Below are 57,208 nucleotides of genomic sequence, written 5' to 3' on the forward strand. Positions count from 1 at the left end.
CACCACCTCTCGGGACATCATCACCCCGCGCCATGCCGTGCCACAAAGCGCACCGGGCGAACTTCGCGGACCGGCTAAACGGCTTGCCCTGCACTGCAGGAGCTTCTTGCACTGGACGAAGCCGTTTGGAAAGCTCGTATCTCGAGGGAGGGTGGCATGACTGGCGCGATAGCGGACTGCGCAATCAGATGATGAACGACGGCTCGTCGAACGAACCGGTTCAGATCGCCGTTGCTGGCGCGTTCGAGCGTCTTTGGCGAGTAACCCTCGTCGAGCGCTGATTGTCGTAGGCGACCTGGGAGGGAAACCACATCATCTGCCAAGACATTGCTTCGCTCTGAAATCCAGTCCTCCAGCCAATCGTCGATGATACGCATGTCGTCACCTTCGAAAATTCACCTCTATTCCGCAAGGCCATAATTCCCGAAGCGACACTGGGTTCCAGGACCGGCACCTTTCCAGTCCCGTTCCCCTCGTTCATACGCTGTACAGGTCGATTGCAGACAATGCCATTCCGAGAGCGGATAACTTTCTGCCCTAAGATTGGAGGTGCAAACTGCTGGATGCTCGCTGCAAGGAAATTTTCACCGCATACGTCGACCGTGAATACGGCGACACGCCATTGGCTATTGAGCACGCGCTTTGCCTGGCGTTCGAGCAAGGCACTCAGGCGGCAAAGCGCCGAGAAGATGCCAGTTCCTGTCCCTATAGCGCGGTTTCTGATCCAGAGCCCTTTCTCGCGTGGGTGGAAGGTTTCGGGTGCCGTTCCATTCGGTGAGCCTGTTGCTGGCGCGCGGTACCAGGACGGCTACAAATACGTCGGCGGTGTCGTGGCCAGCTTCCAGCACGACGTCGCCCGATCGTCGGCTCGAGGTACCAAAGAGCGCCGACAGCGCTTGTTGTACTTCTCGAAGGCCGGGCTGCCCTTGTTGTCCCCTTCACACGACGGGGCAATGCGTGCTCACCCTGGCAGATCCGTTGCCGAGTGCCGCAGCCACGTTGATGACCATCGGCCTGGCAGTCCGTCCTCGTCTTGCCGAAAAATCTCCTCGGCGCACCGCGTGTCAAGAACAGGGAGAAATCTCCAGCGACCCGGCTTGCTGCAAGATCCTCCAGCAGCGCTACCGTCTGGACGTCTAAGCAAGCGCGATGCGGGCTGCGCCACAGCCGGTGATCTTCCAACGGAACGGGTGTTGGCAGACGTCCGTCAAACCCTCTTTCCCGCCGCATCGAACAGATGGAAACGGGCGGCGTCGGCCGTCAGGGCCATGGTCTCGCCGATCCGGATGCCGGAGCGGCCTGGGACGCGGAAGACGACAGGACTTTCGTCAGCCGTCAGGGCATGGACGTAGCTTTCGGCGCCAACCAGTTCGACCGCCGCCACCTGGACTTCGGCCCTGACAGGCCCGGGAGCATTGCCGTTGACGATCACGATGTCCTCCGGGCGGATGCCGATCGTGGCGGCATTGTTCGGCAGTCGCGCCTCCGGCGACATCTTCCAGCCGGCGCCGTTACCGAGTTTCATGAGGTTCATGGACGGCGAGCCGATGAAGGTGGCGACGAAAGTGGTCTCGGGCTTCTCATAGAGTTCGATCGGCGTGCCGACCTGCTCGATGCGGCCGGCATTCAAGACGACCAGCCGGTCGGCGAGCGTCATCGCCTCCATCTGGTCGTGGGTGACGTAAATCGAGGTCGTTGCGAGCGAGCGCTGCAGGCGGCGGATCTCGACGCGCATCTGGACGCGCAGCTTGGCGTCGAGGTTGGAGAGCGGCTCGTCGAAGAGGAAGGCGGCCGGCTTGCGCACGATGGCGCGGCCCATGGCGACGCGCTGGCGCTGGCCGCCGGACAACTGGCGCGGCTTGCGTTCGAGGAATGGCTCGATCTCCAGCGCGCGCGCCGCCTCGGTAATGCGGCGGTCGATCTCATCCTTCGGGGTGTTTCGGTTCTTGAGGCCGTAGGCGAGGTTCTGCCGCACGGTCATGTGCGGATAGAGTGCGTAGTTCTGGAAAACCATGGCGATGTCCCGCTCTGCGGGTTCCAGTTCGTTGACGCGCTTGTCGGCAATCGTGACCTCGCCGGAAGAAATGCCTTCGAGACCCGCCACCATGCGCAGAAGGGTGGATTTTCCACAGCCGGACGGGCCGACCAGCACGATCATCTCGCCGTCTTCGATATCGAGCGATACGCCCTTGATCGCCTCGATATTGCCGCCATAGACCTTGCGGACGTCCTTGAGTTCAATCCTTGCCATTACTTCTCGGTCTCCACCAAACCTTTGACGAACCAGCGCTGCATCAGCACCACGACGATGACGGGAGGAATGATCGCCAGGATCGCGGTGACCATGACGTAGTTCCAGGGGGTTGAGGCATCCGCGAAATCGACCATGCGGCGCAGGCCGATGATGATCGTGTTCATCTTCGCGTCATTGGTGACCAGCAGCGGCCACAGATATTGCGTCCAGCCGTAGATGAACAGGATGACGAAGAGTGCCGCGATATTGGTCGTCGACAGCGGCAAAAGGATATCGCGCATGAAGCGAAACGGTCCCGCATTGTCGATACGGGCCGCCTCGACCATCTCGCCCGGGATCGTCAGGAAGAACTGCCGGAAGAGAAAGGTGGCGGTCGCCGACGCCATCAGCGGCAGCGTCAGTCCCGCATAGGTATCGATCAGGCCGAGATCGACGATGACCTTGTAGGTCGGCAGGATGCGCACTTCCACCGGCAGCATCAGGGTGATGAAGATCATCCAGAAGAAGCCCATGCGGAAGGGAAAGCGGAAGAAGACGATCGCAAAGGCCGAAAGAAACGAGATGACGATCTTGCCGATGGCAATCGCGATCGCCACGACGAAGCTGTTGAACAACAGCCGCTCGAGGCTCACCCCGACCACGCGCTCGACGCCGCCCGAGATGGATTCGGTGTAGTTCTCCATCATGTGGCCGCCGGGCAGCAGCGACAGCGGCGGACGGATGATGGCGGTCGACGTCGCCGTCGAGGCGATGAAGGTATAATAGATCGGAAAGGCGACAATGACGATGCCGAGGATCAGCATCAGATGCCCCATGAGGGTGGCGAGCGGGCGGTTCTCAATCATCGGGTCACCTCAACCATAATGCACGCGCCGCTCGACGAAGCGGAACTGGAAAGCCGTGAGCGCGATGACGATGACCATCAGCACCACCGACTGGGCGGCGGACGAGCCGAGGTTGAGGTTCACGAAACCGTCGTTGTAGACCTTGTAGACGAGCGTCTCGGTCGCCTTGGCAGGCCCGCCGCCGGTCACGGAATGGATGATGCCGAACGTGTCGAAGAAGGCGTAGACGGTGTTGACGACAAGCAGGAAGAAGGTCGTCGGCGCGAGAAGCGGGAAGACGATCGTCCAGAAGCGGCGGCTGCCGCGGGCACCGTCGATTGCGGCGGCCTCCAGCAGCGATTTGGGGATTGCCTGCAGGCCGGCGACGAAGAACAGGAAATTGTAGCTGATCTGCTTCCAGGCGGCAGCAACCACGACCAACACCATCGCCTGATCGCCGTTGAGCAATGGGTCCCAGGCAATGCCATTGCGTCTGAGAAGATAGGCCAGCGTCCCCATGGCCGGATTGAACATGAAAAGCCACAGCATGCCGGCAACTGCCGGCGCCACGGCATAGGGAATGATCATCATGGTGCGGTAGAAGCCCTTGCCGCGCACCACCAGATCCGCCGCCGTCGCCAGCAGCAGCGCCAGGCCCATCGAGAGCAGGGCGGTCGCGACGCTGAAGACGATCGTCACCTGCAGAGCATGAAGGTAATTCTCGTCCGACAGGATCAACCTGAAATTTGCCAATCCGACGAAATTGCTCTGCAGGCCGAACGGGTCTTCCCGCATGGCCGATTGATAGAGCGCCTGGCTTGCGGGCCAGAAGAAGAAGATGACCGTCAGGACGATCTGCGGCGCGACCAGGAAATAGGGTAGGATCTTGTTCGGAAAGACGACGCTTTGCACGGGCGGGCTCCCTTGGGATGCGAACGGGGCCGCCCGTGCCGGCAAGACACGGGCGGCCTGCGATGCTTACTTTTCGATTGCCTGCTGGATCGCGGCATTGCCGCGTTCGACAACCTTGTTCAGCGCCGTCTTGGCATCCTGTTTTCCGGCCAGCATCGCTTCGAACTCCTCGTTCATGATGTCGCGGACCTGCGGCAGGTTAACGAGGCGGACACCCTTGGAGTTCTCGGTCGGCGCCTTGCCCATCATCTGCAGGAGCGGTGCCTGGCGGCCGGGGTTCTTGTCGTAGAAGCCGGACTTCTTGGTTTCGTCATAAGCGGCCATCGTCACCGGCATATAGCCGGAGACCTGGTGCAGGCGGGCCTGGATCTTGGTCTGGGACAGGAAGTTGAAGAATTCCGCCGTGCCCTTGTATTCCGCATCGCTCTTGCCGGCGAAGACCCAGAGGCTGGCGCCGCCGGGAATGGTGTTCTGCGGCCGGCCGGCGCCCTCGTAATAGGGAAGCTGGCCGATGCCGTAGTTCATGCCGGTCTTGATGATGTCGCCGAGACCGCCGGAGGATTCCGTCATGATACCGCATTCGCCCGACGTGAAGAGCTGCTTGGCTTCCGAAGTGCGGCCGCCATAGCGGAAGGTGCCGTCCTTGCCGAGATCGGCGATCGACTGGAAGTGCTTGACGAAGAAGTCGGAGTTGACGGCGAGCTTCACGTCCACGCCGGCGAGACCGTTTTCGTTGCTGCCATAGGAGACGTTGTTCCAGGCGGCGAGATTTTCGGTCTGGATCCAGGTGAGCCAGGTCGAGGTCATGCCGCAGGGGGCAGCACCGCTGGTCTTGATCTTCTTGGCCGCCTCGAACACCTGCGGCCAGGTCTTCGGCGGGTTGGCGGCATCGAGGCCGGCCTTCTGGAAGATATCCTTGTTGTAATAGAGGATCGGCGACGAGGAGTTATAAGGGAAGGACAGCATGGTGCCGTCCGGCTTTGAATAATAGGCGACGATGCCGGGCAGATATTGCGACTTGTCGAACTTGTAGCCGCCCTTCGTCAGGACGTCGGCGACCGGCACGATGGCACCCTGGGCACCCATCATCACGCCGCTGCCTGCGTCAAACACCTGGATGATCGCCGGCGGCTGCTTGGCACGGAAGGCGGCGATGCCGGCATTCAGCGTTTCCGGATAGCTGCCCTTGAAGACAGGAACGATCTTGTAGTCCTTCTGGCCCTCGTTGAATTCCTTGGAAAGCTGCTCGACGACCTCGTTGTTGGCGCCGGTCATGGCGTGCCACCATTGGATCTCGGTGACGGCCATCGCGCTCGACGCCATGAGCAGCGATGTGGTTGCGGCAGTTGCTGAAGCAAGAACGATTTTCATGGATGTTTTCCTCCCTTGACCATGAACCGAAGACTGGGTCCGACAAGGACCCTTTTCTGCGCGCCGCCGACCTCAAGGCTCGGACGGCGCGTGAATGAAGCGGCTAGGCGGCCGCCGAATCCCCTGCGCCGACACCGGCGATGCGTTTGAGATCGCTGACGGCACCCGGGCCGGCGGCAAGTACCGGCGCGCCCTTGGTGAGCCGCCCGCCTTCCGTGGGGAAGGGCAGGTACCAGCCGCCTGCCTCCTCGACGATGCAATAGCCGCCGAGGCAATCCCAGGCGTGCATATAAGGCTCGTAATAGCCGACCAGCCGGCCGGCGGCGACATAGGCGAGCATCAGCGCGCCCGATCCCAGCCGGACGAAATTGCCGCCTCCCTCGAGGAGATCGTTGACGATCTTGCCGACCGCGGCCGGCGTGACATGGTGGTTGGCGCCGATGCCGGTCAGCCCGTTGCGGATCGTCTTGCGGCCATCGAGCGAAAGCCGCTTGCCGTTCAACGTGGCGCCCTGTCCGGCCGCTGCGGAATAGATTTCTTCGTAGCAGGGCACGAAAATGACGCCGACGACCGGCTTCCTGTCGTGGAGAACGGCGATCGAGACGCACCAGTTGGGCATGCCGCTGACAAACGGGCTGGTGCCGTCGATCGGATCGACGACCCAAGTATAACCGGAACTGCCCTCGGCAAGCCCGTATTCCTCGCCCAGGAAGCCGTCATCCGCGAACGTTTCGGACACGCGGTCGCGGATGAGGTTTTCCACCTCCCGGTCGGCGATCGAAACGACATCCTGCGGATCGCCCTTGGTTTCGATGACCAATGTTTCGCGCCGGCTGAAATAGTCGAACGCGACCTTTCCCGCTTCCCGCGCAACCTTTTCGGCAAGCGCGTGGCGATCCCTGATGTGCTGCTCGTTATTGTTCATGAAGAAACGTGTCCCTGTCTGCGGATCTTTCATTCCGCGATGATGGCGATGCCGCGGCTCTTGAGGCCGATGGCGACCTGTGTGCCGGGAGGAAGAGGGCGGTCGACCGACGGGTCGACGATGAACAACGTCCCGCCGCTCGTTTCCGCCTCGTATTCGATATGGTCGCCGAGATAGGCCGTGTGCCTGATCCGCCCGAAAAAGGCGGCGCTTTCGGCCGGTTCGACCGTGATGGCATTCGGCCTTACCGCGAGCTTGCCGCGGCCGGGCCTCGCACCGCGCGCCGGCACGACATGCCTCAGGCCTTCGATGCCGACGGTCGCCTGTGTGCCCGAGATATCGATGATCTCGCAGGGCACGACATTCGCCTCGCCGATGAAGTCGGCGATGAAGGACGAAGCCGGTGCTTCGTAGAGGTCGCGCGGGCTGCCCTCCTGGGCGATCTCGCCGTCCTTCATCACGATGATCTTGTCGGAGACCGCGAGCGCCTCGTCCTGGTCGTGGGTGACGTAGACGGCAGTGAACTGCAGGCGTTGCTGAAGCTCGCGGATTTCGGTGCGGACGCGGCGGCGCAGCCGCGCATCGAGGTTCGACAGCGGCTCGTCGAGCAGCAGGACCTGGGGTTCGAGGACCAGCGCGCGGGCGACGGCAACGCGCTGCTGCTGGCCGCCGGAAAGTTCAGCGGGAAGACGGCGTCCCATGCCCCCAAGGCCGACGAGTTCGAGCCCGTGTTCGGCCTTTTCACGCGCTTGCCTCCTGTTCAGCCCGGACGACTCCAGCCCGTAGGCGACGTTGTCGAGCGAATTCATGTGCGGGAAAAGCGCGTAGGACTGGAAGACCATCGAGACGTCCCGCTCATTGGCCGGCAGCATGGTGACGTCCTTGCCGCCGATCAGGATGCGGCCGGAGCTCGGATGTTCGAGGCCGGCGAGCATGCGCAGCGTCGTGGTCTTGCCGCAGCCGGATGGGCCGAGCAAAGTCACCAGCGTGCCGGGCTCGACCGTCAGCGACAGGTCTTGAATGGCCGTGAAGGCGCCGAAAGTCTTGCGGACGTTCTGGAAGACGACGGATCCGGCCTGGGTGAGGCTCATGCGATTTTCTCCTGCTGCAGGGAGGTCGGAACGCGGGGGGGCAAGGCCGAGATGCGGTTTTCACGCCGCAGCCGCCGTTCACCGACGATCAGTTGGAAGCCGGCGATGACGGCAATCATCACCACGATCAGCATCGAGGAATAGGCGATCGCCACGCCGTATTCGCCGTTTTCGACCAGGCCGACGATATAGGAGGTCGCCATGTTGTACTGGGCGCTGACCAGGAAGACGACGGCGCTGATCGAGGTGATGGCGCGGACGAAGGAATAGACCAGTGCTGCGGTGATCGCCGGCCTCAGGAGCGGCAGGATGACCTTGCGGATGGTGCGGAAGCTGGTCGCTCCGAGCGTCATCGAGGCTTCGTCGAGGCTCTTGTCGAGCTGGCTCATGGCGGCGATGCCGCCGCGCACCCCGACCGGCATGTTGCGGAAGACGAAGCAGGCGACGAGGATCAGGGCTGTGCCGGTCATTTCGAGCGGCGGCAGATTGAAGGCCATGATGTAGCTGATGCCGATGACCGTGCCGGGAATGGCGAAACTCATCATTAGGGCGAACTCGAAGAGTTCGCGGCCGGCAAATTTCTGCCGCACGATAACATAGGCCGTGGCCAATCCGACGGCAGCCGTCAGCGGCGCCGAGATCAGCGCGATCTCCATCGTCGTCCAGAAGGAATTCCAGGCAACCCCCGTCCAGACCAGCGAACCATCGCGGACGGTGACGGAGAAAGCCTTGGCGTAATGGGCAAGCGTCAGCGTGTTGTCGAGGCCCCAGGTCTTCACGAAGCCGCCAAAGATGATCATGCCGTAGACGACGAGCGTGAAGATCATCCAGGGGATGACGAGCATGTGTACAGCAATCGAAAGCGGGCGGGGCAGCGCGATATGGGCGCCGCTGTCGCCCTTGCCGGTGACGGTCGCGAAATTCTTGCCCGAAAGCCAGAGCCGCTGGGCGAGGAAGGCAGACAAGGTGAAACAGAGCAGGATCATCGCAAGCACCGCGGCGCGGGCCGGATCGTTCTGCGAGCCGACGACGGCGAAAAAGATTTCCGTCGAAAGCACGCCGTGACTGCCGCCGAGCACCAGCGGGTTGCCGAAATCGGCCATGCTTTCGATAAACCCGATCAGGAAGGCGTTGGCGAGGCCGGGCTTCATCAGCGGCAGGGAAACGCGCCAGAAGGTGCGCCAGCGATTTGCGCGCAATGTCTGGGAGGCCTCCTCCATCGAGGGGCTCACGCCTTCGACGACGCCGATCAGCACGAGGAAGGAAATCGGCGTGAAGGAAAGGACCTGGGCGATCCAGATGCCGGTGAGGCCATAGAGCCAGCGGCTCGGCTCGATGCCGAAGACCGACGAAAGGCCCTGGGTGACGACACCGGCGCGGCCGAACAGAAGCGTGAGCGCAAGGCCGATGACGAAGGGCGGTGTGATGATCGGCAGCACGGTCAGCAGCCGCAGACCTTTCTTGAAGGGAAAATGCGTGCGGGTTGCGACCAGTGCGAAGGCGAGACCGAGCAGCGTCGAGCCCGCAGCCGTCATGATCGCCAGGAAAAGCGTGCGCCAGGCGATCCCGCAGCGTGTGCCGCCGACAAGACAATCGAGGCTCCAGATCGAGGATTCGGCGATGTTGCGGCTGAATCCATCGAAATTCACCGAACCGTCGAAGTCTTGGAAGGCACCGATGAACATGCTGCCGATCGGATAAAAGACGAAGACCGTGACGAGGAAGATCAGCACCGAGATGGTGGAGACGACAAACGCGTCGCCGCGCATCACACCCCTTTCGGCAAGGCCGAAGGAAAAGAGCAGGACGAAGACCACGGACATCAGGACGGCGCCGGCCCCCATCGACGACTGGCCGCCGGCGAGCTCACCGAAGAGCGTCTGGGTGATCGTCCAGCTCCAGCCGGTATTGCCGATGGCGAGCCCCTGAAGCGCGAGAAAGACGATGCCGAAGCCGCCCGCCCAGGCGAGAAGCGTGCCGCGCCGCATCGGGTCTGACACGAACCGCGCCGCGGCGGCGCCGAGAAGTGCGAGCAAGGCGGCCAACAGCCAAAGCCGGCCGTGCACGAAGATCTGCAGCATCCCGGGAGCAGCCGAGGCCGCCCCCGGGAAGTCCCCCAGCCAGGAGAATGACAGAAAACCCTTCTCGATCCGGTACCACGGCAAGACGACCATGGCCGCGGCGCCGAAGGCAAGGACAAGGTCCAGTCTGCGATTGCGATTGTCCATGGCCGGCCGCGACCTCATCGAGAGCATGGAAAGTCAGGTCGCGCTACAGGCCGAGCCGCAGCGCGACGATGGCGATCGGGATCAGTTGGCGCTCGCGCCGATTTCCTTGTCCCAGCGCTCGAGCAGCTTTTTGCGGGTGTTCGGGTCGCCGTATTTGGTGAAGTCGTAGTCGATCAGCTTGATGTCGGCGAACTTCGGCGCTTCCTTCGGCACTTCCGCCTTGGCATTCGACGGAAGCTGGAAGGACTTCGCCTCTTTCATGTGCGACTGCACGTCGGCCTTCAGCGCCCAGTCATACCACTTCTTGGCGTTCTCCAGGTTGCGAGCGCCCTTGACGATCGACATCGAGCCGATTTCGTAGCCGGTGCCCTCGCAAGGCGCGATCGCCTTGACCGGGAAGCCTTCGACCGTCTGAGCCACCGCATCATGCATGAAGACGATGCCGATCGCCGTCTCGCCGCGGGCGGCCGCCTTGACGGGTGCCGAGCCGGACTTGGTATATTGCGAAACGTTGGCGTTGAGCTTCTTCAGATAGTCATAGGCCTTGTCTTCGCCCATGATCTGCACGAGCGTCGCCAGCGCCGTGTAGGCGGTGCCGGACGAATTCGGGTTGGCCATCTGGATCTCGCCCTTGAACGAGGCATCGAGAAGGTCGGCCCAGCACTTGGGCTCCTTGTAGTTCTTCTGCTTGAAGAGTTCGGTATTGTAACCCCAGCCGAGCGCGCCGGCATAGACGCCGACCGTGCGGAAGCCGGAGCTTTCGGCCTGCTTCTTCGCCCAGTCGTTAAGCTCCCCGAGAAGCGGCGACTTGTATTCCTGGGTCAGTCCTTCGGTCGCGGCCTGCAAATGCGGGTCGCCCGTGCCAGCCCACCAGATGTCCGTTTTCGGGTTTCGGGCTTCAGCGCGGATCTTGGCATAGGTTTCACCGGACGACAGGCGAACCATGTTCACCTGAATGCCGGTATCCTTCTGGAACATCTGCTGCATCATCTCGCAGATGACCACGTCGGCAGAGCAGATCAGGTTGAGTTCTTCCGCGGCACGAGACGCCGATACGTTCGTAGTCAAGCCGGCCGCCAAAGCGGCAACGGCTGTGAGAGCCAAGCGCATGATTATCCTCCCAGATTATGGCGATGCCTCCACATCACCCGCCTTTGCAAGCGTGTGCAATGGTTCCACGTCGCTGTGGATCTTGTCAATAACAATTTGCTAAAGAATCGAACCAGCGGCCGCATTTCCTGTCATCTGCTTGTTGCACTCGCTTGCAAAAATAGGCATTGATTGAGGCAAGGGAGAGGGCGATGAGCCGCAAGATTTTTGTCAGCGCCAAGGAAGTCGCTGACCGGGCCGGTGTGTCCAGGTCGGCCGTTTCGCGCACGTTTACGCCCGGTGCAAGTGTTTCGGAGGAGACAAGGCGACGGGTGATCGAGGCGGCCGAGGCTCTGGGTTATCATGTCAACCACCTCGCCCGCGGGCTGATGCGCAATGAAAGCGGCATCGTCTGCCTGATCGTTTCAGAACTCGACACGCCCTACCGCGCCAGCCTCATCCGGGCGCTCACCGGCCAGCTCCAGAGCGCCTCGAAGATCGCCATGCTGATCAATACCGACCGCTCCGACGACAGCGTCGACCAGGCGCTCCGCCAGGCGATCAGCTACCGCGCCGATGCGTCGATCATCCTCTCCGGCATGCCGGACAGGTCGATCACCGATCTCTGCCTGAAGAGCGGACAAAGGCTTGTGCTGATCAACCGCGACGAGGATCGGGAGGGCGCCCTGATGATCAACCTCAATGATCGTGATGCGGCCCGGCGTAGCTTCATCGCCTTGCTGCGCGCCGGCTGTCGCAACTTCGCCTTCGCCAATTCCGAAGCGATGACGCCGAGCCTGATGGCCCGCGAGGAGGGTTTTCGTGCTGCCGGTCGCGAACATGGCCTGGAGGTGACCGTCGAGCGTTTCGGCTCGACCACCTATCAGAGCGGCGCGGTGCTGGCACAGCGGCTGCTCACCCGCGAGAAGCGGCCGGACGCAATCTTCTGCGTCAACGATCTGCTTGCCTGTGGCTTGATGGATGCCGCCCGGCATCAGTTCAACCTTGTGGTACCGTCCGAACTCTGCGTCGTCGGCTTCGACGACATCGAGCAGGCATCCTGGTCCTCCTACAATCTGACGACCTTTGCCCAGCCCGTCGACCGCATTGCAGCCGAAGCCGTGGCCTGGCTCGATCAGGTCACGCCGGTTCAGATGAACTCCCGAAGACTTGATGCCGACCTCATCTGGCGCGGATCGGTGAGAGGCGGCTGAAGCGGCATGTGAGCATAGGCCAGGCCGTGCTCGCCTGCCTCACCTGGTACCGGAGAGGTTGAAGGCGGGGATCACCTGGCCTTGCGTGCGGAACAGTTGCTCGAGCTCGGCCACATCCGGGCATGCCGGGACGGACTGCAGAAAGGCCGGGTCGACCTCGTCATTGGGGAGCGCGATGACCGCCGCGGCAAGCAGCGTCACCCCTGCCTCGATCTGTCCACGGAGCTGGGGAAGAAGCGTCTTTGCGTGAATGAGATTGGTATTGGCGATCGGGCTCATGGCATGGCCCTCCCGCCTCAAGGCAGGTGAGAGGTCGACGATCGCGCTGGTGTCGGTCCGACCATACCAGACGGCCAGACCTTCGCCTCGGCTGGCGATGTCGGCCTGGAAATCCGCCTGTTCGATGGCAAAGCCGCCCTCCGACGTTTGCAGAGCGCGAGGCGCGGCAATGCGGTGGATGCGGATATGCCACGGGTTGGCCGGAACCAGCCATGTCTCCACCGTGACGTCGCTCCAGGGCTTCCAGCGGGAATAGAGCCTGTCGCCGGCGATCAGCGCCTGCTCGAGCGTTTCGCGCATGCGGAAATGCACGCCGTCGTCGGAGAGGCCCAGCATCCCGTCAAGACTTGCGGCCGCGAAATGCCGGTCATTGGCCTCGATGTTGAAGGCGTAGCGGGTGGAATAGACGAATTTCGAGTATTTCTCGTTGGCGCCGCGCATCTTGTCGTGCTGCTGACCGGAGGCAAGGACGACGACATTGCCGGGCGTATGCATGGCGACCATGCCGGGCTCCTTGAGCGGAACAGGATTCGCAAAGGAAGGGGCTGGCGCTTCTTCTGCCAGCCAGAACGGATGGTCGTTAGGCAGAGCCAGCGGCAGGAAGAATTTCAGCGCCCAATAGGGAGAGCCTGCGGAGTTGTAGCTCTCGCTCATCAGCAGATTGGGATAGCCGTAGCCGATCGACAACACGCCGTCGCGGTCGGCGATCGGAAGCGTCGACCACCAGCGGATATGACGCATGTAGTAGCCCTTGATCTCGGCCCAGGGCAGGGCCTCGACGCCCGCAAACGCCAATGCGCCCCAGAAGCCACCTGCGGCAAACCGGTATGTCTGGCTGCGCCCGAAGGCAAGCGCGGCACCATCCGGGCCGAACCAGTGGCGGATATCCCGGGCAAAGACACGGGCTCGCTCGCGATAGGCATCGCCGCGCGCAGTATCGGCCTTCGCGAGCACCGAATAGATCAGCGCATAAAAATGCAGGGCGAAGGGGATATAGTGGTCGACGCGCTTGACCGGCCCGTCGCGATACCAGCCTTCGCCGAGCCGGAAGGCCTCGGTCTCGTCGAGATAGGTCTCCGTCATGGACCGGTCGAAGCTTATGCCGACGCGCGTCAGGCCGAGATCGATGAGAACCCGGAAGAATTTCCAGTTGTTGTCGATGAATTCCTTGTCGCGGGCCGACAGAAGATAGGCTGCGACGGTTTTCTTCTCTCCTTCGCCGAGCGGATCCCAGATATGTTCGGGCACCATGGCAAGCGCAAAACCGACCGCGGCCAGTTCCACCTGACGCTGGTCGCGATCTGAGATATCGCCCCAATATTCCGGATGAGAGGGATCGGTGCCGTTTGCAAGGCCGCGGCGGTAGAGGTCCCAATGCGGAAAATCATGGCCTCCGGCTGCGAGCGGCACGATCCCCCAGAGCGGTCGGGCGAAACCTTCAAGGTCGGCCGCGGCACGGTCGAAATGCGCCCCGGTCGCGCTCAGGCGGACCCGTGCGCCGCCTTGCGAAAAATAGGGAAGAAGCGGTTTGAACAGATCCAGCACCGCCTTGCCAAGGTCGGCTCGGGAAAGAAGAGGGTTCCCGCAAAGGGGATTGGCTCTAACTGGGTCGTAGATCACGGGCAAACCATTTTCATCGAAAAAAAAGAGACCCGCGGAGGACATGGCCTCCGCGGGTCGGGCTGTTACTTGATGGCCTTCACGCCGTCGGTCATTTCCTTCAGACCGCCGTCGATGGAGATGTTGTCGGTCATGATCGAGTCATGCGCACGGTTGAGGACTACTTCGATCTTTGCGGCATTCGGATTGACGGCCATTTCCAGGAAGGACTTGCCGGACTGCAGCGCGTCCTTGCTCGCCTGGTCCTGGGGGAAGCCCGGCAGCGATGCGATCTTGGCCGTGACTTCCGGCGTGCGGACGGTCGGGATCGTGCCGGTGCCGGCGATGATGGCCGCCCCTTCCGGGCCGGTGACGAACTTGATGAAGTCGAGCACCTCGGCCTTGTGAGCGGAGTTGGTGTTGACGGCGAGACCGGAAATCTGCGCTGCGGTCGTGCCTGCTGCCACGCCATCCGGATGCGGGAACTTCACGATCCCCCAGTTTTTGCTCTTCGATTCACCGGAGGCGACCTTGGCGATCTGGGTGCCGACGAACCAGGTACCCATCGGCAGCATGCCGATCGTGCCGTTGAAGAACAGCGCCGAGTAGTGGGTATTGGAGGTCTTCAGCGACCCATAGGACGGAACGACACCAGCCTTCTGCAGGGCAAGCGCGCGCTCATACCAAGGCTTCAGGAAAGCGTAGTCCGGACCCGCGAGGGTCTGCTTGCCGTCGAGGATGCCGGGAAGCTGAACCGTGGAGCGCCATGTGTGGAAGAGCGCGCCGTAGGTCTTGTTCGCCCCCATGCCGCCAGCGAGCTTTGTGGCGATCTGGTCGAACTGGGCCCAGGTCATGTCGTTGGTCGGGTAGGTAACACCGGCCTTGTCGAAAATGTCCTTGTTGTAATAGACGACCCAGAAATCCGACCGGAACGGCAGGGCATAGATCTTGCCGTCGATCTTGAGCTCCTCGACGAGGCCGCCGAAGGATGCGGGATCGATCTTCTGTTCCGTCATGAAGCCGGAGAGGTCCGAGATCGAGCCGGCGCGGACGAGGTTCGTGTAGTTCGGAACGTCCTTGACGGTGACGATGTCGATATCCTTGGAGCCGCCCGCGAGCTGCGTGGCGATCATCTGCTGGTAGTCCTGCGAACCGAGGTCCACGGATTCGAACTTAACGTTGGGATTCTTGGCCTGGTATGCCGCTATGAGCGGCTTGTAATAAGCCACCTTGTCCCAATCCCACAGCGCCCATTTGAGCGTCACGGCATTGCCCGACTGTGCGTATGCCGAGCTCGCGACCGACGTCGCCATGGCGAGACCCGCTATCGCCAACCTCACCGATCTCCCGAGTTTTTCCAAATACATTCCGTTCTCCTTCCCTGAAGTGTCTCTGGATTAGATATGCTTAGCGTCACCAGCATGCGGTTCGCGATGCGCCTGTATTGCCATTGGCAGGGCTAGAACCATGACCGCTGCCCGATGGACGCCGAATGTGACGGCGAACATTCCGAGTGAAAAATTGAGGGTGGCCGGCATGAACACGGACACCGGATAAAAAACGATATGCGCGAGCCAGAGCGCGGCCACGAATGCAAGCGCGCCGAGCGCCGGCAGCGGTCGCACGACCGAGGCGACGGCTGCCAGCCGCAGCAGCATCGGCGCCGAAAGATCACGCATCACCATCAGCACGACGAGATGGCAGGCCACGACGACGATGAAAACCGTTGCGATCAGCGCAATCGTCAGCGGCAGGGCAAGGACGAGATTGTCTTTCGCGGTCGCGGCATAGGTGACGATCGCATAGACGCCGAGGCCGATCGCAAGGGTGAAGGCCAGGCCCCACGCGGTCGCACGCCAGAAATATCGGAAAAACGCTTCGACGAAATCCCGCAGGAGGTAGGTGTTGCGGTCTTCGACGAAGGCGACCGAAACGCGGGCGGTCGCAGCGATCGCAGCGGGGATGGTGACGACGAAGAGTGCGGCCAGAATGAACAGGATGTTCAATTTGACCATCTCCCACCATTCGCGGGCGAATGTAGCGGCGAAAAGGGCAATACCGGTCTTCTTCGGCGCATTCTTCGGAATGCCCGGTCCTTCCTTCGTCCACATGTCACGCAGCCATTGCATGGCCGTTTCCTCCCGCTCGCCTAATAAAGGATCGAGCGCTCCGTTTGCCTGTCAAACAACTGCATATTGGTGGTGTCGACGACCAGCTTGACCTCGTCGCCGATCGCGCCCCTGAACCGGGGCGACACGCGCGCGATCAGGCTGCGTCCTCCGGCGATGATGTTGAGATGGATTTCCGAGCCCATCGGTTCGGCCAGTTCCATGACCGCGCTGAAGGGCGCCAGGTTTTCCGGCGCGATATCGGCCGGCGGCAATTCGTGAAAATTCTCGGGCCGGATGCCGATGACCAGATCGCGGCCTTCGTAGGGTGCGATGCGGCTTCTGTCGAAATGGGCCGGCAATGGCAGTTCCCGCCCGTCGAACAAGGCAAAATATCTCTCACCGCGCCGCTCGATCACCGATGGCATCATGTTCATCTGCGGTGCGCCGATGAAGCCGGCGACGAACATGTTGACCGGCCGATCATAGAGGTTCTGCGGCGTGTCGACCTGCTGGATATGCCCGTCCTTCATCACCACGATGCGATCCGCCATGGTCATCGCCTCGATCTGGTCGTGGGTGACGTAGATGAAGGTGGCATGCAGACGCTTGTGCAGCTTGGTGATCTCGGCGCGCATGGTGCCGCGAAGCTTGGCGTCGAGATTGGAGAGCGGTTCGTCCAGCAGGAAGACCGCCGGATTGCGCACCATGGCACGCCCGAGCGCGACGCGCTGGCGCTGGCCGCCGGACAGAGCCTTAGGCTTGCGGTTGAGAAGGTGCGTGATGTCGAGGATCCTTGCAGCGTCCTGAACCTGGCTGTCGATGAAATCCCGGGAGACTTTGCGAAGCTGCAGGCCGAAAGCCATGTTCTTGTAGACGGTCATATGCGGATAAAGCGCATAGTTCTGGAAGACCATGGCGATGTCGCGGTCCTTGGACGGCACATCGTTCATCAGGTCGCCGCCGATCTGGAGCTCGCCGCCGGAAATCTCCTCCAGCCCGGCGATCATCCGCAGCGTCGTCGACTTGCCGCAACCCGAAGGGCCGACGAGAATGATGAATTCCTTGTCGGCGATCTCCAGATCGATGTCATGGACGACAGTGAGGGCGCCGTAGGACTTGTTCAGTTTTTTCAGTGAAATGCTGGCCATCGGATTCTCTCACCAATAGGAAGACCAGGCGCGCGAGAGGCGCGTCAGGGCTTCCATGTAATAATAGTCGCCCCAGGAGACGCACTCGTCGACGCCTTCGCCGCGGCAGGTGTTGTAGGGCGATTTTTTGGAATAGGTCCCGTTGAGGACAAGGCCGTTGGAGATGGCCGGATCCTTGACCGCATAGTGCTCGAAAAGGCTTTTCATCATGCGCCGCGCAAGCTCGCGGTAACGCGCGGCGGCGTCGGCCTCGACAAGGTCGGCCATTTCGAGCAGTCCGCAGGCGACGATCGAGGCCGACGACGTATCGCGCGGCTCGCCGTCTCTCTCGGAGAACACCAGGTCCCAGTAAGGCACCATGTCGGCCGGCAGCTTCTTGACATAGAAATCGAGAAGCCGGTCGAACGTTTTGCGATATTCGTCGATCGGCTCGTAACGATAGGAAAGCGCCATTCCGGCAATGCCCCATGCCTGCCCGCGCGCCCAGAAACTGTCGTCCTTGTAGCCCTGTTTCGTCGCACCGCGCACAGGCGCCCCGGTAACCGGATCCATGTAGAACGTATGATAGGTGGAATTGTCCGGCCTGACCGAATTGGCCAGCGTCGTGCGGGCATGGATGAGCGCGATGTCGCGGTATTTCGCATCGCCCGTCTCGCGGCTTGCCCAATAGAGCAACGGCAGGTTCAGCAGGCAGTCGATGATGTAACGGTATTCCTCCGCGACACCCTTGCGACCCCAGGCCTGGATGAACTGGCCGATCGGCTGGAAGCGCTCGATAAGCTGGTCCGCGGCCAGGATGGCTGCCTTGCGCCCATCCTCATCGCCGACCAGCTTCCATGCCGCGATGCACGACGGCGAATAGAGAAAGCCCATGTCGTGGTGGTCGGTCTCGATGCGGTTCTCGATCCTATGCAGGAAGCTCTGCACCTGGATCTGCGCCGCATGCTGAAAAACCTTGTTGCCCGTATGCTCGAACGCCAACCAGATTTCTCCCGGCCAGAAACCCGCGGTCCACTGGGTATTCTCGACGGCGGGATAAAAATTGCCGACGCTGGAATGGTTCTGGGACGCATAGGTGAAGGCCGGCAGATTGCGCCGGATCTGGGCGACGGCGAGATCGAGCGCTGCCTTGACCTCGGCATCGGTGATCGGTTGGGGAGCGATCTGCACAACGGCATTCATGACGTTAACCCTTGAGGCCCGACGAGGCGACGCCTTCGACGAAGAAGCGCTGCAGCGACAGGAAGACGATCAGGACGGGAATGAGGGCGACGACCGATGCCGCCATGATCAGCCCGTACTCGGCGGAATATTGCGAGATGAACATGCGCAGGCCGATCTGGATCGTCTTCAGCTCGGTCTTGGTCAGATAGATCATCGGACCGAGGAAGTCGTTCCAGGTGGTGACGAAGGTGAAGATGGTGAGCGTCGAAAGTGCGGGCTTCGACAGCGGCAGCATGATGCGCGCCCAGATCTGATATTCGTTCATGCCGTCGATGCGCGCCGCTTCGCAAAGCTCCGTCGGGATCGACATGTAGAACTGCCGCATGAGGAAGACACCGAAAGCGGTGAAGGCCTGCAGGCAGATCAGTGCCAGGTGCGTATTGTTCAGGCCGAATTCGCGCATCAGCAGGAACTGCGGCACCATGTAGACCTGCCAGGGCATGGCGATGGTCGCGATATAGCCGAGGAAAAGGGTGTTCTTGTAGGGAAAGTCGAGCTTGGCAAAGGCGTAGGCGGCGAAGCTCGACGTCAGCAGCTGGAGCAGGGTGACGATGATCGTCAGCTTCGATGTGTTGTAGATGAAGAGGCCAAGCGGGATCTTCGTCCAGATGTCCACGTAGTTCTGCCACTGTGGTTGCGACGGAATCCACTCGATCGGGAAAACGAAGACGTCTCGGCTGAGTTTCAGCGAGGCTGACAGCATCCAGGCGAAAGGCATCAGCATCACGGCGGTGATGACGATGACAGTCGCATAGACTGCAATGCTCTTGGTGGTGACCTTGCGTCCGGCAATCTTCACGGATCAATCCTCCCTCTGTCGGCGGAACTGGACGACCGTGACCGCCAGTACGAGAAAGAAGAGAACGAGCGCGATCATGCTGGAATAGCCGAGATCCCAGGAAATGAAGGCTTCGTTGTAGATGTGATAAACGAGGACCAGCGTCGAGGTGCCGGGGCCGCCCTGGGTGATCATGTAGATCTGATCGAAGACCTTGAACGACTGGATGGTCAGCATGACCGTGACGAAGAAGGTCGTCGGCCCGAGCTGCGGCACGGTGACATAGACAAACTTCTGCCACGAATTCGCACCGTCGAGATCGGCCGCCTCGTAAAGCTCGGAATTGATGCCCTGCAGCCCGGCGAGATAGATGACCATGTAATAGCCCATGCTCTTCCAGACGCCGAAAAGGATGACCGTCACCATCGCCCAATGCCGGTCGGCTGCCCAGCCCGGCATGTCCTTGGGGTCCAGGCCGAGCGTATAGAGGATCATGTTCACCGGCCCCATTTCGGGGTTGAAGATCATGTTCCAGACCACGGCGACGGCCACCAGCGAAGCGACGTAGGGAAAGAACATCGCCGTGCGGAAGAAGTCGCGCCCGAAGATCTTCTGATTCAGCAGGATCGCCAGGCCGAGCGCGCAGGCGAGCGTCGCCGGGACCGAGACGACCGTATAGATGATCGTGTTCCAGAACGCGGCAATGAAGACCTTGTCTTCGAACAGCCGCCAGAAATTGTCGAGGCCAGCGAAGGTGATCGCATTGGAGCCGTCCCAATGCATGAACGCCAGCACGAAGGCGAACAGGATCGGCCCGAGCGTAAAGACGGCAAAACCGAGGAAATTCGGGGCGAGGAAGGAGTAGGCGACCAGCGCGCTCTGTATCTTGCGCCGGCGGCGCGACAACACCTTGCTCGGCCGCCGGGACGCGGCCGGCGCATCACCTGCGGCAATGGTCGAATTCGATATGGACACTTTATCCCTCCTCGAACCAGGATGCTCCGATCGATGCCCAAGGGCTATCCACGGCCCGCCATTGTGTCACGAGCGTGCCGCCTCCCTACCGAGGGGATAGCACATCTCTCACATTGGTCAAACAAATTTATGGATAAATCATATGAATTCTGTAGTCATCTTAAAATACGTATGATAGGTGGCGAATGAGGTCGTTTATCGGTCGCATGGAGGAAGGCTGATGTTCAGCGAGATCGCCGGGTTTTTGCCGCCGGTTTTGGCGGACTTCATGCCCGGCGCGCCGATCGGCGACCGGGCCGCCTGGGATGCCGTACCCGATGATATGCGCTCCGCAGTCATCCGGGATGCGGAGGCGGCGCTTGGCCGGCCGTGGTCGCTCATCAAGGCTTCCGACTACCGGGAATATTCGCTGAACGGGAACCGCTCCCGCTTTGAGGCGCTGTATTTTTCGCGGCGGCGGATGTTGAACGATCTGGTTCTTGCCGAACTGCTCGAGGCCAGGGGGCGTTTCATCGATGCAATCGTCGACGGTGTCTTCCTGATCTGTGAGGAAAGCGGCTGGCAGCTTCCGGCTCACAACGCCTACGAGCGGGGCGGGCAGCGGTTTTCATTGCCCGATACGGAGCAGCCGGTTGTCGATCTGTTTGCGGCCGAGACGGGTGCCCTGCTGGCGACCGTGGCCGCTCTGATGAAAGATCGGCTCGACGAGGCCAGCCCCCAGATCGTCGCCCGGATCGAGCGGGAGGTCCGGCTGCGCATCTTGTCGCCCTATCTCGACCGGCATTTCTGGTGGATGGGCAACGGCACTGAGCGAATGAACAACTGGACGGCGTGGATAACGCAGAACGTCCTGCTTTCGGCCTTTGCCCTGAAGACGGAACAGCACCTGCGGCGGCAGATCGTCGGGAAGGCCCTTTCCAGCCTGGACGCCTTCGTCAAGGATTACGCGGAGGACGGGGCCTGCGAGGAGGGCGTGGTTTATTATCGCCATGCGGCGCTCTGCATGGCCGGAGCGATGGCCATCCTCGACACGGTGGCGCCGGCTTCGATGACGCCGCTCTGGAAGGCTCCCAAAATCCGCAGCATGGCGGAATATATCGTCAACATGCATGTGGCCGGTCGCCGGTATTTCAATTTTGCCGATTCCGCCGCGGTCATAGAACCATGTACCGTGCGCGAATATCTGTTCGGCAAGGCAGTCGGGTCTGATGTCCTGGCGGCATTCGCCGTGCGAGATCGCCTGTCGTCGGAGCACAAGCATCTGCCCGAGGAGTGGAACCTCTGGTACCGCGTGCAGGAACTGCTGGTAACGCCGGCAGCCAGCGGAAAACCGAAGCCGGCAGGCGATGTGTTTTATCCGGGAATTGGCCTGTTCGTTGCCCGCGACGACCACTTTGCGCTCGCCGTCAAGGGCGGCAACAATGGGGAAAGCCATAACCACAACGACGTCGGCAGCCTGACGGTCTATAAGGACGGCAAACCGTTCCTGATCGACGTCGGCGTCGAAACCTACACGGCAAGAACCTTTTCCTCCGAGCGGTACGATATCTGGACCATGCAGTCGGGCTTCCACAACCTGCCGACCTTCGGTGGTGTGAGCCAGGCCGCCGGCGCGGATTTTTCGGCGCGCAATGTCCACGCCGGGTTCACCGAAAAACAGGCGCAGATATCGCTGGACATAACGTCCGCCTATCCGGCTGAGGCACACGTCCGATCCTATCGGCGGACCGTCACGCTTCGGCGCGGGCAGGAGATCGAGGTCGCGGATATCCATGAGGGCGAGCTGCCGGCGGTGCTTTCGCTGATGACCTGCGTCGAACCGGCGATCGACCGCGCCATTCATTTCGACGGTCTCGGCCGCATCGACCTTGATGGAGCCGGCGAGATCGAGGTCGACGCAATCGATATCGACGATGCCCGCCTGCGCATCTCCTGGCCCCCGAGAATTTATCGACTGCGCATCCCCTTTGCCGGGACCTGCCTGAAACTGCGGATCGTCTGAGGAGGACGAGCATGGAACTGACACTGAAAGTCGTAGATGTGGCGGGCGAGGTTCGCGCCAGGGCAACAGGCACGGACGAGACATATCTCGTCTATCGTGACAGCTACAACGAAGGCGATCAGGTCGTCGTCGAAGGGTCCGAGCCGGGATATCTCATACTCGCGCTCGACGACGCGATGACGCCCGCGATCGTCTATATGAAGGGGCAGAGCTATGCGCTCGGGGTCCCCTTCGGTTCCAAGCGCATTCCTTATTCTCCGCGGGCCTTCGAAGGCAGGATCCACAGACTATGCGTCCGCAAGGCGCGGCCGGAGGAGATCGCGGCACGTCGGAACCTGGCTTTCAATCCATGGGACGACCACGCCAATGCCACCATCTTTCCGCACGCCAAGGCGAATGTGGAGACACGCGGGGAGGCGGTCTTCGCCGCGCGCAACGCCATCGACGGGGAAAAGGCGAACGACGATCATGGCTTCTGGCCCTACACGAGCTGGGGGATCAATCGCGATCCCGATGCGACGCTGACGCTCGATTTCGGCCGGCCGGTGAAAATCGACGAAATCGTCCTCTACCTGCGAGCGGACTTTCCGCATGACGCGTGGTGGGAAAAAGTCAGCGTCACCTTCTCCAACGCCGAGACCGCATGTTTCTCGCTGGTCAAGACGGGTGCGGCTCAGTGTTTCCCGGTGAGGGAGCAGACCGTGGAATGGATCAGGCTGCACAGCCTGATCAAGGCCGACGACCCGTCGCCCTTTCCGGCCCTGACCCAGATCGAAATCTGGGGACGCGAGGCGGATATGTAAATCAGCGGCGAATGTTGCCATCGGTCCCGTAAAGCCTTGATCTACGGAGATGTAATGCAGATCGGGCGGGGTCACGATCGGCGCCGATGATGACCCCGCCCTCGTTGCGAGTTTGCAAGTAAAGTCAGGCGCTTGCCGCCTTTTCAACGGGGTCAACCTTCGGTGCTGTTTCACATCCTGGAACACGGATCGAAGTGCGTCAATTGTCGATTCTTTGAGTTCCGCGCCAGTCTCGAAGCGAACGACCGTGTTGGTGGAGACACCGGCTACGCCGTAGCGGACGCCTATCTCCTCATAGTGCTGATGAGGCTGAAGAATTTCGCGCTGCTGTTCGTATGCCTTACGCTCGTCGTAGGCCAGACCGAGAAACATGCCTTCCTTGTCCCTCACGAGCGGGGACCGCTCGTTGACGTCATGAACGACCTCGTGCAGCCAACGAAGGGAAGTGTAATCGCCGATCAGCAGAATACCGTCATGGTTTTTCAGCAGGCCATAGGATAGCAAGCAGGTTCATCCTTTTCCGGCTACGGTTGTTTCAAGTTCTGCAATTAAATGCCTGGTCGGGTGGTCCAGGGATCGATGATTTCGATTCCGAACCCTTCAAAATCCTTCGTATTGCGCGTGACGAGAGTGAGATCGTGCGCTATCGCGGTGGCGGCGATCAAGCCGTCCATCGAGGCGAGCCCGCGACCGCTTCGCTTCGCAAGCCCCATCAGGTCACCCCAGGCCAGAGCGACCGGCTCATCGACGGGAATGACGCGGTGCTCAAAACGGTGTGGGAGATCCCGGGCGAGCCATTCAGCCAACGCATCGCGTTTTCGCCCGGTGTCCATCAGGGCAACGCCCCGGCGAATCTCTGCAATCGACACGACACTGATGAAGGCGCGATCCTCATCAAGCCCATCCAGCCATTCCAGAACGTGGGCTTCAGGGCGCGGTTTTGTCACCTCGGACAGTACATTGGTGTCGAGCAGCAGTCTCACAGCGGCAGATCACGTGGTTCATCGCGTTGACGCTCAAGGTCCAGGTCAGCGGCGCGGAGTGGCGATTCCATCAGAAACTCAGCGAGCGTTCCCTTGCGCGCAGTTTTCCGCTGCCATTCTTCGGCAGAAACGACAACGACACTTGGCCTGCCATTTCGCGTGATCGTCTGGGGCGCGGATTGCGCGCGTTCGATAACCTCCGAGAGCCTTGCCTTGGCGCTGGCGACCGTCCAGCTTTTGTCATCCTGTACTGATGTCTGCATTGTTCGCTCCTGACTACAGTGACTATCATGACTATATTAGATAGAAACTCCAAAAATGCAAACGGCAGGATGGGGGAGGTGATAATTTTAACCAGGCGATCGAACAGCCGCCGGCTCGGTCGCTCGTCGTCTTGCCGGTCCTCGCCGGCTGCGCATCCTCGCGGATCAGGATGGCTACCACCGTATCGGCTTGTGACGCTCGGCGGCGCGCGCGAACTCACGGGCCGGCCGACATTCCGGCTCTACGGGTTGTAGTGATGGGGCGGCGGCGGTCACCAGAAGGGCTCGACACCGGGCTTGCGGCATCGGCGTGGGCGGTGCGCCGCGTTACTGCGCCACTTGGCGCATTGTCGGCGGCAGCCGAGCGATTCGGCAGGGATTTGGACGCGCCGCCTTTGCCCGAAGCCGGCACGACGGAAACGCGCGACGCGGCGCGCGCGTTCAACTCCATGCAAGAGCGCTTGCGCAGGCTCATCGAAAACCGCACGCGATTGCTTGCCGCCATTTCGCATGATCTGCGCACGCCGCTTACCCTGCTGCGGTTGCGCGCCGAAAATGTCGAGGACGCCGGCGAGCGCGAAAGAATGCTGTCGGCCATTGCCGAAATGGACGCCATGGTCGGCGCCGTGCTCGACTTTGCGCGCGATGAAGCGAAAACCGAGCGCGCGCGCCCGACCGACGTGACCGCGCTTATTCAAAGTATCGTGGACGACATGGGCGATGTCGGACTTCCTGTCGAAATGGAGCCATCGGAACCCATCATCCTGGAATGCCGACCGATGGCGCTCAAGCGCGCGCTGGCCAACCTGATCGAGCTACCGATCGATGCACCGGGGAAATCCCCAAACGCCGTGCCGTTCACCAGCAGCGCCTCGGTCACCGCCGGTGATTGATGCACCTTTGCGATATCATCCGGAAAGCCGTCGCCAATTTCCAGAAGGTTCGAGATCCCGTACATCGTCACGGCCGCCTGGACGTCGGAGGATTTGTCGAGAAACTGCCCCTTGTCGAAGCTCTTCTCGCCGTTCGTCATGCCCATCATCTGCGACACATATCCGCCGGCGGAATCCCCGAGCACGCCGATGCGGGCAGGATCGATACCGTATTCGTCCGCATGTTTGCGCAGATAGCGGATCGCAGCCTTACCGTCCTCGACGAGAGCTGGATACTTGTTCGGAACCGTGCGGTATTGCGCAGCCGCGACCACGAAGCCCGCCTTGGCGAGCGGCATGCGTAGGTCTATGAACTTCTCATGAGCCGCCGAGATAAAGCCGCCGCCCGGAAAATAGACAATCGCCGGTTTCAGATCTTTGGTCCGCGGCACGAGCAGCGACATTTCAAGCTGGGTGACGGCTCGAACCTGCTTGATTTGCGTAAAAACCACGCCGCTGATCTCATCGATCTGGCCTTGTGTTTCTTCGACGCGGACAACCTGCGCACCCTCTGCGTAGCCCGGAAGCGAGTTTATCGTCAGCTTGAACAAGACTGCTGGCCACTGTGGTTGCTCCCCAAAACAAGGTGCCAAGAAGTATCTTCTGATTCGTCTTCATTTCGATTTTCTCCTACGGATGGGATTAGATCACGCCTTAGACGGTGGTTGGTACATTGCATATCAAGAGCCCGCACGTCCGGCGGCTACGTTACGCTCACGCCGGCGTTCGCTTGGATGCGCTTTCGACGGTCGTCCAGAACTTCTCGGCCAACTCCGTCATCCGCGATCGGGATCGGATCAGCACGATCTTGACCGGCACCATCCACTTCTCGTCGCCGGCGATTGCGAGCTTTCCTTCAGGCTCCAGCTCGGAACTGGCAAGGCTGCTTGGTATCCAGGCAACGCCTTTCCCTTCCAATGCCAACGCTTTCAAGACCATTGCCAGATGGGATGTGAACACACGAGCGAGATGCAGTTCGCTCCCCACGTGGGGCAGATTGGCGGCCAAGATTCGCCCCATTCCTGATTTCTCGTCGAACGAAATATGTGCGACCGGATCCGATGGCGTGCCTGGCAGCTTGTAAATCGGCGCTCCCTTGTCATTCTTCTGCGCAACCGGGAGAAGGACGTCGCTGGCAAGTTCCATGTACTTGAAATCTGCGTCATGCAGACGAATTTCGCTGTTCGGATGGAAGTGGCAGAGCAGAAACTGGGCTCGGCCTTCTGCCATCATCCTCTCGCACTCGTTCATATTATCCGAAAGGAGCCGGATCGGGACGGTCGCCACCGACGAGCCCAGACTTTGGACCCAACCCGGGAAAAAGGTGAAGGACAATGCATGCGTCGCCGCAAACGTTAGGGTGGCGGTCGCCGCCCGTTCGTGGCTCAAGTCCTGAACGGCCCGTTCGATTCTTTGAAGAATATCGTTTGCGGCATCGAGCATGATTTCGCCGGCGGGCGTAATCCTGATGCGGTGTGTCGAACGGTCGACCAGAACCGATCCGCTCCAATCTTCAAAAGCCTTTATCCGTCGACCAAAAGCGGGCTGGGTGATGTTGCGCAGCTCCGCTGCCCTCGAGAAATTGAGGGTGTCGGCGAGTGCTCGCAAGTCCAAAAGCCAGGCAGTATCCATCTCATCCTCTCACTTCCAGCACCAATTGAAGCCGAAACGGCATTGGACCGTCAATCGCTTGTTCGCGAATGTTGCGTTGAGGAGTGCCGTTGTTGGAGACGACGGCAAATGGGAGGAAGAAATGAAGTTACTACCGATCATAGCGGCCTTTACGCTATCAGTCACCTCGGTTTTTGCGGCCGATTACCCAGAGCGCAACGTATTCATGGTGGTTCCCTACGCAGCGGGCGGGCCAACCGATACCATTGCCCGGCTGACCGCAGACGCCATGTCGAAGTCTCTCGGCAAGCAGATCGTCGTGGAGAACGTTGCGGGCGCAGGTGGAACGATCGGTGCCCGGCGCGTGGCGGACGCCGACCCCGACGGTTACACCATCCTCGTCCATCATATCGGAATGGCGACCGCACCAGCCCTCTACAGACAGCTACCCTACAAACCGACGGAAGCTTTCGAACCGATCGGCCTCGTCAGCGACGCCGCGATGACGGTGATTGCGCGCAATGAGTTCCCGGCTTCGACGTTTCAGGAACTCGTCGCCTACATCAAGCAGAACGGTAACAAGGTAACCTATGCCCATGCCGGGATCGGAGCCGCGTCCCACCTCTGCGGCACGTTGTTCATGTCAACCATCGGAACCCAGATGACGACCGTTCCGTACAAGGGAAACGGCCCGATAATGACGGATTTGCTCGGCGGCCAGATCGATATGACCTGTGACCAAGCGACGAACACGGTCGGTCCGATCACGCAGAAGCAGGTGAAGGCATATGCGATCACCAGTGATGCACGGGCTGCCACGCTGCCCGACGTGCCGACGACCACCGAGGCCGGATTGCCTGAATTCAAAGTCGGGGTCTGGCATGGCGTCTACGCGCCCAAGGGCACTCCGAAAGAAGTCCTGGACAAGCTGACGACGGCACTCCAGGCCGCAATGGAAGACGCTACCTTGAAAGAACGCTTCGCGCAGATCGCCACCATGCCTGCGACGAAGGAGCAGGCGACCCAGGAGGCGCTTCGTACGAAGCTCGATTCCGAAATCAAGCGGTGGGATCCGATCATCAAGGCTGCCGGTCAGTTCGCAGATTAACGGTGATGCTTCGACTGCGGGGTAAAGCCCGCAGTCGAACGGAGGACTTCTATGGATATCAAGAATGTTGCCGCTTCCGGCACGCTGCTGGCTATCGGGATCGGGTTCGGCATTTCGTCCGTGTTTACAATGGACGTCGGCTCTGCACTCAGAATGGGCCCGGGCTATTTCCCTCTGATCCTGTCGATCGTCATCACGGTGATCGGCATCGCCATCGGCATAAAGGCCCTCAGGGACACTGAAGTCTTTCACCCGCAGATCGCACCCTTGCGGGCTCTGGCCGCCGTCATCATCGCGCCGATCCTGTTCGGCCTGACCGTCCGTGGCCTGGGGTTTGTGCCAGCGGTTGCGCTCACCTCGTTGTCTGCGGCAACAGCGGCGACCGGGCAAAGGCCGCTCGTCGTTCTCGCCATCACGCTCGGCATTACCGTGTTCTGTCTGGGCGTCTTCTATTATGGCCTTGGGCTGCCCGTCCGTCTTATCGGCCCCTGGTTGGGAGTTTAGGCTATGATGGACCTCATCGGAAATCTCGGGCTCGGCCTGAGCGCCGCGCTGACGCCCTACAATATCCTCTTTTGCTTCGTGGGCACGCTGCTCGGAACGCTGGTGGGCGTTCTCCCGGGGATAGGCCCGACGGCAACGATCGCCATGCTCCTGCCGATCACCCTGTCGCTTTCGCCCGAAACATCCCTGATCATGCTTGCCGGCATCTACTACGGCGCACAGTACGGCGGCTCGACGACGGCAATTCTGATCAATCTGCCGGGCGAGTCCTCGTCGGCCGTGACGGCCCTGGATGGATACCAGATGGCACGGCAGGGGAGGGCCGGGCCGGCGCTTGCGGCCGCGGCGTTGAGTTCCTTCTTTGCCGGCACCATCGCGACGGTGGTCGTGGCCGCCCTCGCACCGCCCTTGACCTCGATCGCTTTGAAATTCGGCTCGCCCGAATATTTCGGGCTGATGGTGCTGGGTCTTGCCGCTTCCATCGTTCTTGCGCGCGGATCGGTGTTGAAAACGATCGCCATGGTGTCGATGGGCCTCGTCTTCGGACTTGTCGGAACCGACATCAATACCGGAGCGATGCGCTTCACGCTTGGTCGACCGGAACTGGCGGATGGTTTGAATTTTGTGGCCGTCGCCGTCGGGCTCTTCGGAATCGCCGAAATCCTGCGAAACCTGGAGACCACGATCGAGCGAACCGCGGTCATCAGCCGTGTTGCAGGTCTTTGGCCAAGTCGCGCAGATTTCAAGGCTATGATCGGGCCGGCTTGCCGGGGCACATTGCTGGGTTCCGCCTTAGGGGTTCTTCCGGGCGGCGGTGCAATCCTGGCGTCCTTCGCATCCTATGCGCTTGAGAAGAAGATCTCCAAGACGCCAGAGCGCTTTGGTAATGGCGCGATCGAGGGTGTGGCGGGACCGGAGGCCGCCAACAATGCCGGGGCGCAGACCTCGTTCATTCCGATGCTGACCCTTGGCGTGCCGGCCAATCCCGTTATGGCACTGATGATCGGCGCGATGATCATCCAGGGCATCGTGCCCGGCCCGCAGGTCGCGACCGAACAGCCCGTCCTGTTCTGGGGATTGATCGCCTCGATGTGGATCGGCAACCTGCTGCTGGTGATCCTGAACCTACCGTTGATCGGCCTGTGGGTGAAGCTTCTGACGGTTCCCTACACGGTGCTCTTTCCGGCCATCCTCGCCTTCGCCTCCATCGGCGTCTACAGCGTGAACTCCAACACGTTTGATCTCTATGTGATGGCGGCGTTCGGTGTGTTCGGTTACGCATTATCGAAGCTGGATTTTGAGCCGGCGCCGATGCTGCTGGGCTTTGTCCTCGGCCCCCTGCTGGAAGAGCATTTGCGCAGGGCGATGACGATTTCGCACGGCGACGTTTCCGTCTTCTTTACCCGGCCCATCAGCGCAGGACTTCTGACGGTTGCCCTCATCGTGCTGATCGTCGCCTTTCTTCCTAACATCGCGAGACGTCGCAAACAGATCTTCGTCGAGGAAGACTGATAGAATTGGAGCATGACTTTGGAAAACAGAACCAACCGCATACACAAGATCGCCTCCATCGCCGGAGATGGCATCGGCAAGGAAGTCGTACCAGAGGGCCTCCGCGTTCTTGAAGCGGCATCCAAAAAGTTCGGCTTCGAACTCCAGATCGACACTTTCGAGTTTGCCTCCTGCGACTACTACGTGAAGTACGGACAGATGATGCCGGAGGACTGGAAGGCGCAGATCGGCAGCCATGACGCGATCTTTTTCGGTGCGGTTGGCTGGCCGGAGATCGTTCCCGATCATATTTCGCTCTGGGGCTCGCTGATCCAGTTCCGGAGGGAGTTCGACCAGTATGTGAGCCTGCGGCCGGTCCGGCTGATGCCCGGCGTCACCTCGCCCCTGGCCGGGCGAGGACCTGGTGATATCGACTTCTACGTCGTGCGGGAGAACACCGAGGGTGAATATTCATCGGTCGGCGGGCGCATCTTCCCGGGAACCGAGCGGGAAACGGTTCTCCAGGAAACGGTGATGACGCGGATCGGCGTCGATCGGATTCTGAAATTCGCCTTCGACCTCGCCCAAACCCGCCCGCGCAAACGGCTCACCTCTGCGACCAAGTCGAATGGCATCTCCATTTCGATGCCCTATTGGGACGAGCGCGTCGAGGAGATGGCCAAATCCTATCCGGATATCACCTGGGACAAATACCATATCGATATCCTCTGCGCCCATTTCGTGCTGAACCCTGACCGCTTCGATGTGGTGGTGGCGTCCAACCTATTCGGTGACATCCTCTCTGATCTTGGGCCTGCCTGCACGGGAACGATCGGCATCGCGCCATCGGGAAACATCAATCCGGAACGGAAATTCCCATCTTTGTTCGAGCCCGTCCACGGATCGGCGCCGGACATCGCTGGGCAGGGGATTGCGAACCCGATCGGCCAGATCTGGTCGGCAGCCATGATGCTCGACCATCTCGGAGAGCATGATGCCAGCGCTGCCGTGATGACAGGGATCGAGACTGTTCTTGCTGATGGGAGGCTTCGCACCCGCGACCTGGGCGGCAGCGCCGACACGGTCACATGCGGAAAGGCCGTTGCGGACACTCTCGGGTAATATGGGGTTGCAGTAGCAGTGAATGTGCCAGCATCAGCTCTATGAAGCCGAATTTGCATTGCCACCATCGCTTCTATGGAGGCGACCAAAGCCGTTAACCCACTGTAATCAGGCGCCCTAAGCTAAGGCTTCACCTGCCGCTTTTCAAATGGCAATGCCAAAACGGCATCAATATAAGTCGTCAGAGCATTGGAATTTGCAGCCGCGCCCGGCTACCAAAGAGGCAACAGTCCGGTCGTCTGATCGCTACGAAGTTGCGGCGGAACGCCACCATTCACTATCTACTTTAAACTAAAACGGAGGTTAAAATGCGTATCATCGACGTCTGCGAAGTCACCAAACCAATCGCTTCGCCTATCCGCAACGCCTATATCGACTTCTCGAAGATGACGGCGAGCCTCGTCGCCGTCGTCACCGATGTCGTGAAGGACGGGCGTCGCGTCGTTGGCTATGGTTTCAACTCAAACGGCCGTTATGGCCAGGGCGGCCTGATCCGCGAGCGGTTCAAGGACCGCATCCTGCAGGCAGACCCGAACAGCCTGCTCAACGACGCCGGCACCAACCTCGTTCCGCACAAGATCTGGTCGACTATGATGATGAATGAAAAGCCTGGCGGTCACGGCGAGCGCTCGGTTGCGGTCGGAACGCTCGACATGGCGGTCTGGGATGCGGTCGCCAAGATCGAGGGCAAGCCGCTGTTCCGCCATCTCGCCGACATGAAGGGCCGGGAAGCCGACCCGAAGGTCTTCGTCTACGCCGCCGGCGGCTACTACTACCCCGGCAAGGACAACAGCGCGCTCCGCAAGGAAATGCGCGGCTATCTCGACCGCGGCTACAATGTCGTTAAGATGAAGATCGGCGGTGCCTCCATTGACGAAGACCGTGGCCGCATCGAGTCTGTGCTGGAGGAAATCGGATCCGAGGCGAAGCTTGCGGTGGATGCGAACGGCCGCTTCGATCTGGAGACCGGCATCGCCTACGCCAAGATGCTGCGAGACTATCCGCTCTTTTGGTACGAAGAAATCGGCGACCCGCTGGACTACGCGCTGCAGGCCGCCATCTCGGAATTTTACGACGCCCCGATGGCGACCGGAGAGAACCTCTTCTCCCATCAGGATGCCCGTAACCTGCTGCGCTACGGCGGCATGCGGTCTGACCGCGACTTCCTACAGTTTGACTGCGCCCTGTCATACGGTCTCGTCGAGTACCTGCGCACGCTAGACGTGCTGCGCCAGTTCGGTTGGTCACCGTCGCGTTGTATCCCTCATGGCGGCCACCAGATGTCGCTCAATATCGCTGCCGGCCTTGGGCTGGGCGGCAACGAGAGCTATCCAGATCTCTTCCAGCCCTATGGCGGCTTTCCGGACGGCGTCAAGGTCATCGACGGCCACATCACCATGCCGGAACTGCCGGGCATCGGCTTCGAAGGCAAATCCGACCTGATCAAAGTCATGCGCGAACTCGCCGAATAGTGGCGTCGGACGTTGGGAGCGTTCATGAAGCTCCTGACGCTTTCTCTTCCAAGAATTCAAAGCCATGATCTGTGACGTCGGACAAGCCGCTCTCGACCATCATCGTCTGGAGCCGGGGAAACCCGGCATTCAGACGACCAAGCGGATTGATACGCAAAGCGATCTGGCGCTCGCCTATTTTCGGTTCACAGCATGATACGCGTATCAAGCCCGTACTGGGGCGGTGCGCCGAGATGGTCGCGCAGGGTCGTTCCCTCATAATCCCGATGAAACAGTCCGCGTTCCTGCAGGAGAGGGACCACCTGATCGACGAGCGCATCGATACCGTCCTCGTAGACGTCGGGCGACAGCCAGAAGCCATCGGCCGCACCCGCCTCGAACCAGGTCTGCATATGGTCGGCAGCTTCGACCGCGGGGCCGGCGATGACTGGGTGATAATCGATCACGCCATGCGCCAGAATATCCCGCAGGCTCCAGCCCTCCCGGGCGATGTTGAGGGCACGGGGCGACCGGGGATCGCGCGGCGAAGGGCGAGCATTCGCAAGTTGAGCCTGTGACAGCGGCTCGTCGAGCCGTGCCGCGTCCAGCTGCAATCCCAGCATCTGCCCGAGATATTCTACGCGCTGCGGGAAGGTTTCCCCGCTGACCGCAATCCGGCGATCAAGCCCGCTTCGTCTGTCGGGCGTGATCGTCGTCATGAGGCCAGGGAAAAACTTTATCTCGTCAGGATCGCGACCAACACGTTCCGCAGCGTTGCGGAGCGCGATGCGCTGGGCACGGGCCGCCTCGATGGTGTAGACCGCCCCGATCACGCCGCTTGCATAACGGGCCGCGACCTCCAATCCCTGGTCGCCCCCGCCTGCCTGGAAGATGACGGGCTGCCCCTGTTCTGACGGCGGGAGGGGCAGCGGACCGCTTGAACCGACGTGATTTCCTTGGAGATTGATGGGCCGGATCCTGAAAGGGTCCGCGAAGCGCCCAGATGCGGCGTCGTGCAGCCATGCTCCCTTTTCCCAGCTGCCCCACAGGGCCTGAACGATCTGGATCGACTCGTGGAGCCGCTGGTACTTTTCGCCGCGGGACGGCAGGTCGCGACCGTAATTAGCCGCGATCGCGGGATCGCTGGTCGGAACAGCGTTCCATCCTGCCCGGCCGTGGCTCATCAGGTCGAGGGCCTTGAATTGGCGCGCCAGATTATAGGGCTCGTTGAACGTGGTCCAACCGGTCGCGACCAGCCCGATCCGCTCGGTGCCGCGCGCGACGGCAGCAAGCGTCATCATCGGATCGATGTTAATCATCGGCGCTTCGGATTCGACATTGCCGGTCAATACCGGAAAGTCCGGCATGAACAGGAACTGAAACTTGCCCCGTTCCGCCGCCTGGGCGTAGCGCACCTGGCTGTCGAAGTTCGTGTAGTTCCGGGGATCGACCCCGGCCATGCGCCATGCACCCGGCTGGGAGCCATAACCGTTTCCGAAATGCATTCCGATCATCATTTTACGCGACATTATCGATTCCATGTTCCGGCGCCCCGCGGCTTACGGGCCGCGGGTCATCAGTTTTTTTACCGGGGATTATATCCGTTGCTACCAATGGCGATCTACAGGAACAGGGCCCTGTTCAAACGCACGAGATAGCCCGCGTCGGGATCGCTCTTCGTATCGCCAAGCCTCTCCTGAACCGCAGCGACGGAAAGGTCTCGCCGCTTTGGCAACCGGGATCTTTCCGCGGCGGCGAGTGCATCGGGAATCTCGATGGCCGTGAGGTCTGTGCAGTAAACCGGAGATCCTGGCTGCTGGCGCCATGACTCCGAAAGCGGTCCGGCATCGACCGCCTCGAATCCCGTATCACCGACAAGCGCCATGGCGACAAGTCGGTCACGTTCATTGTCTGCAGCGACCGGTATGGCGATGCGATCCGGGTGACTCGCAGGTTTTCCCAGTCGGGCGAAAGAATCGGAACCGATTGCATTCGAAGCCTTTGCGACTGGTCGGCCCAGTTGTCTGGATACCCAGACGCTCTCGGCTTCGCCCGCCTCGATGTCGGCGATCTCGGTGTCGCGCATCGGATAATAGTTGGACGTGTCGATAACGACGACGTCCTTTGGAAGAGCGGCAAGTTTGGCAGCGATTTCGGGCAGGCGGTTGAGAGGGATCGAGAGAATCAGGACGTCCACGTCCTCGACGGCCTGTTCGAGCGTTACGCCGCGTCCGCCGAATGCAAGCACTGATGGCGCGATCGTCTCAGGACCACGTGAGTTTGCCACCTTCACATCGTACCCAGTTCTGCTGAGTTCACGGACCAGCGTTTTTCCGATGTGGCCCGCGCCAAGAATACCAACTTTCATGATGTTTCCTGCCCTGCTCACGCTGTTACGGCGCGGTTGCGGGCGACGATGTCGTCGTGGGTCAGGCTCTCGCCCCCTTCCATGAAACCCTTGATCAGAGTCTCGCGGTTGTCCGCCGAGCGGTTCGGGTCTGCTTTTCCAAGAGCCGTTTTCAGCTCGTCAGCCGTCAGTTCCGTGCAATAGGCAGGCGTGCCCGGCTGCTGTCGCCATGAGGTCGCAAGGCCCCCGGCATCGAAGGCGTCGAAGCCTGTCGCCTCGACCAGTTCCAGCACGCGCGATTTCTTTTCAGGATCGTCGCCCGCGACCGGAAGGGCGATGCGGCCGGGTTGCGTCTTGTCTGCGCCTTTCTTGGCAAGGGTCTCGGCAAGCACCGCGTTCCACGCCTTGATGATGGGCCGCTCGATCCGCTCGGTGACCCAGACCGCCTCCGGCTTGCCGTCATCGATCTCGGCGATCGCACCGTCGCGGAACGGATAATAGTTGGATGTGTCGATAACGACGACGTTCTCGGGAACGGTCTGAAACAACGCGGCGAGATCGCGATGCGCTGCGAACGGGATGGAGAGGATCACCGCATCCACACCTGTTACGGCATCTTCCCGGGTCGTTGCCGTCGCACCAACTTCGGCGGCAAGGTCGCGGATCGATTCCGGCCCCTTGGAATTGGCAAGCTTGATCTCGTGCCCTGCCGCCGCGAGCTTGCGTGCCAGTGTCGAACCGATGTTGCCTGCGCCAATGATTCCGACCTTCATTGTCACTCCCTTGCTGAGAGTATTGAACTCAACGCACTCCGACGGAGACGTGACTTTTCTTACTCCGAAGAATAGGTATAGCTAGATGATACGGCAAGAACCGACTTGAAGGTGGGTAGCCCACCCGGAGGTAAGTATGGCTATAGAGAGAGACTGGCGCTGCGACGATCCCAAGCAGCAGTTGATCTGGGCAGCAGCGACCAGGGACGCTCTTCAGGTCCTTGAGGGCAAATGGAAAATTGTCATCATCTGCCAGCTGTTTGGTGCGAAGGGGCCGCTAAGATTTTCGGAACTTGAGAAGCGTGTAGAGGGCGTGAACCAGAAAATGCTCATCCAGCAACTCAAAGAACTGGAGAAAGACGGTATCGTCACGCGAACCGTGTTTCCTCAGGTTCCGCCCAGGGTAGAGTATGCGCTCAGTGAGATGGGGATCGCCCTTGGTCCATCCATGGCGGAACTGATTGACTGGGCTTTTATGCGACGTGACGCACGTGCTGCAGTGTCGCAGGATCCCGCGTAAGCGGCAATACCACTCCCAGCGACCCGGGCGTCGCGCATTGATTTTTAGCAGGCCGTTCGAAGGTTTGCGGGTCGAAGAGAGGGGAGACGCCAACAGGCGCTTGCCCGAAGGAATTAATCGGACAATCCATGCTCCAACAGGAGTCTGGCTGCATCGCGGTTTGCTTCAACAATTCCACCGTTAGGAATGGATTGTGCCATCACAAACGAACCCTGGACGAGTGACAGGATTTGGATGACGGCTTGCTCAGGCTTATCTAAAGCGAGCGGCTTAATCAGCGATGCAACGAATTCATGCAGTTCCGTGAAATACTCGGCAATTGTCGCCTGAACCTCTGGAGTGTTTGCCTCGGGTCCGAATTCTGCCAATCCTCTCGCAAACGAACAACCGCGGAAAGTAGGCGCGCGCAGCGGTTCATCTATCGCGTCGAAAATCGCGAGCACCCGCTCAGGCGGCGATAGGCCAGGCTTTTCGGTCGCCGCGGCGAGCATCCGGAACCAGATGACTCTCTTGTGGCGCAGATAGGTAGCGATGAGGGTGGCCTTCGAGGGGAAGTGCTTGTAAAAAGTCATCTTCGCCACACCGCTCTCGGCGATGATCCGATCTATCCCGACAGAATTGATGCTAAGCCGGTAAAACAGGGCAGACGCAGTCTTCAATATGCGTTCTCGCGGAGCGAGGGCATCGAGCGATTTTCCATCCACATCCACAAACTCAAGCACGCTGCGCGTCTGCATTTACGTCACCTCAGATCCTTGGCCGACATGTAGACAGACTATTCTGTAAATTTGGGGATTGCAAATACATACAGGTCTGTCTATTCGTTGGCTACGACCAATGGATTTCAAGAGAGAAAACTGGAGATGAGCGGAAAAGTCGTTGTTGTGACCGGCGCGAGCAGTGGTTTCGGAAACCTCACGGTGTTGGAACTCGCAAGGCGGGGACATACGGTGGTTGCGACCATGCGGGACGTCGAGGGAAGAAATGCCAAGGTCCGAAAGGACCTTATAGACACGGCGAAAGCCGAAGGACATGTGCTGCAGGTCCTTGAAATGGACGTTGCCGACGAGGCCTCGGTCAATTCCACGATCGATCAGGTCGTGAAGCAACACGGAAAGATCGACGTCCTTGTCAACAATGCTGGATTGATGCCGGTTGGGGTCACGGAAGCCTACACGGTTGCGGACATCGAGCGGCTTTTTTCGGTCAATTTCTTTGGCGCCGTGCGGGCAGACCGCGCCGTTCTGCCGCACATGCGTGCCGCTGGTAGTGGGTTGCTTGTTCACGTGACATCCCTGATGGGTCGGGTAGTTTTCCCGTTCTTCGGCACCTACTCCGCGAGCAAGTTCGCGCTTGAGGGCCTTGCTGAAGCTTATCGGTATGAACTGAAGGGCTTTGGGATCGACTCCGTCATCGTAGAGCCTGGGCCATTCCCGAGCAACCTCATCTCGTCCAGCCCGGAGCCATCAGACCAGTCTGTGCTTGCTTCCTACGGCGAGGTCGCGGCGATACCAGGTCAGATCAAAGCTCACGCCAACGATGGTCACGATGAGGCCAATCCCCCGCGCCCCCAACGCGTGGCCGATGCCATCGCGGAACTGGTTGAAGCCACGGAGAGACGTCCATTGCGGACGGTGGTCATGCCTGAGGGCATGGACTTCGGTGTTCATCGACTGAACGAGGCCGTACGCCCGATCCAGAACGAGATGCTCACCTCGTTCGGCATGTCAGACATGCTGTGACGGGCTCTGGACGATGAGCACTCTCTACAGCACGAAAGTCACCGCGATTGGCGGCCGCTGCGGAACTGTCCGCAGCGAGGACGGGCTTCTCGACCTCCCTCTCGCGCTACCCGCGACGATGGACGGCAAGGGCGGCGCGACCAATCCTGAGCAACTGTTCGCAGCGGGCTATGCGGCCTGCTTCGAGAATGCAGTGATCCACGTCAGCCGCAACAAGGCGAGCAGGGTTAAGGATACCGACATCGTGGTGGTGGCCGAAGTCGGCTTGCGACCCGATGGCAGCGGTGGTTTCGTCCTTACGGTGGCGCTTGACGTCGCGATTAACGGCCTCGACCAAGTAACGGCTGAGGAGATCGTACAGGCGGCGCATGCGACGTGCCCCTATTCGAACGCGGTAAGGGGCAATATCGACGTCGCCATCACCGTTAAGACGACCTGATGTCGATGCAGGAGGCGGATAGGACGGAAGGGCAACAACGCGTCGATCCCTGACCTGCAGATCTGGCTCCCGCATATCCCCCGTCAACGGCTAGCGTAGCTCGAAATCCGCCCTGCGATCGATATCGTCTTCGGCCTCGACAAGCCCGCGCAGCCTTCAAACGACCCGTCTTAAGCAAGGTCGTCAATTGCAACCGACCGGGTCCGGAACTCTTAAGGAGATTTAATATGACCGCTTATGCCATTTTCATTCAAGAACGTAGCCGCGATGCAGCTGAACTGCAGACTTATGCGGAAATGTTGAGGCCATTGCTGGGGGAATCGGGAGGAACCGTACTCGCCGCCCACGGCCCTCAGGACGTTCTGGAGGGGGCAACTCCCGACGGTGTGGTGATGGTCAGTTTTCCCACTATGGAGGCGGCACGCGCCTTTTACGACAGTCCCGGATACCAAGCTGCCGTAAAACATCGGTTTCTCGGGGCGGACTATCGGTCCTTTATCATAGGCGGGATCAAGTAGGTTTGCCTCGCTTCCGATCCCGTAAACGTCATCAATAGTCTCCGGCCTTCTGGGCGGGCGCCAGTCCATCGTCCGCTCAGATCTTCCTTTCCAATGTTGGGAAGAAACGGCAGACAAGGCCGCCCAGCGTACGATGTGCACCTATCATCAATGAATGGAGGTAGTCGTGGGACCAAGCACGGCAGGTTTGCCGGTGGCTGGGATGCCAGCCAATTTCGGTGCAACCGCGGTTGTATGTGGGGGAGAATAGGCGGGCCACAGCATAGAATAGGTGGGCGGGTAAACAGGTAGTTGAACTGGCGAAGTTGCGAGCCTAGGCCGCTAGCTTTGGAAGACGCTTTTCAACCAGCCGCAGGAATGGTTGGTTGTGAGCCCCCGCACTACTCTGCGGAACGCCATAAGCGCCGAAACTACGATCAACCGCTAAATTCCCGTCAAGAAACATAAAATCCAAATTCGACAAGTGCAAAGCACCGCCAGTAGAAGATTTCCAAAGGGTATTCGAACGTTTCCAGCGAAAATTTCGAGAGCGTCCTGGCCACTTTTCTCGGCTACAGATACGTTGGCCGACGATGTGTTGGTCCTCCCTTTGGCTTCTGCGAACATTTCTCAGCCCCACATGTTGGACAGCGGCGCTGCGGCCAGCTTGTCGCCGAACGGCACCACATCAGTGCTGTCATAGAGGACGACCCCGAAGGCGAAACGATCGCCGCAGGCCTCTGCAAGTGCGCGGAGCCCTCTGAAATCGCCGGCCTTGACCGTGGCGCTGGCCTTGACCTCGATGCCAGCGATCATCCCATCGTCGCGTTCCAGTACAATGTCCACCTCGCGCATGTCCCGATCCCGGAAATGATATGGTGTCAACCGCAGGTTCGACGCCGTCATTAGCTTCAGAACTTCGGAAAACACGAAGCTCTCTAGCAGCGCGCCGAATGTTCCGCGATCCGCCTTCACTCGGTCGAAGGTGAGCCCGCGCACACTGGCCAGCAGGCCTGAGTCGAGGAAATGCAGCTTGGGCGTCTTGACAATACGCTTCAGCGTATTGGTGAACCAAGGCTGTACCGTTGCGACTAGAAACACTTGTTCGAGCAGCCCGACATAACGCTGCCCCGTTTTGTGACTGACGTTGATGCTGCCGCCGAACTGCGAGTAGTTGACCAATTGGCCTGTGTGTTCGGCCAATAGCCGCACGAACTTCGGCAACTCGGTCAGCTTCTCCACATCGGCAATGTCCCGCAAATCTAGGGTCAGGATAGAAGTCAGATAGGACCGTGCCCAATCTTGCCGTCGTCGTTCGCTGTTGCGGCTGATCGCTTCAGGGAATCCCCCGAGCAGAACGAGTTGGACGAAGTCGTCTCCGATGATAGAGTTCTGCGGGCTCTTTAGCTTCCCGTCGAAAAGGTGCTCCAGAAAGGACGGCGTCCGGCCTTCGATCTCGGCCCTTGCCAGCGGCAGCATTCGGATGGTCTCCATTCGCCCAGCCAAGCTGTCCGCAATCCGCGGTAAAGTCAGCACGTTTGCTGACCCGGTAAGTAGAAACCTGCCCGGACGATAGTCCTCATCGATTGTCTTCTTGATCGCCAGCAGCAGGTCTGGCGCACGCTGAATCTCGTCGATGATGGCTCTATCCAGGCCCCGAATGAAGCCGGCAGGATCGGATTGCGCGGCCTCAAGCACTGTTTGATCATCGAGCGTGATGTAGGTTCGGCCAGCTTCTCCCATCTTTCGGACAAGTGTGGTCTTGCCGGCTCGGCGCGGTCCCACGATGAGGACGACTGGAGTATCCGAAAGGGCTTCCTCTGCCCGCTGCTCTACAAACCTCTCGAACATGCCTTCCTCGGATCTCGGACGATTGGGACTATCGCCCTCGGCTGATTGGAAGTCAATGTCTCGCCAATTGGAACTGACCTTGAGGCGCAGATCGCGGCTTTCGTCGAGCATTACAATCACCGCCGATACCACGAGAGCCTCGACAATCTCACCCCGGCCGACGTCTACTTCGAGCGCGGCCAGACCATCCTGCTCGAACGTGAAAGGATAAAACGCGACACCATCAGACTACGCCGCTTGAACCGCCACGCCAAAGCGGCTTAGATCAAACCGCAACCGAGCCGGAAACTCCAGTCTTCCAGAGCCGAAAAGTCTCAAATCATTCGACGACGGACAAGTTTCGGGAAAATCGTTGCTGGACGCGCAATACGCAGCCGAGGAGTTGGAAGAGACCGCTAAGCTCTACCTGTTGGTCAGAGGTCTCAACGTGTCGTCGCCGAATTGATGAACTATCTGTCTGATAGCCGCGAGTCGCAAAGGGGACGAGATAAACCGTAAAGCCAGCAGCTTGGTGAGGCAATGGGGTCACATCTTCGTTCTCTTGATCAGTTTGCGAAGCTCGCGATGTGCATATGATCATACCAGCTAGGACGTCCGTCGCTTCAACCACGCCGGCGGTTGTCCATGAAAGCCACCGTCCAACGCCCTACCGCAGGTGCAGTTTCGTTCTGTAGAAATGCCCGAGATCGCGTCGATCAGAGTCTTCTCAATCAAGTCGTGCAGGCCTTCCTTGTAGTAGATCTCGTTCATGCTGCCGGGTCCGAAATGGACGACGGCCGGGGCCATGCCGGCGCCGAAGTTGATCACCGGGGCGATAGACGCGAAGCACATTTCCGCCTCGCGGGCGAAGACCACTTCCGGTACCAGCGGCGTGCCGACGATATCGCCGCCCTCGCGCGCATAGGCGCGGATTTCCGCCGGCGTCTCGAAACGAGGGCCTTCGGTGCAGACGAACGTGCCGCGTTCGATCACCCGGTTGCTGTAGCGGTTTGCGGCGGCGATCAGGTCGGTGCGCAGGCGCGGGCAGAAGGGGTCGGTGAAATCGACGCGCACCCAGCATTCGCTTTCGTCGAACAGCGATTGGGCGCGTGACTTGGTCTTGTCGAGAAAATCGTCGGAGATGACGATATCGCCCGGACGGATGGCCGGGTTGACCGAGCCAATGGCGTTCTGAGAGATGATCGACTCGACGCCGAGTTCACGCAGCGCCCAGATATTGGCGTGATAGTTGATCTTGTGGCTCGGCAGCGTCAAGTTTTCGCCGTAGCGCAGGATGACGGCCGATTGCCGGCCGCCGATCAGGCCGAGCAGCACGGGCGCTTCGCCCCAGGGTGTCGAGACCATTTCCAGCCGGCGGTCTTTCAGGAGATTGTCGGAGGCGGCGCTGGTGATGAGCCCGACAGGTGCATCCGTCATGGTTTGGTCCTTTGTCATTGATGTCTGTAATGTTCGTGGATTGCGTGACGGATGGCCGGCTCATCGACAGTGAGTAGTCGGCCGTCCTCGAAGATCATTCGGCCGGCCACCATGACGCCGCGCACATGCTGCGGTCCTGCATGGTAGACTAGGTCGGACTGGACCCGCTCGGGGTTCAGGCCAAGCGGGTGGCTGACGTCGAGAATGACGAGGTCGGCCTCTTTGCCAACTTCGAGACTGCCGATTTCGGTTTCCCAGTTAAGCACCCGCGCGCCTTCGAGCGTCGCCATGGAGAACGCATCCCCGGCGCCCACGATCGTCCCATCAAGGCTTGCCGCACGCTGCAGCAATACAGAAAGCTTCATCTCCTGGAAGAGGTCGAGGCAATTGTTGCTGAGCGTGCTGTCGGTGCCGAGCCCAACCGGAATGCCGAGCCTTCGGAGCGCCGGTACAGGGGCGATGCCGCTCGCGAGCTTTGCATTGCTGCCCGGATTGTGGGCGACGCCTGCGCCGGTCTCGGCAAGAATATCCATGTCCGCTTCATCGACCCAGACGCAGTGGGCAAGAACCGAGCGACGGTCCAGCACACCGAGGCGATGCAGCCATGCAGTCGGCGACTGGCCGTACTGCTCCATGACCATCTCGTTTTCGCGTCTGTTTTCTGCGACGTGGATGACGAAGGGCAGGTCGAGCTTGTCGGCTTCACGCTTGACCTCCCGTAGGAGCGCCGGCGTGCAGCTATAGGGCGAATGGCCACCGAGATAGAAGCGGGCAAGGCCGTTGCCTTTGTGAGCCTCGATAGCTTCCTTGGTTTCTTCCAGCGCCAGAGGCCAGTTCGGCCGGCCGTTGCGACGAAGTTCGGGAGAGTTGACGAGTGCGCCACTTAACGAGCGCATGCCGATCTCGGTGGCGACCGAAGCGAAGACGCCGGCGCCGTAGCGGGTGCAGTCGCAGGCGGTGGTAATGCCGTTGCGGGCCATTTCCATGATCGCGAGATAACAGCCCCGCCGGTTGTCCTCGACGGTGAGGTGCGAGGTGTGGGGCGCGAGTGCTGCGGCCCATTGGAACAGGTCGCCCTCATCGCAGCAGCCGCGATGGGTGGACAACCCGCCATGCGCATGGGTGTTGATGAGGCCGGGAATGATCACGCGGCCGCCGACATCCTGCCGCCTGACCGGTTCCGCCTGCGGCGGCAGGTCGGCCAGCGCGCCGGCCCAGATGATCTTGCTGCCGCGGATCAACAGTGCTCCGTCCGGATAAAAGCCGCCGGGCAGGCCGGTGCAGAGAAAGGCGTTGTGAAGCAGCGTCAGCATCTCTCAGGCCTCCAGCAGAAAACGACGGCCGTCGAGCGTCAGGCCGATCTCGGTCGAGACCGGCGTCGAGGCGATGACGCCGCCGTTTTCCATGGTAAGCGGGCCGTCATGGCCAGGCACGATGATATCGGCCATCGCCGCGATGCGGCGGATGCTGGCGCGAGCCACCTCCTCGTCGAAGGCACCGGCCGGCGCGCCGGCTTCGATCTCGCCGCGATGCTTGATCGCGTCCTGGGCGAGCACGACGCATTTGCCGGCAACGGTCATGACCAGTGAAACATGGCCGCCGCTATGTCCTGGCGTCTGGATCATCCGGATGCCAGACAGCACTTCCAGTTCGCCTGAGACAAGGGTCAGCAACGGGCTGCGCAACAGACCCTCGACTTGGAAAATCGAGATCGCCGGATCGTCGTGCTTGTGGTCCTGCACATAGGAAAACTCGCTCTCGTGCAGGATGATCTCGGCTTTCGGGAAACACTCGACATTCGCCATGTGGTCGAAATGCAGGTGGGAGAGGACGATCGTGCGTATTTCGTCGCGTTCTATGCCGCGGTCTTTGAGCGCTGCCATCAGGCCCGGCCGATCGCCGCTGCCGCCGGTATCGAAGAGGGCGTAACCTTCGCGGCTCTTGAGGAGCAGGATCGTGCTCCAGCCTAAGAAACCGCGAGTGCTGCGTCCGGGAAAGCCGGGGACCAGGATATCATAGGTGGCGGACTTCGCCATCGCTCAGCCCTCCATCTGCCGCAGGCGCGGGTCTAGCAAATCGCGCAGGCGGTCACCGACGAGATTGGTGCCGACGACGGTGAAGAAGATCGCGAACCCCGGGATGGTCGCCACCCACCAGGCATTGCCGATATAATTGCGTCCTTCCGAGATCATCGTGCCCCAGGTCGGCATTTCCGGCGGTACGCCGAGGCCGAGGAAGCTCAGCGACGATTCGAACAGGATCATCTTGGCGACCAGCAGGCTGGAGATGACGATGACTGACGACATGACGTTGGGCAGCAGGTGGCGCGTCAGGATATGGGTGGCGGAAATGCCCATCATATGCGCCGCCTGGATGAATTCCCGCTCGCGCAGGACAAGGCATTCGGCGCGAACGACGCGGGCGTATTGTACCCAGTTCGTGAGGCCGAGGATGGTGATGATGTTCCAGAGGCTGGGACCGACAACCGCGGCGACCGCAAGTGCCAAAACCAGGAAGGGGATGGCGAGTTGGATATCGGTCAGCATCATCAGTACGCGGCCGGCATATTTGTCCTCGTAACCGGCGATCAAGCCGAAGGTGACGCCGACGATGCCGGAGATAACGACGGACGCGACCCCGACCATCATCGAGACGCGTGCACCGATGATGATGCGGCTAAAGATGTCGCGGCCGAGCGCATCGGTGCCAAACAGATGGATGCCTTCGGCATTGCTCCAGAATGGCGGCTTTAAACGCTGGAGGATCTCCTGGGAACTTGGATCGTAAGGGACGAGCCAGGGACCGAAGATCGCGACAAATAACGCAATCACGATGATCGCGAGGCCGATGGCGGCGAGGTGGCTCGCCAGATAGCGCTTCAGAAATGCGGTCATTTGTTCCTCCGCAGCCGCGGATCGAGAAAGCCGTAGGAGAGGTCGACCAGAAGATTGATGGCGACGATGACGACTGCCATGAACAGCACGAAGGCCTGCACTACCGTGAAATCGCGATTGGCGATCGCTTGGATGGCGAGCCGGCCGATGCCGGGATAGGCAAAGACTTCTTCCGTGATCACCGCGCCGCCGAGGAGAGCGCCGACCTGCAGGCCGATCACCGTCAAGGTTGGGATCGCGGCATTACGCAGCGCGTGGCTGAGGATGATGCGGCTTTCGCGGACACCCTTGCCGCGTGCGGTGCGTACGTAGTCCGATTGCAGCACCTCGATCATCGACGAGCGAAGCAGGCGGGTGATGATCGCGGTCGAATAGGTGGCAAGTACGATCGCCGGCATGATCAGATGTTGCCAGCCGCCGCGGCCCGAGGGTGGTAAGATATAGAAGGTCTCGGAAAACAGCAAGATCAGCATGATCGCCAGCCAGAAGGCCGGAAAGCTCTGCCCGATCAGCGAGATCAGCAGGCTTGCCCGGTCGATCGCCGAACCGCGGTTGGCGGCGGCGAGGATTGCGAGCGGGATGGCAACCGCCAGAGACATCACGAACGCCATGCCGCCAAGCTCGAGGGTCGCCGGGACCCGCTCGAGCACCAGGCTCATTGCCGGTTGTTCGTAACGCAGCGACATGCCGAAGTCGCCTTGGACGGCGCGGCCCAGGAATTCGAAATATTGGACGAGCAGCGGCCGGTCGAAGCCCATCAGGTGACGGAAACGCTGGATTTCCTCGACCGGGGCCTCGGGTGGCAGGAACAGCGCGGAAGGATCGCCGCCGATCCGGATCAAGAAAAACACGGCAACCGACACGCCGAGCAGCACGACGGTGGCATAAAGCAATCGGGATATCAGAAAATTGGCCAAGACCTTGGTTCACTCCGGGTGACATTCGCGGCCGGACGGGATGCCCGGCCGCGAATGGACGTTTATCAGTAGTGCGCCTTGCGCAGGTCGATCATTCCATCGGCACGCGGCGTCCACGAGAGCTTCTTGTCGAGGCCGTAGATCAGCGGCGGCTGCACCATCGGCAGGTGCGGCGCGTCATCCTTGATGATCGCCGCGGCCTTGGTGTAGATGCTCTTGCGCTCGGCCGGGTCGATGGTCGCGGCGCCGGCGTCGAGCAGCTTGTCCAGGTCCGGGTTGCTGTAATAGCTCTGATATTCGCCGGTATGCAGAAGAGGCGCCCAGACAAGGTTCGGGTCGCGGCCGCTCCAGCCCGGGAAGGTGATGCCTTCGCGCCCCTTCTTTTCGGAGACCTGGCCCCAGACGCCGGGTTCCAGATATTGGATATTGGCCTTGATGCCGACCTTGGAGAGGAAGCCCGCTGTCGCCTCGACGATCTCGCTGTCCTTCATGTAACGGCCCTTGCGGGTCATCAGCGGAATCGTGAAGCCGTTCGGATAACCGGCTTCTGCCAGAAGCGCCTTGGCCTTGGCCGGATCGTAGGGGTAGGGCTTCCAGGACGGGTCGTAGCTGAAGGCATTGCTCGGCAAAGTGAGCGCGATGCGCGTGCCCATGCCGTTCAGCAGCGCCTGCTGGATAGCATCGACATCGACGGCGTAGTTGATCGCCTGACGAACGCGCTTGTCCTTCAGCGGCGTGTCCCGGGTGGTGTCGAAGGCCAGGAAATAGAGAAATTCGCTGGGAACGGAGACGACCTTGGTATCGCCGCTTTCGAGTGAGGCGATGTCTTCCGGCGGCACGTCGACGGCGATATCGACGCCCTCGCTCTTCAGTTCGGCGATACGGGTGCGGGTTTCCTTTATCGGCCGGAAGATCACTTTGGCGATCGACGGTTTACCGCCCCAGTAATCGGGATTGGCTTCGAGCACGACGCGTTCGTCCCTCTTCCATTCAACGAAGCGATAGGGGCCTGTGCCGACCGGCTTGGCGCCAAGATCCGCGCCATTGTTCTGCGCCGTATAGGTCGGCGCAACGATCAGGGCCGGGAAGCTTGCCTCGTAAAGCGATAGCAGCATGGTCGGGAATGGCTTGTCGGTCTTGATGTCGATCGTGTAATCATCGACGACGGTGACAGCCTTGATCTGCGAGATGCGCGAGTAATAGGGCGCCTTGAAATTCGGATCGAGGGCGCGGTCGAAGGTGTATTTGACGGCGGCTGCGTTGAATGCCTCGCCGTTGTGGAACTTGACGCCTTCGCGAAGCTTGAAGCGCCATGTCAGCGGATCCGGATTGCTCCAGGACGTCGCGAGTGCCGGCGCGATCTCGCCCTTCTCGTTTTGCGTGACCAGGCCGTCATAGATCTGGAAAAGAATGTTGGCCGTCGGGAAGGCCGAGTGCTTGGCCGGATCCATGGAATAGGCATCGGCTGCCTGTGCGATCACGACCGTCGAGGTGCTTTGGGCTGCTGCGACAAGCGGCATCGATACGGTTACGGCGGTGCTTATCGCGCCGGCCATAAGATGTCGTCTCAGAATATGATTCATCTGTTCACCCTTTTTTCTTCTTGCGTTTGATGGAGCCACGCGGCGTCCATCGAATGGATCTCTCGGCCTTCCTTAAGCGCACTTCCTCCCGGCTGAACCCCTTGTGAGGGCGATAGCCGCAAAGTGATCCAGGCATTCGATGCGCAGGATCATCATTTTGCCTGCCCTTGTGACGGGCAGTTCCTTGTCGTCGTGAAGTGATAGAGCGAAGCCGCAGTCAGTCTCGATCGCGACGTCGAATCCGGCAAGCGGCGTCAGCTCGGTGAGCCGTTTCGTTCTTGCCGATGCCCCGTTGATCAGATGCAGCACCATTCCATCCGGATGGGCGTAAAGGATCGTTTCGACCGCAAGAGGTGCCGTGGTGCGAACCGGAGCGGCGCCCACGTGGCGTTCGATCAGCACACTCAGCAGCTTGCGATATTCCGGCATAGAATGACGATGGTAAAGCGAACCGATACGCCATGGCAGCCAGATCGCGTGGCCTTTGTAAAAATCCCGTTCGATCAGGCCCGGTTCCTTGCCGGCACCTTCCACCATCGTAAATTCCGGGGCGTTGTTGGCAAACGGGCCGATGAGACGAAGGTCGTCATTGCTGTTGCCATCGGCGAATGGTGTCCAGAATTCACCGGCCGCCGGAACGCGTGGGATGCCGCTCAATGCATTTCGGAACTCCAAGCGTCCGAGGGCGAGATAGGCGCCTATGGCCGTGCGACCATTGCCGGGAAGGGCAGGTAGGCAATGAAGTGGCGCAGATTGCCGCTCATGGCCGGCCTCGTCGGCGGCGCCAAGATCGGCGCTTGCGAGCAGCTTGCCGCCGGCGGCCACGTAGGCATCCAGGGTCGCGGCGTCCACATCGGAGAGGCACTCCACGGCGGGGAGGATGACGAGGTCGTAGCGGCCGAGTTCGGCGACCGTCAGGCCGGGGGCGACCAGGATGTCGAACGGGTAGCGCAGGTCCGAGATGATTTCGCAGAAGCCGCGGAATTCGCCGATATGTCCGTTAGCCTCTGCTTTACCGGCCGGCCGGCCGGCATCTGTGCCCCACAGTCTGCTGTCTTCCGATCGGACGATTGCAACGCGCGCCGGGCTCTTGAGATCGCGATACCAGCGCGCATTCTCCTGCAGGTACCGACCGAATGTCTGAAGTGCGGGCACGAAACGCGCATCTTCCTGATTCAGCATGCCGTTGACCGCCGGCGCCGTCGCGGCACCGTGAGCAGCCGCCTGGATGAGATTGTGGATGAGGCAGGCATCCGGCATGGCCGATTGCCGGCTGGCGAAGACTTCCGATGTCGTCTGGATGAGCAGCGGCGCGTGATCGGGCTTCAGCGCCCGCGCCGTCAGTGCTTCTTCGGCAGCCCAGAGGTTCCAGATCGGCTGTGGATCGACCGGGTTCGGCATGACGGGGTTCGAAACCTGGGAGCCGATGATGTCGGTGATTGCGGCCATCCGCCGGATGTTCCAACCGTCATGGACGTGGTGATAGGGTACAAGCGCTGCGGCCGGATTGCATGCCCGGATGAAGCTCCGGACCCGACCCATGTAGTCTGCCAGAAAGTCCTGCCGCCATGCCTCGTAGGCCGGAATACGGCGATCCGGTGCCGGAACAGATTCTCCAGTGGCCCTGAAAACCAGATCCTGACATCGGTCGCAGTAACAGCGCGGCACATGCAGATAGTTGAAGAAGAACCCATTGGCGGAGGGGTAACGGCTCAGGATTTCACCGAGAATCGAGAAGGTTTCCTGCTGCCAGAACGGACCGGTGGCGCAGATCTGCGGCATATTCCAGACGCTGCTGACGCTTCCGTCCGGCTTGCGAACGAACCAGTCGGGATGCCTGTCTTCCATGCCGGCGCGGCCCTTGGAAATATCCATCCTCACCAGTGTCCGGATACCGTCAACTTTCGCGGCGACCAGGAAATCGCCGAGAAAATCGCTTCGGACATGCGGGTTGATCGTCTGCGAGGAAAGGTCGGTCGGGTACCAGGCCGAAAACCCGCCGCCCATGACGATGCAGGCATTGGCGCCGACGCTTTTGATTTCATCGATCAGGCCGTCGATCCTCAGGGTCGAGGCATCGGTTTCACGCAGCAGATGCTGGAAGAAGCGCAATGGCTCCCGTGTCCAAGCTAATGACATGAGCAGCCTCCCGCCCAGCCGGTGTTGAAACGGCTGCGCATCTTGCGGATCGGACCTTCCAGAGCATGCGTGGCCGCCTGCGCCGCCTTGCCGTTGATGCGTCTCCTGTCGGCGATCGCCTGCGCCTCGTCCCAGATTGCGGTTTCGTCGATTTCAGTCGAGCGACCGTTTGATACCACGACGCGGCCGGCAATCATCACCCGATCGATTGCTGCGCCACTCTCCGAAAGGACCAGCTGGCGGACCGGATCATGGAGAGGCGAAAATGCCGGCGCCTTGCGTTTGAAGAAAGTGATGTCGGCCGCGCAGCCGGCCTCAAGCCTGCCCGTCATCTTCAATCCGAGCACGTTCGCGCCGCCAGACGTGCCGAGCCGCAGCGCACTCTGAGGTCCCAGCCAGGCGGTCTCGTCATCTAACCGAAGGCGGTGAACCAAGGCCGCCCATTTCATCGTTTCCAGAAGATTGGCGCTGTCGTTGCAGCAGGCGCTGTCGGTGCCGAGCCCGATGCGGATACCCTTGCCGATGAGATCCGGGAGCGAGCAATAACCACTGCCGAGCCGCGCATTGGAGACGGGGTTATGGATCACAGTCGCATCGGCTGCAGCGACCCGGTCCGCATCGTCCGGCTCCAGCCAGATCGAATGCACAAGGTTGGTGCGCGGCGTCAGCAGGCTGAGATCGTCGAGATGGGCGATCATACCGCCGCCGTAAAGCTTGAGGCCAATTTCCCGCTGCAGCCTCGTTTCGAGGACATGGGTGTGGAGCAGCGTATCGTGCCTGCGGCTGAAATCGGCCGCAGCGGTGAGGAGATCATCTGAACAGCGTTGCGGGCCGGAAGGACCGATGGCGACGCGGATCCTGCCGTGCGCAGCATCATGCCAGCGATGAAAGAAAGCCTCGGCGATCGCCATCTGCTTGCGAGCGGGGAGTGGCGTGCGGGTGCCGTAGGCCGAAAGGTCGAGGCCGGCGAGGTCGTCTTCTTCGAAGGGCATGGTTTCGACGACGCTTCTATCGGAGACGACAGGAGCGATTACGGCCCGCATACCGCTGTCGCGCCAGGCAGATGCGACGGCATCCAGCGCTTCGCCATCAATATCGGGCGAAATGCGGACGTGATCGAGAGCGGCGGTCGTGCCGGTCCGCATCATCTCGATCGCACCAAGCATCGTGGAAATGTAGATTTCGCGCAGGCTTCGCTTTTCGCGTCCAGCTGATGAGGTCAGTGACCAGAGCTCGAGGGGCAGGTCGCCGGTAGTGCTGCGAACGAGATTGTCGGGCGAGTGGCTGTGGCAGTTGACCAGGCCCGGCACCGCGATCAAGTCGCGGGCGTCGACGAATTCGCGATCCTGAGAAGGACGTGAACCAGCCGGGTGCATGGCTGCAATCAGAGCGTCATCGATCTCAATCGAACGCTGTTCCGCGTGAAAACGGCCAGTCTCTTCTATTAGACACAATGCGCTGTCGAACCAGTATCCCGGCAAGTTTTTTCCAATCGGATTCGTTCCCCGGCGCTTTCAGCGTCCTTGCCCCTAGTGTTTCCAGTTGGACGAAAAGGGGAATATGCGGTTTTGGAAAATATCAATTTCCGGTTCGCCGGCTAAAAAAGCCCGCAGGAACGGCACGTAAATTGCTGACATTGCCTCATGGCTTGTGATCGACGGGCGGAGCGTTAAGCTGATGATCAATCGCGCGCCAATTTGCGCAGGATGTAAGCAATGAAGTACGATTTGCGGTGAACAAGTTCCAAGACATTCTGTCGTTTGTGCGCGTGGCTGAGCTGGGTGGCTTTACTGCGGCCGCCAAGGCGCTCGCGTCTTCGACCTCCGCGGTCACCAAAAGCGTGACGCGTCTGGAGGAAGGGCTCGGTGTGCAGCTCCTGCATCGAACCACACGGCGCATGCATCTCACCGAATACGGCACCGAATATTACGAGCGCTGCCGGCAGATCCTGATCGATCTTGACGAAGCGGAGGGATCCATCAAGGAAGCGAATATCGCGCCGACCGGTCCAGTCCGGATTGCGTTGCCGCCCTCATTCGCACGGATGACCGTCATTCCGGCGCTCCCGGAGTTTTACGAACGTTATCCGAACGTGGTGCTCGACCTCTGCCTCAAGAGCCAGACCGCAAACCCGATCGAGGGTGGTTTCGATCTCGTGGTCCATTCCGGCCGTCTCGCTGATTCCCGGCTAATCAACCGGATACTAGTGCGCGGCGCCCAAAAGACCGTCGCTGCTCCGAGTTATATTGAGAGGCATGGTATGCCCGAAACGCCAATGGATCTCGTAAAGCACAATTGCATCACCGGCGCCTTCGGCTCAAACTGGCATTTTCGTGGGAAGAAGGGCAGTGACGAGGTGATCCGTGTCTCCGGTGGCCTCATCACGGATAGTGGCGATATCCTGCGGGAGGCGGCTATCAACGGCCTCGGTATTTCCCAGGCGACATGGTGGCTGTTCCGCAAGGAGATGCAGCGGGGCCTGCTGGTGCCCCTGCTGCAAGATTACGAGATTGAGGCGGACCCGATTGCGATCGTCTTTCCGGCGAGCCGTCGGACACCTGCAAAGGTGCGCGCAGTCGTTGATTTTCTTCTTAAAATTACTAGATGTGACACGCCATAGGTGTGAATCGGCGCCGAAGGTTGCCCCTATGATCGGGCCCGCAGAGCCTTGATCTACCAACAGGTCGCATGTCCTTGAAGGATCGCTTTCTGCGATTGCGGTTGGTGACAGGTAACGGACACTTTGTGTGTTACGCGGGCGGGTGTCTTGGATGCTCTACGCCGAGCAGTTACGCGTCGATCAATCTGGGCATCCTTGCGAGATTGCAGGCAGTCATTGTTAGTGTGAACTGGGCACTGAGCGAACCGCTCTCCGTATCCAAACCACGCGTGCCCATGCCCCTGTTCAACATCACAAACAGGAATCATGTTTCGTCTTCAGCGTCCATAGATGAGTTTTTCAGCCGCGTGCTAAGTGTCTCGGAGTCCGATTTCCACCGAGACCGCCGAAGAGGACGTGCCTGAAAATCGCTCGGAAGTCCTACTCAGCGCCGCGGAGCATCCAGCGTTGGAAGGGACTTCGCGTGAGCGGCCGCTTCGCCAGAGTAGGGGAAGTCCTCACCGAGCTGGCGGTCGCCGTCATAAACTTTGAAGGTCGGTCCCTCGAGCTCAACAATCCTATAACCGTTGACGAACTCGACCTTCGGCGTTTTCCATCCCATATCAGCTTCCTTCTTAGAATCTCTAAAGCCGCAGCACGCGCTCGCCGGCACACTATAGCATTCTTTGCCCCGGAATCACCAAGACGACTTGCACCCGCTCATGTTTATCAGGAGCTTGGTAAGTGGCACCATTAACGCGGTACGCCGATCCGATCAAAACGGTTTCGTTACAACAAACGCGATGATCGCTGAAAGCCCGAGGATCATTGCCGTCAGGACCGTAGCGAAACCGGCCATAGACGAGGCTGGCGGCCTGAGACGCCCGGAAATCATCCTTTAGACCGCGATCGTGCGACAACGACCAATGCCGGCGTCGAAACAAGTCGATCGAAGCGAGGGGATCTGGCGATGATCTCCGGTATCGCGTAGGCCAACGCCAGGATTTCTGCCCTGGTGCCGCCTAATCCGGCGACGATCGCAGCGATATGCGCGGATCTAACAGCCGATAGAACATCGTCACCGACGTCGATATGTCTGGGACGCTGAAGTGGCTTCGATGTCGTCAAGTGCGGACGACGGATCGTGATCAACGTCACGCCCGGCCGCCAACCGCCGGCGAAGGTCCGCTTCCCGGGGGGTAGTCAGCGCCATCCGGACGCAAACTCGGCCAACTCAATTTCGACGAGCCACGCTTGGAAGACGATAGGTGCCGGAGGGACCTCCAAAACGTTTTGGTTGACTCTCAAAACGTTTTGGAGAATGTTTGCTTCAATTCGGGAGAAAGATTTTGGCTAATCTGAAACAGCTTGCACATTCGCTCGGACTGTCGATTACCACTGTGTCCCGAGCACTTGATGGTTATTCCGACGTGTCCGCGGCCACCCGCGCGCGGGTTCGTGAGGCAGCAGAGGCAGCAGGTTATCGGCCGAATGCCTCCGCTCGTCGGTTGCGCAAGCAGCGCGCTGAACTGGTCGCCGTGACGCTGCCGAGTGATCCTGGCCACGTAGGCCCCCCTCATTTCCTCGACATGTTGTCAGGCTGCGCCGAACATCTCGCCGCGGCCGGTCTCAATCTCGTTATCGCGCCTGTGCCACGGGGTGTCAGCGAACTTGAGATATGCCAACGTTTCGTCGATGGGCGCCGCGTTGACGCCATGCTGCTGGTCCGCACCAAACGCAAGGACGAGCGCGTCGAATACCTTCAGTCGCGTGGCATTCCCTTCGTCACCAACGGCCGCACCGAGAGCCTGATCCCCCATCCGTTTATCGACGGCGATGGTTTTGCCGGGTTCCGCGCCGCGACGCTGCGCTTCCATGCGGCGGGGCATCGGCGCATCGGCCATATCGCCGGGCCCCAGGAATATTACTTCGCGCATGTCCGTCGCCGCGGCTGGCAGGCGGCGATGGAGGAATGCGGGCTTGCGGCCGATCTCTGCGCCGAAGGAGCGCCGCTCGAACAGGGCGGTTATCTCGCAGCCTTGGAACTGCTGCGCCAGCCGTCGCGGCCGACCGCCCTTGTCTGCGCCACCGACGAAATGGCGATCGGTGCGCTGCGGGCGCTGCGCGAGGTCGATGGCGGTAACCAGATCAGCATCGTTGGCCATGACGATCTGCCGATGGGTGCCTTCACCAGCCCGCCGCTCTCGACCATGCGCATGACCGGCGAGAACCTCGGCGCGAGCTTCGCCTCGCTGCTGCTGCGCGCCATCGCCGGAGAGCCCGCCGAAGAGCTCCAGGAGCTTCACGCGATCGAATTCGTCGATCGCGACAGTCACCGCCGCCCGCCACTGGCGGCATAGACAGCAGTGCATTCAAGACAAAGAACAATGAAGGAGGAGAAGATGAAGCGTATCGTGTCACTTACAATTCTGGCTTCGACGGTGCTGGCGTTCGCCTCGCCGGTGCTTGCCCAGACGGTTTTCGTATCCACCCAGCTTCGCCCGATCGAGGAGGCGACCGTGGTCCGGCAGGACCTTTTGAAGGATGCCGGCAAGGTCGACTACGTGGTCGAGGAGCCGCCGCAGTTCGCAGTGCGCATGGAGGCCGAAGCGCAGGCCGGCAAGCACACCGTCAGCCTCGTCGGCGCGCTGCATGGCGAGCTTTCGCCGCTCGCCGACAGGGGCCAGCTCGAACCGCTCGACGAACTTGCCAAGAAGCTCGCCGCCGGCGGCATGCCGCAATCGGTTCTTGATCTCGGCAAGCTCGGCAAGCCCACGCAGCAGTATATTCCGTGGATGCAGGCGACCTATGTCATGGCCGCGAAGAAGGAAGCCCTGCAATACCTGCCGAAGGGCGCAGATATCAACGCGCTGACCTACGACCAGCTGATCGAATGGGGCAGGAATATGCAAGCTGCCACCGGCCAGCCGCAGATCGGTTTCCCGGCTGGTCCGAAGGGCCTGATGGCGCGTTATTTCCAGGGCTATTTTTATCCGTCCTTCACCGGCGGCGTAGTGCGCACCTTCAAGAATGCAGATGCCGCAGCCGGCTGGGAGAAGCTGAAGGCGCTCTGGGCCTATGTCACCCCGAACTCGACCAATTACGACTTCATGCAGGAACCGTTGGCCTCGGGCGAGGTCATGGTCGCCTGGGACCATGTCGCTCGCCTGAAGAACGCCATTTCGGCGGCACCGGATGACTATGTCGTCTTCCCGGCACCAGCCGGCCCCAAGGGCCGCGGCTACATGCCGGTTCTGGCCGGGCTTGCCATCCCCAAGGGCGCACCGGACACGGCAGGGGCCACGAAGGTCATCGAAACGCTGACGACGCAGAAAACCCAGCTGCTGACGGCTTCGAAGGTCGGCTTCTTCCCGACGCTCAACGTCCAGCTGCCGCCGGACCTCGACAAGGGCGTGGCGCTTCTCGCCGGTGCGGTCACCAAGACGCAGGGCTCCAAGGACGCCGTGATCTCGCTTCTCCCGGTCGGCCTTGGCGACAAGGGCGGCGAATTCAACAAGGTCTACATGGACGCCTTCCAACGCATCGTGCTGCAGAACGAGCCCGTCGCCGACGTGCTCGTCAAACAGGGCGCCACCATGGCCAAGCTGATGACGGACACCAAGGCACCCTGCTGGGCTCCGGACGCCAAGAGCGACGGTGCCTGCCCGGTCCAGTAATCCTCCCGGGAAGCGTCCGGGCGCGAATGCCCGGGCGCACCTTACCCTTCAACATGTCCGAGGCGGGAGCCGATGACCCAAAACCGACCCTGGATCCCCTATCTGCTGATCCTGCCGTCAGTCGCCTTTCTGGCGCTGCTCTTCGTCGTGCCTCTGGTGCAGACGATCTGGCTGGCTCTCTCGGACAACGGCGCACCGTCGCTGGCGAATGCCGAGCGCATGGTGACCGATATCAATTTCACCCGTTCGGTCAGGAACACCTTTCTGTTGACGATCGTCGTCGTGCCGGTGCAGATCGCTATCGCGCTTGCCATGGGTACGATGGTCTCCAAGGTCGGCCGCGGCCGCGAGACCATTCTCTGGATCTGGACCATCCCGCTTGGCATTTCAGACCTCGCTGCCGGCCTCGTCTGGCTGTCGATCCTGCAGAATACGGGCTATTTCAACTCGCTCCTCTTCAGCCTCGGTGTGATCGGCCGGCAGGCGAGTTGGCTGTCCTACCAGACACCGATCGCGCTTTTCATAGCGATCGCAGTTGCGGAAATCTGGCGCGGCACGGCGATCGTCATGGTCATCATCGTCGCCGGTCTCAACCAGGTACCGAAGGAATTCAAGGAAGCCGCCGAGATCTTCGGCGCCGGCCCATGGACGCGCTTCTGGCGCATCACCCTGCCGCTGATCCGGCCTGCCCTGCAATCGGCGCTGATTCTGCGCACCGTACTCGCCTTCGAAGTGTTCGCAGTGGTCTACGCGCTCGGCGGGCGAAATTTCCCGGTCCTCGTCGGCGAGGCCTATAACTGGCAGAACCAGAACCAGAATTACAGCGTCGCGGCGGTCTACGCGGTGCTGATCATGATCATCTCGCTTGCGGCGACGCTGATCTATCTGAAGGCCCTGAAAGTCGATCCGGAGCGCTTGCCATGAGTAAGGAAACCATGAGCACGATCAAGGCCAGTCCCGCAAGCTTCGCCTCCTCCCGCCGCTGGCTCCTCTGGAGCGGTATCGCGGCGCTCTGCGCCTGGGTTTTGGTGCCGATCTATCTGGTGGCGCTTGGTGCGCTCGGCGGTCGGCAGGGCGTCTATATCTGGCCGAAGACGGGATTGCCGACCGGAATTTCGCTCGAACCCTTCATTCTGTTCCTGACAACCGAAGGCGTCGTCCAGTCCTTCCTCAATTCATTGGGAGCGGCGGGCATCACGGTAGCGCTGTCCATTCTGCTCGGCGCGCCGGCGGGTTATGCTTTGGCCCGCTACGATTTCCGGGGCAAGGACAGCTACCGGCTTCTGGTCCTGTTGACCCGCGCCTTCCCCTTGGCGATCCTGGCGCTGCCGCTCACCGTCTCCTTCATCCGACTCGGCCTCTATGACACGATCATCGGCGTCGGCCTCATCCACACGGTGCTGGCGCTGCCTTTTGCGGCGCTCGTCACCCAGGGCATATTCCTGGGCGTTCCGAAAGAACTCGAAGAGGCCGCCTGGGTGTTCGGCTGCACCCGCGTCCAGGCCTTTTTCAAGGTGGTCGC

General features: G+C 60.6%; 51 protein-coding genes and 2 pseudogenes (1 of these 53 cut by a window edge). 20 read left to right on the plus strand and 33 right to left on the minus strand.

Features of this window, described 5'->3' with window-relative positions; all coding sequences use genetic code 11:
* Positions 1-1,207: 1,207 nt before the first annotated feature.
* From GQ59_RS04655 to GQ59_RS04690, 8 genes are all read right to left on the minus strand, one after another.
* On the minus strand, positions 1,208-2,251 hold the full coding sequence (locus GQ59_RS04655) for a sn-glycerol-3-phosphate import ATP-binding protein UgpC (protein ID WP_037078262.1): 1,044 nt from the start codon (positions 2,249-2,251) through the stop codon (positions 1,208-1,210).
* The gene (gene ugpE / locus GQ59_RS04660) at positions 2,251-3,099 is read right to left on the minus strand and encodes a sn-glycerol-3-phosphate ABC transporter permease UgpE (RefSeq protein WP_037078263.1); all 849 of its coding nucleotides are present in this window, start codon (positions 3,097-3,099) and stop codon (positions 2,251-2,253) included. The genes GQ59_RS04655 and ugpE overlap by 1 nt, the downstream gene beginning before the upstream one ends.
* Before the next feature lie 9 nt (positions 3,100-3,108).
* Positions 3,109-3,990, minus strand: coding sequence for a sn-glycerol-3-phosphate ABC transporter permease UgpA (gene ugpA / locus GQ59_RS04665; RefSeq protein ID WP_037078264.1), 882 nt, complete (start codon positions 3,988-3,990; stop codon positions 3,109-3,111).
* Positions 3,991-4,056: 66 nt separating this feature from the next.
* Positions 4,057-5,361: a sn-glycerol-3-phosphate ABC transporter substrate-binding protein UgpB gene (gene ugpB, locus GQ59_RS04670; RefSeq protein ID WP_037078265.1), complete on the minus strand. Its 1,305-nt coding sequence runs from the start codon at positions 5,359-5,361 to the stop codon at positions 4,057-4,059.
* Between the two features lie 103 nt (positions 5,362-5,464).
* Entirely contained in the window at positions 5,465-6,286 is an 822-nt protein-coding gene (locus tag GQ59_RS04675) for an inositol monophosphatase family protein (protein WP_037078267.1), read from the minus strand.
* 29 nt (positions 6,287-6,315) lie between these two features.
* Complete coding sequence (locus tag GQ59_RS04680; protein WP_037078268.1) at positions 6,316-7,377, minus strand: ABC transporter ATP-binding protein; 1,062 nt, start codon at positions 7,375-7,377, stop codon at positions 6,316-6,318.
* On the minus strand, positions 7,374-9,605 hold the full coding sequence (locus GQ59_RS04685) for an ABC transporter permease (RefSeq protein WP_037078269.1): 2,232 nt from the start codon (positions 9,603-9,605) through the stop codon (positions 7,374-7,376). Before GQ59_RS04685 ends, GQ59_RS04680 begins: the two co-directional genes overlap by 4 nt.
* Positions 9,606-9,686: 81 nt before the next feature.
* A complete protein-coding gene (locus GQ59_RS04690; protein ID WP_037078270.1) occupies positions 9,687-10,715 on the minus strand; it encodes an ABC transporter substrate-binding protein in 1,029 nt (342 codons plus the stop codon).
* 191 nt (positions 10,716-10,906) lie between these two features.
* Between GQ59_RS04690 and GQ59_RS04695 the strand changes: the two genes are divergently transcribed.
* Positions 10,907-11,908, plus strand: a complete 1,002-nt coding sequence (locus GQ59_RS04695) for a LacI family DNA-binding transcriptional regulator (protein WP_037078272.1) — start codon at positions 10,907-10,909, stop codon at positions 11,906-11,908.
* Between the two features lie 39 nt (positions 11,909-11,947).
* On the opposite strand, the gene GQ59_RS04700 is transcribed toward GQ59_RS04695, so the two are convergent.
* The 7 genes from GQ59_RS04700 to GQ59_RS04730 form a co-directional block, all read right to left on the minus strand.
* Entirely contained in the window at positions 11,948-13,807 is a 1,860-nt protein-coding gene (locus tag GQ59_RS04700) for a DUF2264 domain-containing protein (protein ID WP_037079084.1), read from the minus strand.
* A gap of 65 nt (positions 13,808-13,872) precedes the next feature.
* A complete protein-coding gene (locus GQ59_RS04705; protein WP_037078273.1) occupies positions 13,873-15,153 on the minus strand; it encodes an ABC transporter substrate-binding protein in 1,281 nt (426 codons plus the stop codon).
* Between the two features lie 30 nt (positions 15,154-15,183).
* Positions 15,184-15,915: a DUF624 domain-containing protein gene (locus tag GQ59_RS04710; protein ID WP_037078274.1), complete on the minus strand. Its 732-nt coding sequence runs from the start codon at positions 15,913-15,915 to the stop codon at positions 15,184-15,186.
* Positions 15,916-15,935: 20 nt separating this feature from the next.
* On the minus strand, positions 15,936-17,045 hold the full coding sequence (locus GQ59_RS04715; RefSeq protein WP_037078277.1) for an ABC transporter ATP-binding protein: 1,110 nt from the start codon (positions 17,043-17,045) through the stop codon (positions 15,936-15,938).
* 9 nt (positions 17,046-17,054) lie between these two features.
* Positions 17,055-18,227 carry a glycoside hydrolase family 88 protein gene (locus tag GQ59_RS04720; protein WP_037078280.1) on the minus strand — a complete coding sequence of 391 codons (1,173 nt, stop codon included), beginning with the start codon at positions 18,225-18,227 and terminating at the stop codon, positions 17,055-17,057.
* Positions 18,228-18,231: 4 nt separating this feature from the next.
* Positions 18,232-19,068 (minus strand): carbohydrate ABC transporter permease, encoded by an 837-nt coding sequence (locus GQ59_RS04725; protein WP_037078283.1) that lies wholly within the window; start codon positions 19,066-19,068, stop codon positions 18,232-18,234.
* A 3-nt stretch (positions 19,069-19,071) separates the two neighbouring features.
* The gene (locus tag GQ59_RS04730; RefSeq protein ID WP_037078285.1) at positions 19,072-20,022 is read right to left on the minus strand and encodes a carbohydrate ABC transporter permease; all 951 of its coding nucleotides are present in this window, start codon (positions 20,020-20,022) and stop codon (positions 19,072-19,074) included.
* A 220-nt stretch (positions 20,023-20,242) separates the two neighbouring features.
* Here GQ59_RS04730 and GQ59_RS04735 point away from each other — a divergent pair, with 220 nt between their 5' ends.
* The 3 genes from GQ59_RS04735 to GQ59_RS33705 all read left to right on the plus strand — a co-directional run bounded on the left by GQ59_RS04735 (position 20,243) and on the right by GQ59_RS33705 (position 23,328).
* On the plus strand, positions 20,243-22,024 hold the full coding sequence (locus tag GQ59_RS04735; RefSeq protein WP_037078286.1) for a heparinase II/III domain-containing protein: 1,782 nt from the start codon (positions 20,243-20,245) through the stop codon (positions 22,022-22,024).
* A gap of 11 nt (positions 22,025-22,035) precedes the next feature.
* Complete coding sequence (locus GQ59_RS04740) at positions 22,036-22,827, plus strand: discoidin domain-containing protein (RefSeq protein WP_037078288.1); 792 nt, start codon at positions 22,036-22,038, stop codon at positions 22,825-22,827.
* Positions 22,828-22,989: 162 nt separating this feature from the next.
* Entirely contained in the window at positions 22,990-23,328 is a 339-nt protein-coding gene (locus tag GQ59_RS33705) for a hypothetical protein (protein ID WP_037078290.1), read from the plus strand.
* A gap of 47 nt (positions 23,329-23,375) precedes the next feature.
* Here GQ59_RS33705 and GQ59_RS04750 read toward each other — a convergent pair whose 3' ends face one another.
* On the minus strand, positions 23,376-23,810 hold the full coding sequence (locus tag GQ59_RS04750; protein ID WP_037078292.1) for a type II toxin-antitoxin system VapC family toxin: 435 nt from the start codon (positions 23,808-23,810) through the stop codon (positions 23,376-23,378).
* Positions 23,807-24,073 carry a type II toxin-antitoxin system Phd/YefM family antitoxin gene (locus GQ59_RS04755; protein ID WP_037078294.1) on the minus strand — a complete coding sequence of 89 codons (267 nt, stop codon included), beginning with the start codon at positions 24,071-24,073 and terminating at the stop codon, positions 23,807-23,809. The genes GQ59_RS04750 and GQ59_RS04755 overlap by 4 nt, the downstream gene beginning before the upstream one ends.
* Before the next feature lie 257 nt (positions 24,074-24,330).
* Here GQ59_RS04755 and GQ59_RS33555 point away from each other — a divergent pair.
* Positions 24,331-24,666, plus strand: a pseudogene (locus tag GQ59_RS33555) (HAMP domain-containing protein); the annotation flags it as partial.
* A gap of 101 nt (positions 24,667-24,767) precedes the next feature.
* Here the strand turns inward: GQ59_RS33555 and GQ59_RS32990 are convergent.
* Both GQ59_RS32990 and GQ59_RS04770 read right to left on the minus strand, forming a co-directional pair.
* Positions 24,768-25,556: an alpha/beta hydrolase gene (locus GQ59_RS32990; RefSeq protein WP_244447904.1), complete on the minus strand. Its 789-nt coding sequence runs from the start codon at positions 25,554-25,556 to the stop codon at positions 24,768-24,770.
* Between the two features lie 163 nt (positions 25,557-25,719).
* Positions 25,720-26,637, minus strand: coding sequence for a LysR substrate-binding domain-containing protein (locus GQ59_RS04770; protein ID WP_037078299.1), 918 nt, complete (start codon positions 26,635-26,637; stop codon positions 25,720-25,722).
* A gap of 121 nt (positions 26,638-26,758) precedes the next feature.
* On the opposite strand from GQ59_RS04770, the gene GQ59_RS04775 reads away from it, so the two are divergent.
* The 5 genes from GQ59_RS04775 to GQ59_RS04795 all read left to right on the plus strand — a co-directional run bounded on the left by GQ59_RS04775 (position 26,759) and on the right by GQ59_RS04795 (position 32,313).
* Entirely contained in the window at positions 26,759-27,724 is a 966-nt protein-coding gene (locus GQ59_RS04775; RefSeq protein WP_037078302.1) for a tripartite tricarboxylate transporter substrate-binding protein, read from the plus strand.
* 51 nt (positions 27,725-27,775) lie between these two features.
* On the plus strand, positions 27,776-28,228 hold the full coding sequence (locus tag GQ59_RS04780; protein ID WP_037078304.1) for a tripartite tricarboxylate transporter TctB family protein: 453 nt from the start codon (positions 27,776-27,778) through the stop codon (positions 28,226-28,228).
* 6 nt (positions 28,229-28,234) lie between these two features.
* Positions 28,235-29,740 (plus strand): tripartite tricarboxylate transporter permease, encoded by a 1,506-nt coding sequence (locus tag GQ59_RS04785; protein ID WP_037079088.1) that lies wholly within the window; start codon positions 28,235-28,237, stop codon positions 29,738-29,740.
* A 12-nt stretch (positions 29,741-29,752) separates the two neighbouring features.
* Complete coding sequence (locus GQ59_RS04790) at positions 29,753-30,841, plus strand: tartrate dehydrogenase (protein WP_037078306.1); 1,089 nt, start codon at positions 29,753-29,755, stop codon at positions 30,839-30,841.
* Positions 30,842-31,149: 308 nt separating this feature from the next.
* Positions 31,150-32,313, plus strand: a complete 1,164-nt coding sequence (locus tag GQ59_RS04795; protein WP_037078308.1) for a mandelate racemase/muconate lactonizing enzyme family protein — start codon at positions 31,150-31,152, stop codon at positions 32,311-32,313.
* A 185-nt stretch (positions 32,314-32,498) separates the two neighbouring features.
* On the opposite strand, the gene GQ59_RS04800 is transcribed toward GQ59_RS04795, so the two are convergent.
* The 3 genes from GQ59_RS04800 to GQ59_RS04810 all read right to left on the minus strand — a co-directional run bounded on the left by GQ59_RS04800 (position 32,499) and on the right by GQ59_RS04810 (position 35,412).
* A complete protein-coding gene (locus GQ59_RS04800) occupies positions 32,499-33,833 on the minus strand; it encodes an NtaA/DmoA family FMN-dependent monooxygenase (RefSeq protein ID WP_037078310.1) in 1,335 nt (444 codons plus the stop codon).
* Between the two features lie 80 nt (positions 33,834-33,913).
* The gene (locus GQ59_RS04805; RefSeq protein ID WP_037078313.1) at positions 33,914-34,660 is read right to left on the minus strand and encodes an NADPH-dependent F420 reductase; all 747 of its coding nucleotides are present in this window, start codon (positions 34,658-34,660) and stop codon (positions 33,914-33,916) included.
* A gap of 17 nt (positions 34,661-34,677) precedes the next feature.
* The gene (locus GQ59_RS04810; protein WP_037078315.1) at positions 34,678-35,412 is read right to left on the minus strand and encodes an NADPH-dependent F420 reductase; all 735 of its coding nucleotides are present in this window, start codon (positions 35,410-35,412) and stop codon (positions 34,678-34,680) included.
* A 136-nt stretch (positions 35,413-35,548) separates the two neighbouring features.
* On the opposite strand from GQ59_RS04810, the gene GQ59_RS04815 reads away from it, so the two are divergent.
* Positions 35,549-35,932, plus strand: a complete 384-nt coding sequence (locus GQ59_RS04815; protein WP_037078318.1) for a winged helix-turn-helix transcriptional regulator — start codon at positions 35,549-35,551, stop codon at positions 35,930-35,932.
* Between the two features lie 113 nt (positions 35,933-36,045).
* Here GQ59_RS04815 and GQ59_RS04820 read toward each other — a convergent pair whose 3' ends face one another.
* Entirely contained in the window at positions 36,046-36,669 is a 624-nt protein-coding gene (locus GQ59_RS04820; protein WP_037078321.1) for a TetR/AcrR family transcriptional regulator, read from the minus strand.
* Between the two features lie 126 nt (positions 36,670-36,795).
* Here GQ59_RS04820 and GQ59_RS04825 point away from each other — a divergent pair, with 126 nt between their 5' ends.
* The 3 genes from GQ59_RS04825 to GQ59_RS04835 all read left to right on the plus strand — a co-directional run bounded on the left by GQ59_RS04825 (position 36,796) and on the right by GQ59_RS04835 (position 38,631).
* Positions 36,796-37,674 carry an SDR family oxidoreductase gene (locus GQ59_RS04825; protein ID WP_037078322.1) on the plus strand — a complete coding sequence of 293 codons (879 nt, stop codon included), beginning with the start codon at positions 36,796-36,798 and terminating at the stop codon, positions 37,672-37,674.
* Between the two features lie 13 nt (positions 37,675-37,687).
* Positions 37,688-38,113 carry an Ohr family peroxiredoxin gene (locus GQ59_RS04830; protein ID WP_037078324.1) on the plus strand — a complete coding sequence of 142 codons (426 nt, stop codon included), beginning with the start codon at positions 37,688-37,690 and terminating at the stop codon, positions 38,111-38,113.
* Positions 38,114-38,340: 227 nt separating this feature from the next.
* Positions 38,341-38,631, plus strand: a complete 291-nt coding sequence (locus GQ59_RS04835; protein WP_037078326.1) for a DUF1330 domain-containing protein — start codon at positions 38,341-38,343, stop codon at positions 38,629-38,631.
* A 609-nt stretch (positions 38,632-39,240) separates the two neighbouring features.
* Here the strand turns inward: GQ59_RS04835 and GQ59_RS04840 are convergent.
* Complete coding sequence (locus GQ59_RS04840; RefSeq protein ID WP_037078329.1) at positions 39,241-40,461, minus strand: ATP-binding protein; 1,221 nt, start codon at positions 40,459-40,461, stop codon at positions 39,241-39,243.
* Between the two features lie 75 nt (positions 40,462-40,536).
* On the opposite strand from GQ59_RS04840, the pseudogene GQ59_RS04845 reads away from it, so the two are divergent.
* A pseudogene (locus GQ59_RS04845) lies at positions 40,537-40,725 on the plus strand (integrase core domain-containing protein); the annotation flags it as partial.
* A gap of 321 nt (positions 40,726-41,046) precedes the next feature.
* Here the strand turns inward: GQ59_RS04845 and GQ59_RS04850 are convergent.
* The 8 genes from GQ59_RS04850 to GQ59_RS04885 form a co-directional block, all read right to left on the minus strand.
* Complete coding sequence (locus GQ59_RS04850; protein WP_162183284.1) at positions 41,047-41,877, minus strand: phosphorylase family protein; 831 nt, start codon at positions 41,875-41,877, stop codon at positions 41,047-41,049.
* Between the two features lie 14 nt (positions 41,878-41,891).
* Positions 41,892-43,190 carry an amidohydrolase family protein gene (locus GQ59_RS04855; RefSeq protein ID WP_051903794.1) on the minus strand — a complete coding sequence of 433 codons (1,299 nt, stop codon included), beginning with the start codon at positions 43,188-43,190 and terminating at the stop codon, positions 41,892-41,894.
* A gap of 3 nt (positions 43,191-43,193) precedes the next feature.
* Positions 43,194-43,913, minus strand: a complete 720-nt coding sequence (locus GQ59_RS04860; RefSeq protein ID WP_051903795.1) for an MBL fold metallo-hydrolase — start codon at positions 43,911-43,913, stop codon at positions 43,194-43,196.
* A 3-nt stretch (positions 43,914-43,916) separates the two neighbouring features.
* The gene (locus GQ59_RS04865; RefSeq protein ID WP_037078332.1) at positions 43,917-44,771 is read right to left on the minus strand and encodes an ABC transporter permease; all 855 of its coding nucleotides are present in this window, start codon (positions 44,769-44,771) and stop codon (positions 43,917-43,919) included.
* Positions 44,768-45,688 carry an ABC transporter permease gene (locus tag GQ59_RS04870; RefSeq protein WP_037078336.1) on the minus strand — a complete coding sequence of 307 codons (921 nt, stop codon included), beginning with the start codon at positions 45,686-45,688 and terminating at the stop codon, positions 44,768-44,770. The genes GQ59_RS04865 and GQ59_RS04870 overlap by 4 nt, the downstream gene beginning before the upstream one ends.
* 65 nt (positions 45,689-45,753) lie before the next feature.
* The gene (locus tag GQ59_RS04875; protein WP_084683025.1) at positions 45,754-47,271 is read right to left on the minus strand and encodes an ABC transporter substrate-binding protein; all 1,518 of its coding nucleotides are present in this window, start codon (positions 47,269-47,271) and stop codon (positions 45,754-45,756) included.
* Positions 47,272-47,343: 72 nt separating this feature from the next.
* Positions 47,344-49,410 carry an alpha-amylase family protein gene (locus tag GQ59_RS04880; protein ID WP_084683028.1) on the minus strand — a complete coding sequence of 689 codons (2,067 nt, stop codon included), beginning with the start codon at positions 49,408-49,410 and terminating at the stop codon, positions 47,344-47,346.
* Positions 49,401-50,891, minus strand: coding sequence for an amidohydrolase family protein (locus GQ59_RS04885; protein ID WP_152564232.1), 1,491 nt, complete (start codon positions 50,889-50,891; stop codon positions 49,401-49,403). The genes GQ59_RS04880 and GQ59_RS04885 overlap by 10 nt, the downstream gene beginning before the upstream one ends.
* 251 nt (positions 50,892-51,142) lie before the next feature.
* Here GQ59_RS04885 and GQ59_RS04890 point away from each other — a divergent pair, with 251 nt between their 5' ends.
* Positions 51,143-52,030 carry a LysR family transcriptional regulator gene (locus tag GQ59_RS04890; RefSeq protein WP_037078348.1) on the plus strand — a complete coding sequence of 296 codons (888 nt, stop codon included), beginning with the start codon at positions 51,143-51,145 and terminating at the stop codon, positions 52,028-52,030.
* 424 nt (positions 52,031-52,454) lie between these two features.
* Here GQ59_RS04890 and GQ59_RS32640 read toward each other — a convergent pair whose 3' ends face one another.
* On the minus strand, positions 52,455-52,631 hold the full coding sequence (locus tag GQ59_RS32640; RefSeq protein ID WP_167336290.1) for a hypothetical protein: 177 nt from the start codon (positions 52,629-52,631) through the stop codon (positions 52,455-52,457).
* A 727-nt stretch (positions 52,632-53,358) separates the two neighbouring features.
* Between GQ59_RS32640 and GQ59_RS04900 the strand changes: the two genes are divergently transcribed.
* The 4 genes from GQ59_RS04900 to GQ59_RS04915 form a co-directional block, all read left to right on the plus strand.
* Positions 53,359-54,369, plus strand: a complete 1,011-nt coding sequence (locus tag GQ59_RS04900) for a substrate-binding domain-containing protein (protein WP_037078353.1) — start codon at positions 53,359-53,361, stop codon at positions 54,367-54,369.
* A 42-nt stretch (positions 54,370-54,411) separates the two neighbouring features.
* Positions 54,412-55,686: an ABC transporter substrate-binding protein gene (locus GQ59_RS04905; protein ID WP_037078356.1), complete on the plus strand. Its 1,275-nt coding sequence runs from the start codon at positions 54,412-54,414 to the stop codon at positions 55,684-55,686.
* A 72-nt stretch (positions 55,687-55,758) separates the two neighbouring features.
* Entirely contained in the window at positions 55,759-56,610 is an 852-nt protein-coding gene (locus GQ59_RS04910; RefSeq protein ID WP_037078359.1) for a carbohydrate ABC transporter permease, read from the plus strand.
* A protein-coding gene (locus GQ59_RS04915) for a carbohydrate ABC transporter permease (RefSeq protein ID WP_037078361.1) crosses the window boundary here: on the plus strand, positions 56,607-57,208 show its 5' portion. It continues 250 nt past the right edge of the window; the window shows 602 of its 852 coding nt (coding positions 1-602); its start codon is at positions 56,607-56,609; its stop codon lies beyond the right edge, outside the window. The genes GQ59_RS04910 and GQ59_RS04915 overlap by 4 nt, the downstream gene beginning before the upstream one ends.

Origin of the sequence: Neorhizobium vignae, assembly GCF_000732195.1 — a bacterium.
In the GTDB taxonomy this organism is placed as follows: domain Bacteria; phylum Pseudomonadota; class Alphaproteobacteria; order Rhizobiales; family Rhizobiaceae; genus Neorhizobium; species Neorhizobium vignae.

What these genes read in the sequence shown, in the direction of transcription:
- GQ59_RS04720 (WP_037078280.1), bottom strand. Translation starts at nt 18,227, where the DNA reads ATGAATGCCGTTGTGCAGATCGCTCCCCAACCGATCACCGATGCCGAG.
- GQ59_RS04880 (WP_084683028.1), bottom strand. Translation starts at nt 49,410, where the DNA reads ATGTCATTAGCTTGGACACGGGAGCCATTGCGCTTCTTCCAGCATCTG.
- GQ59_RS04715 (WP_037078277.1), bottom strand. Translation starts at nt 17,045, where the DNA reads ATGGCCAGCATTTCACTGAAAAAACTGAACAAGTCCTACGGCGCCCTC.
- GQ59_RS04840 (WP_037078329.1), bottom strand. Translation starts at nt 40,461, where the DNA reads ATGTTCGAGAGGTTTGTAGAGCAGCGGGCAGAGGAAGCCCTTTCGGAT.
- GQ59_RS04815 (WP_037078318.1), top strand. Translation starts at nt 35,549, where the DNA reads ATGGCTATAGAGAGAGACTGGCGCTGCGACGATCCCAAGCAGCAGTTG.
- GQ59_RS04865 (WP_037078332.1), bottom strand. Translation starts at nt 44,771, where the DNA reads ATGACCGCATTTCTGAAGCGCTATCTGGCGAGCCACCTCGCCGCCATC.
- GQ59_RS04810 (WP_037078315.1), bottom strand. Translation starts at nt 35,412, where the DNA reads ATGAAGGTCGGAATCATTGGCGCAGGCAACATCGGTTCGACACTGGCA.
- GQ59_RS04780 (WP_037078304.1), top strand. Translation starts at nt 27,776, where the DNA reads ATGGATATCAAGAATGTTGCCGCTTCCGGCACGCTGCTGGCTATCGGG.
- GQ59_RS04820 (WP_037078321.1), bottom strand. Translation starts at nt 36,669, where the DNA reads ATGCAGACGCGCAGCGTGCTTGAGTTTGTGGATGTGGATGGAAAATCG.
- GQ59_RS04770 (WP_037078299.1), bottom strand. Translation starts at nt 26,637, where the DNA reads ATGGATACTGCCTGGCTTTTGGACTTGCGAGCACTCGCCGACACCCTC.
- GQ59_RS04785 (WP_037079088.1), top strand. Translation starts at nt 28,235, where the DNA reads ATGGACCTCATCGGAAATCTCGGGCTCGGCCTGAGCGCCGCGCTGACG.
- GQ59_RS04835 (WP_037078326.1), top strand. Translation starts at nt 38,341, where the DNA reads ATGACCGCTTATGCCATTTTCATTCAAGAACGTAGCCGCGATGCAGCT.
- GQ59_RS04680 (WP_037078268.1), bottom strand. Translation starts at nt 7,377, where the DNA reads ATGAGCCTCACCCAGGCCGGATCCGTCGTCTTCCAGAACGTCCGCAAG.
- GQ59_RS04805 (WP_037078313.1), bottom strand. Translation starts at nt 34,660, where the DNA reads ATGAAAGTTGGTATTCTTGGCGCGGGCCACATCGGAAAAACGCTGGTC.
- GQ59_RS32640 (WP_167336290.1), bottom strand. Translation starts at nt 52,631, where the DNA reads ATGGGATGGAAAACGCCGAAGGTCGAGTTCGTCAACGGTTATAGGATT.
- GQ59_RS04655 (WP_037078262.1), bottom strand. Translation starts at nt 2,251, where the DNA reads ATGGCAAGGATTGAACTCAAGGACGTCCGCAAGGTCTATGGCGGCAAT.
- ugpE (WP_037078263.1), bottom strand. Translation starts at nt 3,099, where the DNA reads ATGATTGAGAACCGCCCGCTCGCCACCCTCATGGGGCATCTGATGCTG.
- GQ59_RS04690 (WP_037078270.1), bottom strand. Translation starts at nt 10,715, where the DNA reads ATGCGCTTGGCTCTCACAGCCGTTGCCGCTTTGGCGGCCGGCTTGACT.
- GQ59_RS04825 (WP_037078322.1), top strand. Translation starts at nt 36,796, where the DNA reads ATGAGCGGAAAAGTCGTTGTTGTGACCGGCGCGAGCAGTGGTTTCGGA.
- GQ59_RS04685 (WP_037078269.1), bottom strand. Translation starts at nt 9,605, where the DNA reads ATGGACAATCGCAATCGCAGACTGGACCTTGTCCTTGCCTTCGGCGCC.
- GQ59_RS04875 (WP_084683025.1), bottom strand. Translation starts at nt 47,271, where the DNA reads ATGAATCATATTCTGAGACGACATCTTATGGCCGGCGCGATAAGCACC.
- GQ59_RS04790 (WP_037078306.1), top strand. Translation starts at nt 29,753, where the DNA reads ATGACTTTGGAAAACAGAACCAACCGCATACACAAGATCGCCTCCATC.
- GQ59_RS04695 (WP_037078272.1), top strand. Translation starts at nt 10,907, where the DNA reads ATGAGCCGCAAGATTTTTGTCAGCGCCAAGGAAGTCGCTGACCGGGCC.
- GQ59_RS04735 (WP_037078286.1), top strand. Translation starts at nt 20,243, where the DNA reads ATGTTCAGCGAGATCGCCGGGTTTTTGCCGCCGGTTTTGGCGGACTTC.
- GQ59_RS04710 (WP_037078274.1), bottom strand. Translation starts at nt 15,915, where the DNA reads ATGCAATGGCTGCGTGACATGTGGACGAAGGAAGGACCGGGCATTCCG.
- GQ59_RS04855 (WP_051903794.1), bottom strand. Translation starts at nt 43,190, where the DNA reads ATGCTGACGCTGCTTCACAACGCCTTTCTCTGCACCGGCCTGCCCGGC.
- GQ59_RS04775 (WP_037078302.1), top strand. Translation starts at nt 26,759, where the DNA reads ATGAAGTTACTACCGATCATAGCGGCCTTTACGCTATCAGTCACCTCG.
- GQ59_RS04675 (WP_037078267.1), bottom strand. Translation starts at nt 6,286, where the DNA reads ATGAACAATAACGAGCAGCACATCAGGGATCGCCACGCGCTTGCCGAA.
- GQ59_RS04795 (WP_037078308.1), top strand. Translation starts at nt 31,150, where the DNA reads ATGCGTATCATCGACGTCTGCGAAGTCACCAAACCAATCGCTTCGCCT.
- GQ59_RS04910 (WP_037078359.1), top strand. Translation starts at nt 55,759, where the DNA reads ATGACCCAAAACCGACCCTGGATCCCCTATCTGCTGATCCTGCCGTCA.
- GQ59_RS04755 (WP_037078294.1), bottom strand. Translation starts at nt 24,073, where the DNA reads ATGCAGACATCAGTACAGGATGACAAAAGCTGGACGGTCGCCAGCGCC.
- GQ59_RS04830 (WP_037078324.1), top strand. Translation starts at nt 37,688, where the DNA reads ATGAGCACTCTCTACAGCACGAAAGTCACCGCGATTGGCGGCCGCTGC.
- GQ59_RS04740 (WP_037078288.1), top strand. Translation starts at nt 22,036, where the DNA reads ATGGAACTGACACTGAAAGTCGTAGATGTGGCGGGCGAGGTTCGCGCC.
- GQ59_RS04705 (WP_037078273.1), bottom strand. Translation starts at nt 15,153, where the DNA reads ATGTATTTGGAAAAACTCGGGAGATCGGTGAGGTTGGCGATAGCGGGT.
- GQ59_RS04800 (WP_037078310.1), bottom strand. Translation starts at nt 33,833, where the DNA reads ATGGAATCGATAATGTCGCGTAAAATGATGATCGGAATGCATTTCGGA.
- GQ59_RS04860 (WP_051903795.1), bottom strand. Translation starts at nt 43,913, where the DNA reads ATGGCGAAGTCCGCCACCTATGATATCCTGGTCCCCGGCTTTCCCGGA.
- GQ59_RS04850 (WP_162183284.1), bottom strand. Translation starts at nt 41,877, where the DNA reads ATGACGGATGCACCTGTCGGGCTCATCACCAGCGCCGCCTCCGACAAT.
- ugpB (WP_037078265.1), bottom strand. Translation starts at nt 5,361, where the DNA reads ATGAAAATCGTTCTTGCTTCAGCAACTGCCGCAACCACATCGCTGCTC.
- GQ59_RS04905 (WP_037078356.1), top strand. Translation starts at nt 54,412, where the DNA reads ATGAAGCGTATCGTGTCACTTACAATTCTGGCTTCGACGGTGCTGGCG.